Genomic DNA, 57,671 nt, shown 5'->3' on the forward strand with positions numbered 1-57,671 from the left:
ATTTCGGCCAGATTATGGTCGCCACCAATGCCCACATCGGCAACTATGGTGTCAATACTGACGAAGTGGAGGCCGACCGCGTGATGATCTCCGGACTCGTCTGCAAGAACTTTAGTTTCAACTATTCGCGCGACAAAGCGTATGGTAGCCTGGAGGAGTACTTCGAAAAACAACAGCTCGTCTGTATTTCCGATGTGGATACCCGCGCACTTGTAAGCTACATCCGCGACCACGGCGCCCAAAACGCCGCCATCTCCACCGATGGGACACCGCTTGAGGAACTGAAGAAACAACTGGCGGCGGTGCCGGATATGGAGGGACTTGAACTCGCCTCGAAGGTATCTACAACCGAGCCCTATTTTGTAGGCGAGGAGAACGCCCCGTACCGCATATCCGCTCTGGATCTCGGGATCAAAAAGAACATTCTGCGCAACCTCGCCAAAAGAGGGTGCTACATCAAAGTGTTCCCTTACAATGCCACGTATGAAGAGATGAAGGCCTTTAACCCGCACGGTTATTTCCTGTCGAACGGCCCCGGTGATCCGGATCCGCTTATCGCCGCCCAGGAAGTGGCCCGCGAAATCCTCAAACACAACGACCCGCTGTTCGGCATTTGCCTCGGTCACCAGGTCATCGCCCTGGCCAATGGCATCCCAACGTATAAAATGTTCAACGGGCATCGCGGCATTAACCATCCGGTTAAGAACCTGCTGACGGGAGAAGGCGAGATTACGTCACAAAACCACGGATTCGCGGTCAGCAAGAAAGAACTGCTTGAACATCCCGATTTCGAAATCACGCACCTGCACATCAACGATGAAACGGTTGCGGGGATGCGGATGAAGTCGAAGAACTGTTTTTCGGTGCAGTATCACCCAGAGGCAAGTCCGGGTCCACACGATGCCACCTATCTTTTTGACCAGTTCATCGAGAATATCAACAAAAACGAAAAAGCCGCTGTATAAGCGGCTTTTTCTCAAGATGGATATAGTGTTTAGGCAGTTTGCTTACGGCGGTCCCGTTCCAATTGCAGGTACATTCCCAGTACATTGGAGGGGTCGACCTTGAGTACTTCTACGATCCGGTCGAAAAGTTCAATCGAAAGGGGTTTGATTCCCTCTTCGATTCCAGTATAATCATTTACAGAAATACCCAACGCTTCTGCGAGTTGGTTCTCTGTAACATGTCGGTCTGCGCGGACCGTGCGTAGTAAGTCAGACAGTGAACTCATGGGGTTTAGTATTGGTTGTCGTACGACAAGAGTACTACAAAAAAGACGGTTACACATCATCCAAAACCGACTTTGGGTGAATTCGGTCGGTTTTGTGGCGTATCCTGCACTAAATCGTTTGAGTTTATAACTTTTTTGGGATTAGTCAATTAGCGCTTTTCCGACAGGCCCAAATTTCTTACTTTCGGGAAAAATTGAGCCAAATACTAACAAATAAGCAAACACAATGAGTATCATCATCAAAGTACATGCAAGGCAAATCCTCGATTCGCGCGGAAATCCCACCATTGAAGTAGACGTTGTCACCGAAAACGGTGTGCTCGGACGTGCTGCCGTACCGTCAGGCGCCTCTACCGGCGAACACGAAGCAGTGGAACTCCGCGATGGAGGAAAAGCCTACATGGGCAAAGGTGTCAGGAAAGCAGTCGAAAACGTCAACGGTGCCATAGCCGAAGAAATCGTAGGTATTTCTGTTTTCGAGCAAAACTACATCGACCAAAAGATGATCGAACTCGACGGTACGCACAATAAAGGCAACCTCGGCGCCAATGCCATCCTGGGGGTGTCACTTGCCGTGGCAAAAGCAGCGGCCAATGAACTCGGATTGCCGCTTTACCGCTACGTAGGCGGTGTATCCGGAAATACGCTTCCCGTTCCGATGATGAACATCATCAACGGCGGTTCACACTCCGATGCGCCAATCGCCTTCCAGGAATTCATGATCATGCCCGTTAAGGCGACCTCTTTCACCCACGCGATGCAGATGGGTACGGAGATCTTCCATAACCTAAAAAAAGTACTCCACGACCGCCACTTGTCAACAGCGGTAGGCGATGAAGGTGGTTTCGCGCCCAACCTTGCAGGCGGCACCGAAGATGCGCTTGACTCGATCAAGACAGCGGTAGAGAACGCCGGATACAAATTCGGGGATGACATCATGATCGCCCTTGACTGCGCCGCTTCGGAATTCTATGTAAACGGAAATTACGACTACACCAAGTTCGAAGGCGCCACCGGTAAAGTACGTTCGTCTAAGGAGCAGGCTGAATACCTGGCCGAACTCGCTTCGAAATACCCGATTATTTCCATTGAAGATGGTATGTATGAGGATGATTGGGACGGATGGAAATACCTCACCGATCTCATTGGCGATAAAGTACAATTGGTGGGAGACGACCTCTTCGTGACCAACGTGCAACGTCTGGCTACCGGCATCGAGAAAGGCATTGCCAATTCCATCCTGGTGAAAGTAAACCAGATCGGTACCCTTACCGAAACGATCGCCGCGGTGAACATGGCGCACAACGCGGGTTATACCTCGGTGATGTCGCACCGTTCGGGTGAAACGGAGGACAATACGATTGCAGACCTTGCCGTGGCGTTGAACTGCGGGCAAATCAAGACTGGTTCCGCTTCACGCTCGGACCGTATGGCGAAATACAACCAATTGCTGCGTATTGAAGAGGAGTTGGGCAGCACGGCGTACTTCCCCGGTAAGAAAGCATTTAAGGTAAAATAATCCTACAATTTTACATTTTCATAATAACGCTCCGTCATTTGGCGGAGCGTTTTGTTTATATTTGGATGTCAGAAAGTTGTACCATGAAAAAACTACTACTTCTTTGCGTTTTATTGGCTGCAGGTGTCCAGGCGCAGATTGTCAACATACCCAATCCCGCATTTAAGACGTTTCTTTTGTCAGACGGAACAAACGCCCAGAATGCCGCGGGCGAATATATTGCAATTGATGCCAACGGTGACGGCGAGATTCAACAGAGCGAAGCCAATCAAGTTGTTTCCATACAACTTAATATAAGTTTGGTGACGACTTTTGAAGGGATCAATTCTTTTTTCAATCTAGAAAAGGTATACATTTCGCTTTCTCCTTACGGCGGGATCGCACCGCCGTACATGCTCGATTTACAGGGCTTACAACATTTGTCTGGTGTTTGGATTAATGGCACTGGGCAGGTTTCTCTCAGTAATCTCCCTTCCCTGGATACGTTGTCATTCTATGCGGCAAGTCCAACCTCTATCACGATTGAAAGCTGCCCTAATTTGGAGTCTGTAACAGCGTCACAATTATTAGCAGAAGACCTTGTGCTTGATTTCTCTGGTTGTGTGGGTCTGAAAGATATTTCATTTGCCTTTTCTAGGTTAGCGGGACTGGATGTTCATGGTACCTCGGTCGAAGACGTTGTGCTAGAGTATTGCAATTTGGATTGGCTGAATGCAGACGCCACCCCTGACCTTGAAAGCCTAAAAGTATGTTCGGCGTCTACGGATGTAGGTAACTATGTCGGCCCAGGCCTTAGCTCACTTTCGGTGAATGGATCTGGAGTTAAATTTGTCGAACTGTCGGAACTTGAGATTGAATCATTGGATTTTTCCCAGGCCAACCAATTAGAAGAACTTAAATTTTTAGGCGAGGAGTGGGCGTTCTATCTAACCGACCTCAATTTGTCTGGTTGCAGCCACTTAAAGTTTCTTGACCTCTTTGCATTAAACGCACCGGTTTTAGACCTGACGGAATGTACGTCTTTGGAGACGGTTCGGTTGGGCTGGCTCGATAGCGCGACCGCTATTTTAGCCAAGAATGGTGCAGCGGAAGATTTTGTTTGGGAGTATAGCTGGTGGCTGGGCGACCTGGATCAACGTCTTTGGAGTCTGCAATTGTTTTGTATTGATGAATCGCAATTCGATGCCATCACCGGTGAAATGGCGGAGTTGTCGGATGTAGTGGTAAGTCCCTATTGTTCGTTTGTTCCCGGAGGTGACTATAACACATTGTCGGGTTCTATTACGCTCGATGGCGATGGCGACGGGTGCGATACCGATGACCCCGTTCCGGCCTTTCAGGTGGGAATAACTATTGATCAGGGGTATTACGGAACTCTAGCACGGGAAGGCAATTACGAGATGTTTTTACCATTTAACGGTGACTATGTCATCCAACCTTTAATCGTCGATAACCCATCATATTTTACGGTTGCCCCTTCCTCTGTTCCCATTTCTATCACTGGAACAACCTCAGTAGCTGATGTCAATTTTTGCATCACCCCCAACGGCATCCATCACGATGTAGAGGTTACCATCGCACCGCTTAGCGTTATCCGCCCGGGTTTCGATGCATCGTACGCCGTTACCTATCGCAACAAAGGCAACCAGGCAGAAAGTGGACAGGTAAACTTCCAATTTGACGATGACAAACTCGATTTCCTTTCCGCATCTATCACTCCCAATACCATTGCAACCGGCAGTATAAGCTGGGATTTCTCAGGTCTGGGGCCCTATGAAAGCCGTACCGTCACCGTTACGCTAAACGCGAATAGTCCTATAGAAACGCCGGCCGTGAATATCGGGGATATTATGACCTACAATGGCAATGCTTCCCTTTCGCAAACTGACGAGAATCCCGCGGATAACGCTTTTGCTTTCCACCAGACAGTAGTAGGTGCGTATGATCCCAATGATATTACGTGCCTGGAAGGTGATGTGGTTGACCCGTCGCTGATAGGCCAGTTCCTGCATTATAATGTCAACTTCGAAAACACAGGCAATTACCCGGCAGAGAATGTTGTCGTTCGCATGAAGATGGATGCTTCGAAATTTGATATGAATACACTTCAGTTCATCGACTCCTCCCACCAGCCCCGCGTGCAACGCAATGGTGATTTGGTGGAGTTTATTTTTGAAGGTATCCAGCTCCAACCGGAAGGGAAGGGAAATGTGCTTTTCAAAATCAAAACAAAAAACACACTGGTAACCGGCAATTCCGTCACCCAAAAAGCCGACATCTACTTCGATTTCAACGCGCCGGTCGCCACCAACACCGCCACTACCACTTTCCAACAACTCGGGACGCAAACCTTGGCGGAGGAATCGTTCGCTTTATGGCCGAACCCTGCGTCGAATCTCGTTACGATCTCAGGTGCGAACGACATAGAAACCATTTCCCTCTTTAACCTCCTCGGACAGGAAGTCGCCCGCCAGAAAGGCAATGGCCGCGGCGCGCAGGTCGACATTTCCATGCTTCCCGCCGGTAACTACCTCGTGCGGGTCAAAGCGGCAGGAGGCGAGCAGTTGCTGAAATTGGTGAAGAAATAGTCGGAACAGAAATACGTATTTTTCTTACTAACGCTTCGCCCAGCTCCGAAGCGTTTTTTATCTTTGAATCTGAATTCCAGGTATATGAAAAAACTATTACTCCTTTTGTTTTTGGTGTCAGCCGGTGTACAGGCGCAGATTGTCAACATACCGGATCCCGTTTTTAAGACGTTTCTCCTATCAGGTGAAAACCAAGCACAGAATGCAGCAGGTAGCTATATCGCAATTGACGCCAATAACGACGGTGAAATACAGCAGACGGAAGCTGGTCAGGTCGCATCATTGACAATAGATGTGAACGGAATGACAAGCATGGAGGGAATAGGATCATTCCAGAACCTCCAGAAAGTAGCGATAATTAATAGTGGTTATTCAGTCGGATGTCCTATAACCCTACAGGGCTTACCCAATCTCGAACAGGTGGGAATAGGTATAGGATACGAGGTGTATGTTGACATTACCCTCAACAATCTGCCATCGCTTAAGAAAATAGGTTTTTCGAATACAGATATGTTTGTTCACTCGATCTTTATAACGGATTGTCCTAATGTTGAAACAGTGGAAGCTAACCACTGTTGGTTGGGGAATGCGCCTTTTGATCTTTCGGCGATGCACAATCTAAAAACCGTGGATTTTTTTAATGTCGAGGTTCTTGGTATTGATGTACACGGGACTAGTGTAGAAAACATATCATTAGAGTGGTGTGCTGCTTTTTGGTTGAACGCTGACGCCACCCCAAATCTTGAACAGATTATTATTTCATCCAATTATAATGAATTTCTTCTAGGTAGCATTGGCTATCTGTCCGTTGCCGGGTCGGCCGTAAAGCATATTTGGGTTGAAGGAGCTTACCTTTATGTGGACTGCTCGCAAACGACAGGTTTGGAAGACCTTTCCGTCACAGGATCGTATACCGCAGTTGCAGATCTTAATTTGTCCGGTTGCAGCCACTTGAAAAATCTGGATCTTATTTCCATCGAAGCACCTGTGATCGACCTTACGGACTGTACTTCACTCGAAACGGTTAAAATAGGACTTACGCTCGCGACTTCAATTCTCGCAAAGAATGGCGTAGCAGAACAATTTATTTTTGAGTATCCGGGTTTAGAGTGGATTTCGCCTGAAACCACTACCCTTAACGAGCGCTTTCCAAATCTGTCATTTTTCTGTATCGATGAAGACCAGATTGACACCATCACAAATGCGCTGACTACGTTGCCTGTAACCGTCGTGGATTCGTATTGTTCATTTGTTCCCGGAGGAGGATATAATACCATGTCAGGCTCTTTGGCTTTTGATGATGAAGGTGATGGATGCGATCCCAATGATATGGCTCCCACCTTTCTCACAGCAATAGGGATTAATATCGACGATCAGTACTACGAGACATTTTCTCAGGAAGGCGACTATGTGGCTTATTTACACGCCACCGGAAATTATACGGTACAACCGATATTGGTGGATAACCCATCTTACTTTTCGATTTCCCCGCCATTAATTCCGATAACGCTCAACGGTACTGACACTATCCCAGATCTCGACTTCTGCATTGCCCCTATTGGTGTCTATCATGATGTGGAAGTCACCATCGCACCCTTCGGCGTCATACGCCCGGGTTATGACGCGTCATACGCTATAACCTATCGCAACAAAGGCAACCAGGTAGAGAGTGGTCAGGTCAATTTCCAGTTCGACGATGATAAACTCGATTTCGTTTACGCCTCAATTACTCCCAACGCTATTGCAAGCGGAAGCCGAAGCTGGAACTTCTCAGGTTTGGGGCCCTATGAGAGCCGTTCCATCCTCGTAACGGTCCACGCGAACAGCCCCGTTGAAACGCCGGCGGTGAATATTGGGGATGTCATGACTTACAACAGCTATGTTTCCCTTTTGCAAACTGATGAGAATCCCGCGGACAACGCTTTTGCTTTTCATCACACGGTGGTGGGAGCCTATGATCCAAATGACATCACCTGTCTGGAAGGAGAGGTGGTCGACCCCTCGCTGATAGGCCAGTTCCTGCACTATAATGTGAACTTCGAGAACACCGGCAATTACCCAGCTGAAAATGTAGTGGTGCGTATGAAGATGGATGCGTCGAAATTTGATATGAATACACTCCAGTTCATCAACTCCTCCCACCAGCCCCGCGTGCAACGCAATGGCGATTTGGTCGAGTTTATTTTCGAAGGTATCCAACTCCAACCGGAAGCGAAGGGGAATGTCCTGTTCAAGATCAAAACGAAGAATACATTGGTAACCGGTAACTCCGTCAGCCAGAAAGCCGATATCTACTTCGACTTCAATGCGCCGGTGGCGACTAATACCGCTACGACGACTTTCCAACAACTTAGCACCGTTACGCCACCGGCGGAAGCCTTCATGCTATGGCCTAACCCGGCCTCGGACGTTATTACGATCTCAGGGGCTGTCAACATCGAAGCGATTTCCATCCTCAACCTGTTAGGGCAGGAGGTCTACAAACAGGATGGTAACGGGCGGGGCACGCAAGTGAACATCTCGTCACTTCCTTCAGGTAATTACCTTGTGCGGGTGAAAGCAGCAGAAGGGGAGCAGTTGCTGAAATTGGTGAAGAAATAGGGGCAACGCCCTAAAGTGGGCCTTTGAGCGATTCAGACGGGGGATTTGACTCACTTCTTGCGAAATCGTTTGAAAAAAGGAAGAATTAACGTTTTTCTTGCATTTGCCGATTTTATTTTAGGGCAAAAAGCGCTACGTTTGTAAGGTTCTTTACAAACGATTTTAGTACCCATTTTACATCATGTCAAAAACAGCTATATTGGAACTTGATGGCACCAAGTATGAGTTTCCGGTTTTGGTCGGAAGCGAAAACGAAGTGGCCATCGACATCAACAAACTCCGCGACCTGACAGGCGCTATCACGCTCGATCCGGGTTACAAAAACTCCGGATCCTGCAAAAGCGATATCACGTTCCTCGACGGAGAAGAAGGCATCCTTCGCTACCGCGGTTATGCTATCGAAGACCTAGCGGAAAAAGCCAATTTTCTAGAGGTTTCGTATTTGGTCATCTTTGGCGAGCTGCCTACCAAAGCCCAACTCGAACAGTTCGAGAACGACATCCGTAAATACTCCCTCGTCAACGAGGAAATGAAAAATATCATCGACGGGTTCCCGAAAACCGCACACCCAATGGGCGTGTTGTCGTCGCTCACAAGCGCCCTCACGGCCTTCAACCCTAAAGTCGTAAACGTCGAGAACGATAAGGAAATGTATGAAGCCATCGTCAAAACCATGGGGAAATTCCTCGTGCTGGCAACCTGGACGTTCCGCAAGGCGATGGGCTATCCGCTCAATTACTACGACAACACCAAAGGGTATGTCGAGAATTTCATGCGCCTGATGTTTGAATTGCCAACCGGACCCTATAAGGCAAATCCGGTGGTGATCGATGCACTCGATAAACTCTTCATCCTCCATGCCGATCACGAGCAAAACTGCTCGACATCAACGGTTCGCATGGTAGGCTCGTCCCACGCCGGTCTTTTTGCTTCGATCTCGGCGGGTGTTTCCGCACTTTGGGGTCCACTTCATGGTGGTGCCAACCAGGCGGTTCTCGAAATGCTCGAGGAAATCAACAAAGACGGCGGCGATACCGAGAAATTCCTCGCGAAAGCCAAAGACAAAAACGATCCGTTCCGCCTGATGGGCTTCGGTCACCGCGTCTATAAAAACTTCGACCCACGCGCCAAAATCATCAAGAAGGCAGCCGATGAGGTATTGGAGAACCTGGGTGTGGATGATCCGGTATTGGACATCGCCAAAAAACTGGAAGTCGCCGCGTTGAATGACGACTACTTCAAATCGCGTAACCTTTATCCAAACGTCGACTTCTATTCCGGTATCATCTACCGCGCACTCGGTATCCCAACCGACATGTTTACGGTGATGTTTGCCATCGGCCGGCTCCCGGGCTGGATCGCACAGTGGAAAGAAATGCGCCTCAACAAAGAACCAATTGGCCGTCCGCGCCAGATTTACACCGGACACCCTTTGCGTCCGTTTGTGGAAATGGACAAACGGTAATACGGATATGACACAGTGAAACACCTCTTCGGGGGTGTTTTTTTTTGATAGCCGCTCAATGCGTGGTGTTTACCTCATTTTTTTGTCCGAAACCGACTGAAGTCCTTCCTTCGTTCTGTAACCAAAAAATACAGCGCCATGGAACGAAAGGTTTTTCTTCGCAACAGTATCGGATTTCTGGGACTGGCCCTATCCGCACCCGAACTTTTCCGCACCGGTAAACCCGCCGCCGAAGCACCGCAATCTCCTTTGGATTGCACCATAGCGGCATCGGAAACCGCAGGGCCGTTCCCTACTATCAACCCGGCTAATTACAACCAGTCGAACATCGTAGGCGACCGCACAGGCGTCAACTTTACCGTCAACATTTATATTAAGAACAAAAACGCCAATTGCGGAGCCTATCAGGGCGCCCTGGTCGACATCTGGCATTGCGACAAAGACGGGAATTATTCGCAGTACGGAGGCACCGGCATGCAACCGACCAATTATACAGCGTATAATTTTTTAAGGGGAAGACAGGTGAGCGACGCAAACGGACTCGTGAGTTTCACCTCCATTTTCCCTGGATGGTATACGGGTCGGGCGACGCACATTCACGTCCACATATACAATGCCGCCGGAACCTCGCTGTTGGTCACACAAATCGCGTTTCCGGAAGGAACGGCCAGTGCTGTCGCTACGGTCAACGCCGCAACCGCCTATGGCTATACAAAGGGGATGACGGGCTATACCTACAACGCCAGCGATAATGTCTTTTCCGACGGCGTCACCACCGAATTGGCTTCGGTATCCGGCGCCCTTGCTACAGGCTATACACTTGACCATACGATTTACGTAAACGGACCGACCCTTGGCGTCGAGGAAGTCGTGTCGACGGCAGGCACCATAGGCCAAAACTACCCGAACCCGATGGACGAGTATACCCTGATTCCGGTGAGCCTGCCCAATGGCGGCGATCTTGAACTTCGCATTTTTGACCTCGCCGGACGGCAGGTCGGGGCCGTCAAACGCTTTTCGTTTGGTGCAGGCGCCAGCGTGATGGCCATCAACCGAAGCGAATACGGATTCTCCCCTGGTTATTACATCTACACCGTAAATGTCGATTCAGGTAGTGGGGCGTTTACCCGAAGCGGGAAGATGCTCGTGAAATAAAATGCAATCAGCGATGACAGACACGGTGCGACTCATCACGGCGGCCCACTGCGCGCAAACGGAAGGAGTGGGCGTACACATTCGAACCACACCGTTCCGGATGCAACCGGTGGGTGCACTGCATGATGCCACTCTGCAGCCCGGCGCCCGTCTGGTCTTTCGCAACGACCGCCGTTGTGGCTTCCTGTTACTGCCTCTTTTCGGTGGGGTTGACGTAGACGACCGCGACGATTTTGTGGGCGTTCCGTCTTTTCGTTTAGTAGATCCGGCGACGGAGACCCTCATCCTGCGCAATCCGCTTGACGATTATGCTTCGCAGTTGCTATTGCTCGAAGCGCCCGAGTTGACAGATTCTGCATGTGGCGCGCTCTCGTTTACCGAACGCAATCAGCTCCACAACCTGTATGAAAAAGAAGCCTGTAAGGTATACATCGGGAGTTACGACCTGCGTCACGCTGCCGAACACGTCTTCGATACACCTCAATCCGCGGTTCTGGCTTTCGCCATTGGCGGAGCCTTTGAAGTGGAAGACCGACTTTTGGAAGTACGGGATGCCCTTTGGCTGCCGGGCGTTTCCGCGATTGAATTTGAGGCACTGTCACAGGATGCGTTGCTGTTACTCGTAGCGTTTGGCTCAGGTTAAGTCCAGAAGCGGACTGTCGGGTTTAGCAAACGAACGTGCCGGATGGACGTCTGCGTTTTCTGGTCAACCGACTAATCTTCCGAACTCCCGACTTTCAACTTTCGACTTTCGACTTTCCACTAACCCTCAACTTTTCCTCCGCTGTCGCACCGCCTCATACAACACAATACCCGTAGTGGTAGCCAGGTTCAGGCTTTCAACCGCACCGTTCATCTCGATGCGCACACAGAAATCGCAATGCCCCAACGCCTCGGGTGATAGGCCGTTGGCCTCATCCCCAAACCAGATAGCGAGTTGTGGTGCGGTCAGGTTCGAGACAGGCAGGGCAATCGATTGGCGTCCGATGGCGTGTGGGGATGTGCCCACCGACACAGCGCTGTCCTGCCGTAATGCGTCGAAACAGGCGGCCGTTGTATCAAACCGACGGATCTCCGTCCATTTCACCGCGCCCTTCGACATTTTCAACAGGCTTCTTCGGTTTTTCAGTGCCTCGGGATCGTCTTCGAGCCGCTTAAGGCCGTCTACCACATACAGTCGGTCGACGCCCAACGCATTTACATTCCGGATGACGTTTCCGATGTTATCAATGTATTTGGGGTTTTCGAGAACGGCGATGAGCATGGTAATGATCGAATGAGGTAATGAGCGAATTAGCGAATGGCTGAATTAGATAATGAGAAAATGAGATAATTAGGGAATGGGGTAGTGGGGTAAAGGGTTATCGGGCGAGTGTAAAAATACGGAGAGTGATGTTTATAACACGGATAGACATCGTTTTTCCTTCGTCTATTTTCGGATTTAGGCTGGTTATAACGTATCAACAAGTAGGATTATTAACGAATCTGTATAGCTATTTTAGGAGGGGTTAGTCAAGAACCAAGAACCAAGAACCAAAAACCACCAACCACAACGCCACCCCAGACCTTCGTGCGTATCGCTTCCGAACTCCCGATCTTCCGTTCTCCCGAACTCCCGAACTTTCGACTTCTCACTTTCGACTCAATTACTTAATCCTCAATTTATCCTCCCATAATCAAACAATTCTTCAATTTCAACGCCCTTTTCCTATCTTTGCCAATACCAACCAAATAACCCCATGCTTTCCCTGAACGTCAAAAACGAGACCTCCCGATTGCGCGCCGTCGTGCTCGGAACCGCCGTGAGCAACGGCCCGACACCCAAAGCCGAAGAGGCCTATGACCCAAAATCGCTTGAGCACATCAAGGCCGGCACCTATCCCGTTGAGGCCGATATGGTGGCGGAAATGGAGGCGTTCCGGGCAGTTTTCGAGAAATATGACGTGACGGTGTACCGCCCGGAAGTGGTGGAAAACGAAAACCAGATCTTCACCCGCGATATCGCGTTTGTCATCGACGATGTGTTTATCGAGTCGAATATACTACCCGACCGTATCAAGGAGTTCCCCGCAATCCGGCATGTGGTCGACCAGGTCGATCCCGCTAAGTTCGTGCATATCGCCGACCAGGATATCCACATCGAGGGGGGCGACGTGATCGTGTGGAACGACTATATCTTCATCGGGACGTATAAAGGCGCCGATTACCCGGATATCAAGACGGCCCGCACCAACCTGAAGGGCGTCGAGTTTATAAAAAACCTTTTCCCGCACAAAAAGGTAATGGCTTTCGACCTCGTCAAATCGACCGTCGAGGCCCGCGACAATGCCCTGCACCTCGATTGCTGTTTCCAACCGGTGGGCACCGACAAGGCGATTATCTACAAAGACGGTTTCCGCGACGTGAAAGACTATGAGTTCCTTCGTGATTTCTTTGGTGTTGACAACCTCTTCCACATTACCCGCGACGAGATGTACCACATGAACTCGAATATATTCTCGATCGCACCGGACGTGGTCGTATCAGAACGAAATTTCACCCGACTCAACACCTGGCTACGGTCAAAGGGCATCACGGTAGAGGAAATTCCGTATGCCGAGATTGCCAAGCAGGAAGGTCTGTTGCGTTGCTCAACCCTCCCGTTGATACGCGATTAACCTATGAACACATACCCTCCGTTTAGTAGTTGCGTGAGGGATAGGAGCGGCAGCCCACAGCCGATGAGGTACGAAATCGGCGAGGACTAAAGCGGATAGCCCGACGGCGCCTTGTTCAGTAAGCAGTAAGCAGTGGGCAGTGGCAGTAGGCAGTAGGCGCCGGCACGCCCCTCCCTTTACTCCGCTCGGAAGAACGATAGCCGGAGAGGTACTTTTTGTGTAACCACGGGAGGTTCAAATAGGGGGTATTGTCAATAAACGGGATTCCTTCGCTGCGCTCGGAAGGGCGATGGCTGCCTAAGTATGTAACTTATAACGAAGGATATTCAAGTAACGGCATTCCACTACCAACTGGGACTGCCGATTGTCCACTGCGACTGCCCACTGCCTACTGCGACTGCCACTAAGACCGCCTACTCAAAAAAAACACGCAACCGAAACGGAAAATTTTTACCTTGCAGGTATAATTGCCTACGTACCCATGAAACAAATCACGGATACCATTCTGATGATTCGACCGGTCGCTTTCCGGATGAACGAACAGACCGCTGTAAACAATTATTACCAAAAAGTGCTCGATGGACTGTCGCCCGAAACGGTGAACGGCCGTGCCCAGGAAGAGTTTGACGCCTTTGTGGCCAAACTGCGGTCAGCGGGTGTGAACGTCGTGGTGGTGCACGATACGAAAGTGCCGGATACGCCCGACTCGATTTTTCCGAACAACTGGATTTCCTTTCATGAGAACGGCGACGTAGCGTTGTATCCGATGTTTGCGGAGAACCGCCGCTCGGAACGTCGTGAGGACATCCTCGATGTGCTCGAGGAACGCGGTTTCCGCATCGATAACATCATGGATTATACGGAAGCGGAAGACGATGGCTTCTTCCTTGAAGGTACCGGCAGCCTGCTGCTCGACCGCGCCAACGGAAAGGCCTATTGCGCCCTGTCACCCCGCGCCGATGAGGAACTTGTGATCGAATTCTGTGAGGATTTCGACCTGCGCCCGATTATCTTCGAAGCCTACCAAACCGTAGATGAAGAGCGCAAGCTGATTTACCATACCAATGTGATGATGTGCCTGGGCGAAGACTTCGCCGTGCTGTGTGCCGACTGCATCGACGACAAACAAGAACGCAAACAGGTGCTCGAGAGCCTGAAGGAAGATGGAAAAGACATTATCCTGATCACCGAAGACCAGGTCAACAGCTTTGCGGGCAATATGCTGGTAGTAGCCGGAATGGGAGGTAAGCGGTTCGTGGTCATGAGCGCAGCCGCCCACAAAAGCCTGACCGCTTCGCAGATCGCACAGCTTGAGAAGCACGCGACGATCCTGAGTTCAAGTCTTGATACCATTGAAGCCTGTGGCGGCGGCAGTGCCCGGTGCATGATGGCGGAGGTGTTTTTGCCGAAGAATGGTTGAGGGTTGAGGGTTCATGGTTCATAGTTCATGGTTGAGGGTTGAGGGTGGTTGGACGTTTACCCTAGCGATAAAATAAGGAAGCCGGCGTAGTGCCGGCTTTTATTTTTCGGATGGGAGTGGATCAGCCGGGGAAGTTATCTTTGATAATGCTGACGATGGCGCTGGTGATGTATTGTATGCCGATGGCGACCACAATGAAGCCCACGATGCGGGAGATGGCGACGATACCCGAGGCACCCAGTATCCGCGACAAATAATGCGCGCTGCGCAGCATCACGAAAATGACGAGTGCCACGGCCAAAATAGCGCCGATTGACCACAGGGCGTCGCGGGTATCATGGTGTTCCTGGTAGTAGGCAATCAAAAGCGAGATCGACCCCGGGCCGGCGAGCATCGGCATCGCCAGTGGTGTAAGCGCAATATCATTGCGACGCTGTACGTCTTCTTCCACCTCTTTATTGATACCACGCCTGCGGCTGAACTTCCCCGACAAAAGCGAAAATCCGGAACTTAGGATCATGAGTCCGCCCGCAATGCGCAGCGCCTCAATACTGATCCCGAAAAACGTGAGCACATATTTACCGGCAAAAAAGGCGATGATAAGGATGATGGCGACGTCGATCGCCGTCCATAACGAAATCCGCGAGCGCTCGGCCTTGCTGTCGTTCTGCGTGAGCCCAACGAAAATAGGCACCGTCCCAATAGGGTTCAAAACAGAGAAAAGCGCGGCGAAGAGGTAGATAAAAACGTCCATTTTTTTTGCAAAGGTAGTTCGGCGTGTCGCCGGATATCGTTAGGGATATATTAAAGATAGGTAATTAAGTGGAAAGTCGGGAAGTCGAAAGTCGGGAAGTCAGGAGTTCGGAAGATGGGAAGATCGGAAGATGGGAAGTTCGGAAGATCGGAAGATGGGAAGAAAAGGGAAGACTTGCTCCAACCTGCAAGGTTTTTTTCAACCTTGTAGGTTTTAGTTGGATTGGGAAGTCAAAAGTCGAAAGTCGAACGTCGAAAGTCGGAAAGTCCGGAAGTTCGGGAGATCGGGAGAACGAGGAAGACTTGCTCCAACCTGCAAGGTTTTTTTAACCTTGTAGGTTTTAGTTGGATTGGGAAGTCAAAAGTCAAAAGTCGAAAGTCAAAAGTCAAAAGTCGAAAGTCGAAAGTCGAAAGTCGGAAAGTCCGGAAGTCCGGAAGATTAGAAGTCCACACACCAATGACCAACCACCAACCACTGACTACCGACCACTGACTCCTAACCCCTAATTCCCTACCTTTACTATATGACAGCCAAGAAAACCCTCATATTAGGAGCCTCAGAGAACCCGGATCGCTATTCGTATCGTGCGTTGAACAGCCTGGTGCGGCACGGACATCCGGTGGTGGCCGTCGGTCTGAGGGAAGGACGTGTGGCAGGTGTCGACATCCTTCGCGCGCCGGCACCGTTCACCGACATTGATACCGTTACGCTTTACCTCAATCCGAAAAACCAGGAACCGTATTACGACTACATCCTGTCGCTGCATCCGAAGCGGGTGGTGTTCAATCCGGGCACCGAGAACCCCGCACTAATGTCGATCCTGCGCGAAAACGGCATCGTTCCGGAGGTCGCCTGTACCTTAGTGCTGCTGGCGACGGGGCAATATTGATATAATATGTATCGATTGTAAAATCAATTGTTGATATATTTTATATCATTTAACACCTTCCGCCTTGCGCGTCCGGCGTCGCCTTTTTACCTTTCCGAAAAAAGAAATGGAGGAGGAGAACGGCTATATCAAAGGGCGGGGTGCGCAGATGAACACCCACAACCGCTTCTTCGCGCAGTCGTATGAACTCCGCGACGACTTCCTTGAACATTGCCGCCTGGAAGGTGACAAGGCCGACGACAACCGCACGCAATACCTTGAAGTATTCCCGAAAACGGTCGTCAACCGCGTCGACAGTCCGGATGTCGGTCTCGAATATTCCCTCAACCCCTACCAGGGGTGCGAACACGGCTGTATCTACTGCTACGCCCGAAACAGTCATGAGTATTGGGGCTACAGCGCCGGACTCGACTTCGAGCGCCGTATCCTGGTCAAAAAGAATGCCCCGCAATTGTTGGAAGAAAAGTTGAAGAGCCGCAACTGGACCGCCCACACCATCGTACTGTCGGGTAATACCGATTGCTATCAGCCCGCGGAGAAGAAATTCAGGCTCACGCGCCAATGCCTCGAGGTGTTTCTGAAATACCGGCATCCTGTTGGCATCATCACCAAAAACGCCCTCATTGCCCGCGACATGGACCTGGTAACCGAGTTGGCGGCGCACCGCCTGATCGGGGTCAACCTCTCCATTACCTCGCTGTCGGAGAAAACACGGCAGATTCTCGAACCGCGGACGGCGACCATCCAAAAGCGACTTGACACCGTCCGGATGTTGTCGGAGGCCGGCGTGCCGGTCAATGTCATGATGGCACCGTTGATTCCGGGCATCAACAGCCACGAGGTACTACCGTTGGCGAAAGCCGCCGCCGATGCAGGCGCGGTTTCCGTCGCCTATACGGTGGTGCGGCTAAACGGTGCCATCGGCGAGATCTTCAGCGACTGGATACGAAAAGCCATGCCCGACCGCGCGGAGAAAGTGCTCAGCCAGATAAAGGAATGCCACGGTGGCAACCTAAACGACAGCCGCTGGGGCGAACGGATGCGCGGCGAAGGGAATTTTGCCCAGATGATGCGGTCGCAGGTGCAACTCGCGCGCAAGAAGTTCTTTGAAGGGCGTACGTTTCCGGAACTTAACCATGCGTTGTTCCCCTCGTATAAAGACGGGCAGTTGCGGTTGTTTTGAGGCCCTCGGTATAGTTAATGCCTTGATTAGGGACGCTCGACAGACAGAATCTTGTTCTCGTCAAGTAGTCGCCGCAACTCGGATTTCGCGATTTTATCGGATCCGGGGATAAACATAGAGTCGCGAATGTCATATAGCCCCGATATCTCGTCGCTCATATAGCTGTTATAGTAAACACCCACTGTGTCTTTCGAAACGGAGGCGACTCTCAACAAGGTGTATTTTCCACTCTCCATTTCAAACTCATAGATATCGCCTACCTTCGGGTTCTTTACGTAAATAGCATCCTGCTCGCCGCTGGCCTTCGCTTCGATAAAGGCTAATAGGAGAACGGCAACCAACATGCCGGAGAAGGTATACATCCAAAAGGGCGTCTTTGCTTCACGTTGTAATTCATGGGATCGTTTTAGAAGCGCGCCATTCATGGCCCAATGCGCGATAGGTTGGCCACAGCCGCTGCACATGCCTTCGGTTCGTTTCCCGGCTGGAAAGAAAGGGATCAATAAAAAGTGTGTGTAACGCATCCGGACGGTCAGTGTAAGTGACCCGGCGATGCCGCAATTGGGGCAAGCGTCGGACACGTTTCGTGACAGCAGTCGTTTGTGCCTCACGCCATAGAAGAAAATCATGTTTCGATGTTTTTTGTCGGATGACGTAAAAATAGTTTTTCGACGGTGGGACAAGCGGGTGATGTACGTTTTTTATAAAAGGAATGGGAAATAGGGGAGGAACGTCCCCAGTTGTTGCTCCATTTCCGAAGCTGCAGTAGCTCCCTAGAAAACGGTCTGGTTCGCCGTCTTCTTTGAAATCACCCAAAGCCCCAAAAACGTCAACAACCCATTTACGATAATAATTTCCTCTGCAAACACGTATCCGTTCGGCCACGGCGCCGTTTGGATGAAATACGTTAAGACAGGCGCCACCAAACAAACCACCGGCACCCATCGGTCACGCACGGTTTTGGTTTTCATCAACAATCCGAACGCGTAAAGTCCGAGCAGCGGACCGTAGGTATACCCCGCAATCAGGAAAATCATATCCACCACCGCCTTGTTGTTGACAGCGAAAAACACCATAATAGCCAGGAACATACAAAACGAAAAAGCGATATGGACGAAGTGGCGCGTGCGTACTGTTTTGCCAGTGTTCGGTTTTTTGTCCATCTGGAGGAAATCCACGCAGAAAGATGTCGTCAGGGCGGTAAGCGCAGAATCAGTCGTGGCGAACGTAGCCGCCGTCAGGCCCAGAAGAAAGACGACGGCCGCGGCACCCTTGAAATGGTTGAACGCGATTTCAGGGAATAGGAAATCGGTATTTTCGGGCACGGCCACGCCGTTCTGTTCGGCATACATATATAACATGGCCCCCACGCACAGGAAGAAAAGCACCACAAACACAAAGATACCCGTGAAGACCAGCATATTCTTTTGCGCTTCGCCAATCGTTTTACAGCTGAGGTTCTTTTGCATCAGGTCCTGGTCGAGGCCCACCATCGCCAGTGTCACGAAGATGCCACCCAACAATTGTTTCGGGAAGAAAGTGCCCTTCATTGCGTCGTCAAGGAAAAAGACACGCGAGTAATTACTTTCCTTGACCGCCTCAAATGCCTGTGGGAGTGTCAGGTTCAGTTGGTCACACACGAAGTAAATCGTAAAGATCACCGATGCCACCAGAAAGACGGTCTGCAGGGTATCGGTAAGGATAATCGTCTTCAGTCCGCTTCGATAGGTATACGCGAAAATCAGTCCAAGAGAGCCCAGTACCGTCACCCAAAACGGCACGCCGAGGTCGTCGAACACATAGTGCTGCAGCACCAATACCACCAGATACAGCCGCGCCGCCGAACCGAGCGTACGGCTCACCAGGAAAATCGTCGAAGCCGTTTTATACGAAACAATCCCCAGCCGTTTTTCGATATACTCATATATAGAGGTGAGGTTCATACGGTAATACAACGGCAGCAACACCTTGGCGATCAGTATAAACCCAATCGCGTTGCCCAGCACGAACTGGAAATACTTGAACTGCACCTCCGGGTTGCCCACCTTGCCCGGCACCGAAATAAAGGTCACACCCGATAGCGCCGTGCCGATCATGCCGAACGCCACCAGGTACCACTTCGAGTTCTTATTGGCCTTGAAAAAAGTGTCATTGTCGCCGCCCTTACGACTGGTGAACCATGAAACGAAGAACAGCAGTCCGAAATACACAACAATAATCGACAGGATAACGGTAGACGACATAGTGGATTTTTGGGGAAAGATAGTAAATAGGGCGTAACTGAGAAAAAGGTGAGGGGAGAGAAGAGAGAGGTGAGGGGAAAGAAGAAAGAAGGAAGAAGAAAGAAGTTCGTCCAACTACCAACAACCAGCGCTGCCCACTGCCCACTGCCTACTCCCCAACTCCTAACTCCCAATCCCTAACTCCTTCTATAGCGTGCCGGCGCATCATCCTCCTTCTCTTATTATATATAAGTGCGCCGTCGGGTGCTTTGCTCTAGCTTTTGCCCTCCGACCGGGTTTTGCGGCCTCGCCCTTTCGGCTTCCGCTGGTCGCCGGGGCATCGGGCAAAACCACGTTCGGCGGTGCAAAAGGCTGCCGCTTCGCCCCCTCACGCGGATTTCCCCGAATTTTAACATACGTCTAATGTTCTCATAACCCGTGTTTTTGGTGAAAACTTGAAAAAACCTTCCTTGAAAAGTTTGGAAAGCCGGAAAAGGTGTCTACTTTTGCACCCGCAACAGCGCAAAAGTTCTTTGGTTTTATTGATGCGGTACTTGGGATTGGATTTTGGGTACTGATAGACAGGCGGATAGAAAAATTAATACTTTTTTTTCTCTTGAAGTCTTGGAAAAGCGAAAAACAGTTGTACTTTTGCACCCGCTTTGAGAGCGAAACGAGATAAAAACCGTTTCAATTTCAAAGTGAAAACAAGAAGACACGTTCATAGACATATTGGATTGACAGCACGTCTTACTTTAGGGTAAGACAAACATTAAGAGAGTAAGGTAGATCGGGAATCGGTTTATTTTATGCTAGCCTTGAGTCGAAAATATTTAAAAACTACGATGAAGAGTTTGATCCTGGCTCAGGATGAACGCTAGCGGCAGGCTTAACACATGCAAGTCGAGGGGTAGAAGGAGCTTGCTCCTTTGAGACCGGCGCACGGGTGCGTAACGCGTATGCAACCTACCTTGAACAGGGGGATAGCCCAGAGAAATTTGGATTAATACCCCATGGTGTAATTGGATGGCATCATTTGATTACTAAAGTTCCAACGGTTCAAGATGGGCATGCGTCCCATTAGCTAGATGGTAAGGTAACGGCTTACCATGGCAACGATGGGTAGGGGTCCTGAGAGGGAGATCCCCCACACTGGTACTGAGACACGGACCAGACTCCTACGGGAGGCAGCAGTGAGGAATATTGGTCAATGGGCGCAAGCCTGAACCAGCCATGCCGCGTGCAGGATGAAGCATCTATGGTGTGTAAACTGCTTTTGTACGGGAAGAAACACTCCTACGTGTAGGAGCTTGACGGTACCGTAAGAATAAGGATCGGCTAACTCCGTGCCAGCAGCCGCGGTAATACGGAGGATCCAAGCGTTATCCGGAATCATTGGGTTTAAAGGGTCCGTAGGCGGTTTTGTAAGTCAGTGGTGAAATCCGGCAGCTTAACTGTCGAACTGCCATTGATACTGCAGGACTTGAATTATTGTGAAGTAACTAGAATATGTAGTGTAGCGGTGAAATGCTTAGAGATTACATGGAATACCAATTGCGAAGGCAGGTTACTAACAATTGATTGACGCTGATGGACGAAAGCGTGGGGAGCGAACAGGATTAGATACCCTGGTAGTCCACGCTGTAAACGATGGATACTAGCTGTTCGGGAGCAATCCTGAGTGGCTAAGCGAAAGTGATAAGTATCCCACCTGGGGAGTACGGGCGCAAGCCTGAAACTCAAAGGAATTGACGGGGGCCCGCACAAGCGGTGGAGCATGTGGTTTAATTCGATGATACGCGAGGAACCTTACCAAGGCTTAAATGGGAGACGACGTATTTGGAAACAGATATTTCTTCGGACGTCTTTCAAGGTGCTGCATGGTTGTCGTCAGCTCGTGCCGTGAGGTGTCAGGTTAAGTCCTATAACGAGCGCAACCCCTGTTGTTAGTTGCCAGCGAGTAATGTCGGGAACTCTAGCAAGACTGCCGGTGCAAACCGTGAGGAAGGTGGGGATGACGTCAAATCATCACGGCCCTTACGCCTTGGGCTACACACGTGCTACAATGGCCGGTACAGAGAGCAGCCACTGGGCGACCAGGAGCGAATCTATAAAACCGGTCACAGTTCGGATCGGAGTCTGCAACTCGACTCCGTGAAGCTGGAATCGCTAGTAATCGGATATCAGCCATGATCCGGTGAATACGTTCCCGGGCCTTGTACACACCGCCCGTCAAGCCATGGAAGCTGGGGGTGCCTGAAGTCGGTGACCGCAAGGAGCTGCCTAGGGTAAAACCGGTAACTAGGGCTAAGTCGTAACAAGGTAGCCGTACCGGAAGGTGCGGCTGGAACACCTCCTTTCTAGAGACTGAAAACAAGGTCTAGCAACCAATGAATAAACTGCCAAGGTTTATTTTACTCTCGCTGTCGATTCAAAATACAATGTAAGCAAGCCAAGGAAGTAGGCAGAGGCCAGTGGCCAGTAGGCAGTAAATACTGCTGACTGCGACTGCCAACTGCAGACTACACAAAGTCTCGTAGCTCAGCTGGTTAGAGTACTACACTGATAATGTAGGGGTCGGCAGTTCGAGTCTGCCCGGGACTACTGCTAATTAGATAATTGGAAAATTAGATAATTAGATAATGCTCTTCGGAGCGTTGAGAAAGGCGAAGCTTATATAGGAAATTCTGGAGGTTGAGTGATTTACACGTTAAGGTGTGCACGTTTACAGACTGCAAACTGCGACTGCAAACTGCTTACTTCAAAGACGGGGAATTAGCTCAGCTGGCTAGAGCGCCTGCCTTGCACGCAGGAGGTCATCGGTTCGACTCCGATATTCTCCACTGTTTAATTTGGAAATTAGACAATTTGAAAATTTGGAAATGGCTCTTCGGGGCGTATAACATTTTCAAATTTCCAAATCTTCAAATTTTCAAATTGAAAAACGTTCATTGACATATTGGGATAAGTTGATACAAACAAAGTAGAAAGCACAGAAGTTGTTGGTTTGTATTGAGGTTTGAAGTTTTCGGACTTTAGACTTTCGATTACAGACTTTCGACTATCTAAAAAGTACAATAAGCAAAATAAGGGCGTATGGGGGATGCCTAGGCTTCTGCAGGCGAGGAAGGACGTGATAAGCTGCGATAAGCTTCGGGGAGCTGCACACAAGTGTTGATCCGAAGATTTCCGAATGGGGCAACCCGTTGCATTGAAGATGCATCACACCGATAGGTGAGCGAACGCGCTGAACTGAAACATCTAAGTAGGCGCAGGAGAAGAAAACAAAAGTGATTCCGTAAGTAGTGGCGAGCGAACGCGGATTAGCCCAAACCATAGTTGTTACGGCAATTGTGGGGTTGTAGGACCACGATATTGTATGCACAAAGAACCGGAATGCTCTGGAAAGAGTAACCATAGAGGGTGATAGTCCCGTATGGGTAATGAGTGTAATGCATAGTGGTATCCTGAGTAGGGCGGGGCACGTGAAACCCTGTCTGAATCTGCCGGGACCATCCGGTAAGGCTAAATACTCGCAGAAGACCGATAGTGAACCAGTACCGTGAGGGAAAGGTGAAAAGAACCGTGAATAACGGAGTGAAAAAGATCCTGAAACCATACGCCTACAAGCGGTCGGAGCTCGAAAGAGTGACGGCGTGCCTTTTGCATAATGAGCCTACGAGTTAACGTTGCCGGCAAGGATAAGCATTTAAGATGTGGATCCGTAGCGAAAGCGAGTCTGAATAGGGCGTTTTAGTCGGTAGTGTTAGACGCGAAACCGTGTGATCTACCCATGGGCAGGATGAAGCTGTGGTAACACACAGTGGAGGTCCGAACCGGTTGTCGTTGAAAAGACTTCGGATGACCTGTGGGTAGGGGTGAAAGGCCAATCAAACTCGGAAATAGCTCGTACTCCCCGAAATGCATTTAGGTGCAGCGCTGTGCATAAAGTTTACTAGAGGTAGAGCTACTGATTGGATGCGGGGGCTTCACCGCCTACCAATTCCTGACAAACTCCGAATGCTAGTAAATGTTTCACAGCAGTGAGGGCTTGGGTGCTAAGGTCCAAGTCCGAGAGGGAAAGAACCCAGACCATCAGCTAAGGTCCCCAAATCTATACTAAGTTGAAAGAACGAGGTTTGTCTGCCCAGACAGCTAGGATGTTGGCTTGGAAGCAGCCATTCATTTAAAGAGTGCGTAACAGCTCACTAGTCGAGCGGACGAGCATGGATAATAATCGGGCATAAGTATAGTACCGAAGCTATGGATTGATAGTAATATCAGTGGTAGGGGAGCATTCCAGCGGGGCTGAAGGTGTGGCGTGAGCCATGCTGGACCTTCTGGAAAAGAAAATGTAGGCATAAGTAACGATAATGCGGGCGAGAAACCCGCACACCGTAAGACCAAGGTTTCCTCAGCTATGCTAATCAGCTGAGGGTTAGTCGGGGCCTAAGGCGAATCCGAAAGGAACAGTCGATGGACAACGGGTTAATATTCCCGTACTAGTTGCAATTGTGATGGAGCGACGCAGTGATGAAAGTACCGCGCACTGACGGAATAGTGCGTTGAAGCGGTTACCTATAGGTTTGATAGTTAAATGCGTCAAACCTGGGGAGACGCGATAGTACACGGAGTCTTCGGACAAAGTGATAGTGTACCTAAGGGCTGCCAAGAAAACCTTCTAAACTTAGATTGCAAGTACCCGTACCGTAAACCGACACAGGTGGTCGAGGAGAGTATCCTCAGGTGCTCGAGAGATTCATGGCTAAGGAATTAGGCAAAATAGACCTGTAACTTCGGGAGAAAGGTCGCCAGCAGTAATGCTGGCCGCAGTGAAAAGGTCCAGGCGACTGTTTATCAAAAACACAGGGCTCTGCAAAATCGTAAGATGAGGTATAGGGCCTGACACCTGCCCGGTGCTGGAAGGTTAAGAGGAGATGTTATCTTCGGAGAAGCATTGAATTGAAGCCCCAGTAAACGGCGGCCGTAACTATAACGGTCCTAAGGTAGCGAAATTCCTTGTCGGGTAAGTTCCGACCTGCACGAATGGTGTAACGATCTGGACACTGTCTCAGCCATGAGCTCGGTGAAATTGTAGTAACGGTGAAGATGCCGTTTACCCGCAGTGGGACGAAAAGACCCTGTGCACCTTTACTATAGCTTCGTATTGACCTTGGATAAGTGATGTGTAGGATAGGTGGGAGACTGTGAATCGGGTTCGCCAGGATTCGAGGAGTCATTGTTGAAATACCACCCTTTGCTTATCTGAGGCCTAACCCCCATTAGGGGGGACATTGCGTGGTGGGTAGTTTGACTGGGGTGGTCGCCTCCAAAAGAGTAACGGAGGCTTCTAAAGGTTCCCTCAGCACGCTTGGTAACCGTGCGTAGAGTGCAATGGCATAAGGGAGCTTGACTGAGAGACACACAGGTCGATCAGGTACGAAAGTAGAGCATAGTGATCCGGTGGTTCCGCATGGAAGGGCCATCGCTCAAAGGATAAAAGGTACGCCGGGGATAACAGGCTGATCTCCCCCAAGAGCTCACATCGACGGGGGGGTTTGGCACCTCGATGTCGGCTCGTCACATCCTGGGGCTGGAGAAGGTCCCAAGGGTTGGGCTGTTCGCCCATTAAAGTGGCACGCGAGCTGGGTTCAGAACGTCGTGAGACAGTTCGGTCTCTATCTACTGCGGGCGTTAGAAATTTGAGTGGATCTGATTCTAGTACGAGAGGACCGAATCGGACTGACCGCTGGTGTATCTGTTGTCCCGCCAGGGGCACCGCAGAGTAGCTATGTCGGGAAGGGATAAGCGCTGAAAGCATATAAGCGCGAAACCCACCACAAGATGAGATTTCTTTTAAGGGTCGTGGGAGATGACCACGTTGATAGGCTATAGGTGTAAAGGCAGTAATGTCATAGCCGAGTAGTACTAATAACCCGTAAGCTTATGTACGCCGTCATCCGGCCCGCAAGGGCCGGAGACAACTTTCGAGAAGTAAATACTTGTCCCAGTATGTTAATAATATTGGCTCATTGCGAGCAGTTGATGGTTGCATCGATGTAGGTTCTGCCTACTTACGACTGCACACTGCCAACTAACCCCTTAAGGTGGTTATTGCGGCGGGGCTCACCTCTTCCCATCCCGAACAGAGTAGTTAAGCCCGCCAGCGCAGATGGTACTGCAATTTGTGGGAGAGTATGTCGCTGCCTTTTTTTTGAAAGCCTGTCCGATTTGGACAGGCTTTTTTATTTATGGCCACCAAGAACAAAAGCCACGAAGTCGCAAAGACGCGAAGCCAGAACTAACCACTTACTACCGACCACTGACTACTGATTACTTTAAAAGTGTAGCTTCGTCCCGGTATGCAACCTTTATAGCCACGAAGGCGCAAAGACGCGAAGCCAGAACCAACCACTGACCACTGACCACTGGCTACTGACTACTATTAAAGAGTGTAGTGTCGTCCGGGCATGCAACCTTTATAGCTACCAAGGCGCAAAGACACGAAGTCAGAACCAACCACTGACTACCGACCACTGACCACTGACTACTATCTTCAAGTAAAACGGTATCTTGCACCATGATTCAAAAAGTGCTCGTAATCGGACTCGTGTGGCCAGAACCATCATCGTCGGCAGCGGGAACCCGTATGTTGCAGTTACTACAGTTTTTCCTCAACCAAGGTGCGTCCGTGCGATTTGCCAGTGCCGCGCAGCAGACGGAATTCACTTTCCCACTCGAGTCGATTGGAGTAGAAACACACGAAATCAAGTTAAACGATTCAGGTTTTGATGACTTCCTACGTAAGCAAAACCCCGATTTAGTGCTGTTCGATCGCTATATAACCGAAGAACAATTCGGATGGCGCGTCGCGGAAGCGGTTCCGAACGCACTTCGTATTCTCGATACAGAAGACCTACATTGCCTTCGGGCGGCGAGGGAAGCAGCCGTCAAAAACGAGATTGATTTTGAACCCGGGCATTTGCTGCTTTCACCCATAGCCCTTCGGGAAATAGCCGCCATTTACCGCAGTGATCTCTCCATTATGATTTCACAAGCTGAGATCCGCTTTCTGGTCGATGTATTCGGGGTACCTCATGATCTGCTTTGGTATTTACCGTTCCTGTATGAGCCTTTAAGTGACGCATCGATAGCAGAATGGCCATCGTTCCAAACACGGAAAAACTACTTTTTTATCGGCAACTTCCGCCATTATCCGAATCATGATGCCCTACGTTATCTAAAGACGGTCATCTGGCCCCGCATTCGCGCCCTTGATACGGAAGCCATCCTATATGTATATGGCGCCTACGTATCTCCGGCCGTTCAGCAACTACACCATCCGGGTTCGGGCTTCTATATCATGGGCCGGGCAGAGAGTGTCAATACGGTTATGCGGGAGGCACGCGTTTTGCTCGCGCCACTTCGTATCGGCGCCGGGCATAAAGGCAAATTGGCGGAAGCCATGCAGTTCGGCCTGCCTAGTGTCACGACATCAATCGGAGCAGAAGGAATGACAGCTGATGGGCGTTGGGGTGGTTATATAACCGATGAACCTGATCTATTCGCGAAATACGCGGTTGATCTTTACCATAACCAGGAATTATGGCAACAAAAACAGCAGGAAGGCACCGACGTTTTTCGTTCGCTGGATCCAGATGCGGCGAAGGAGGCATTTTGGAAACGACTCGCGGATCTTCGGATTCACCTTCCCACCTTACGCATACGAAATTTCATCGGCAGAATGCTTACACATCATACGATGTCGTCTTACAAATACCTTTCCCGCTGGATTGAGGAAAAGGAGAAACGGAATCCGTAGGGTTTTTGTAGGAATGGGTGTTATTAAGTTGTATTTCACGAGCATGTAGCAAATTAATGTATATTTACACGTGCGAAAGTGCGTATTTGCATGCTCGGTCTACCCCCAATTGCTATGAAATTCCGGCTGTTCCTATCCCTGCTACTCGTTTTTGTGGCCCTTCCGGCAGTGGCGCAGCTATCGAATTTTACCTTGACACTTATCCCGAAAGACGAAACTTGCACCGGTAACGGAGGTGTGACGATCACCACATCTAATACCACCCCTGGCGCTACGATGTCGTTTCAGATACAATCGATGCCCGGGCAGATTCCCATTGAGAATTTTACCTCAACTGTTTATTCCGGTTTGAGTGCTGGTAGCTATCGCATCGTGGCAACGCAAACCCAGGGTAGCGATAGTGGTTCCCAAACCGCCGATTTTAACGTACAGGATGAGATCATTCCCCTCATATGGTCGTTTTCAGAACCGCCCGCGGGCAATTGCGCGAACTCGGGCAACATCCTATTTAATGTCAGTTCCGGCACTCCGCCTTTTACGTTTGAGATACTGTCGGGTCCGGAGATTCGTCCGTTGCAAACCAGCGGTCTGTTTTCCAACCTTCCGCCCGGACAATATCTGTTCCGGATATCCGATGCCTGTAAAGGCGAGCCGTTTACCTTTACACTCATCCCCCAGGTAAATACGCTGGCATTGAGTACGTCCGGAGATGTGCTCGCGCCTAACTGTCTTTCTATCGACGTCAACAACACGGTTACCCCATCAGGTGTCATCGTTTATCCGCTCAATGTCACATACGAAGTGCATTATCCTGGCGGTACCAACCAGACACTGCAACAGGTCTACGGAAATGGAAATCCCGATTCGCTGCAACTGTCGCTTACGCTGCCGCTTTTTGGAGCCCAGACATATACCTATGACCTGACAGTTGTGGATGGCTGTGGCAATTCCTTTACAGGGAATTTTACCGTCGATCCAAATCCACAGGTTGGGCTCTCGGGCACGCCGAATAATTGCGGACACGAATACCTGAGCCTGATTGTCAATAATTTTGTAGGCCAGTATACGGTCAATTTTACCAATGCACCGGCGGGTTTCAACCCAGCAGCATTGAACGGATTGTATCCGGGCCCGACCGACCAAACGGTGTTACAGTTCGGGGATGAAGATCATCCAGTTCCGGAAGGGATGTATGAGGTGCTCGTTACCGATAATTGCGGACGTACCGGAACCGCCCAGTGGGAAGTCGTATTGGATGATTTGGATCCAAACGTTCGCGCGGGCACTCCGAATTGCCTCACCAACCTCGCCAATATCCGGTTCCAGGTAGCAGCCGATCGGGATATCGTCTCCATTATCGTAGTGGCGGCTCCGCCTGAGTATACACCAGCGCTTCCCAATGACATTAGCCCGGCCACCCCTCAATCCAGCGTTACCGTGTCCGGTTTCCCTCCGAATCCGACAGTGCCATATGTATTCAATATTATAGATGAATGTGGCATCACGTATTCGAACGTGGACGTAATCGTAAATCCTTTCGTTCCCGATCCGAATTTGCAGACCGACGTACGACCTAGTTGTGCCGAAACGTTTGGCTCTATGAGAATCGGTTCTCCTAACGGCAACCTGACGTCCCTGACCATAACCGCTGCGCCGCCAAACTATCCCAACCCCATTCCGTTCGATGCGACATCGCTCATTGTTTCAGGCGATGTGTTTCTGGAGCAACTTCCTCCAGGCCCCTACTCGTTCTCAGGGATGGATAGTTGTAATGTTGCCCTTACCGCCACCAATGTCGCCGTAATAGGATACGATTCTGGGACGAATAACGTGTTGGTCCAGCGGAACTGTGGATCGTTTAACTTCACGATCACTGATAATGGAAATATCCCCGGTGTCAGCTACTGGTTCCAACGACAAGATCCGGTTTCCGGAACGTGGGGACATCCTTTTAATGGCACCCCCTATACCGAAGGCACTACGCCCGACAGTACCAATTCTGTCTTGATGGCCAACTTGGGCACGTTGAACAACTTGACTATCACAGGTACCTTCCGGATTGTCAAGGTTTATCAAACCTACAGCGCTTCGTCGACTGACTGCCTGGATATTTGGGATACGTTCTCGTTTACGAATGGACTGGACATCCTGGGCATCTACAACATGGATTGCAACGGAGGTGCCGCTGGTTCCATCTATGTCGAAGCGGTGGGCGTACCACCTTATACCTTCAGCATTACCGGCCCTGTGAACATCATGAACGGCAGCAATAACATTTTTACAGGGCTGCTACCTGGCACTTACACACTTACCGTGGTGGATGCCTGCCAGGCTACGATTCCGGCGCGTACCGTCAACCTTAGTACTCTCGAATCATTGGTGGTGGCCAATGAACCTTCCCCGCGGGAGTTGCTGTTGTGTGCACCTCCGGGTACCACTTCCAACATTTTCGATATTACGGAATTGGAATCGTCCATTCTGGGCACGCAAGACCCTGCAGATTACGAGGTTACCTACCATCATTCCCTTCAGGATGCGCAGTCGGGGGATAATAAAATTGATACACCACAGGCCTACGTCAACACACAGGTGATTGAGACGATTTACGTTCGGGTCGTGCATAAACGGATTGATGTGTGTTATGCCACGACGTCTTTCCGCCTGATTATCGGCGAAGCACCCGACTTTACCCTGTCACAGACCCAATATTTCGTATGCGAGGGGAGTTCGGTTCGTTTGGAGGCAGGGATGGGCTATGATGCCTATCTGTGGTCAGACGGATCGAACGCGCCGTACCTCGACGTGACGGAACCCGGTACCTATTCTGTGTCGGTCGCTAACATATACGGCTCTTCCCGATGCAGCAGCGACCCCCAATCCATCACCGTCGAGGGATCGTCTATTGCTACCATAACGAGTGTCGATGTAGTCGATTGGCGGGATGACAACAACAGTATCACCGTAAATGTTACCGGATCCGGCGATTATCTGTATGCCCTTGAGGACGGCCCGTATCAGAGTTCAAACTTTTTCGGAAATCTACTACCGGGACTTTATACCGTTAGCGTGATGGATCAAAAGAATAATTGTGGTACCATCACGATGGAAGTGCCGGTTTTGGGCTATCCGAAGTTCTTCACCCCTAACGGCGATGGGCAAAACGAATTCTGGCAAATCAAACTGGCCTACACCCAACCGGGTATGATTGTTTATATCTTTGACAGGTACGCCAAACTACTCACTAGTTTTGGCGCAAATTCAAGCGGATGGGATGGCAATTACAATGGCCGCCCAATGCCATCCGACGACTATTGGTTCCTCGTAGAATTACCCAATGGAAAAATACACCGGGGGCATTTTGCCTTAAAGCGTTAGGTCGTTGATCGCACGCCCCGCACCAGCTTGAAAGTCTGGAATATGGCCAATCCTACAAACACCAGCGGAACAATCACGGGCATCAGGTAGTGTGCCAGAAAAGTACTTTTAGACGCCAGCACGGCCAGCGCGAGGATGAACACCAACATACCGGAAAAAGTACCGCCTAAACTGCCGGTCACATAAGCCGCTTTTCGTGTGGTCGTAATGTAGCCTTCGTTCAGTACATATAAGTTCCAAGCGGTCCAAAACGGCAATTGCATCACGTTGATCGAACTGAAGATGAGGCCTTTTAGAAAGGGGTTGAAACCATCATACTGATGAGAGGTGTCAGCCGGTAAGGCGGTTGTGCCGGATGACAGGTGGAAATAGCACGCCAGTCCGAGCATAAACAAGATCGAAAAAATCTTGATCCAACGCATCAGGCGCACATTACGCGACAGGCGTTGCGCGAAAATCAGGGTCGTATAGATGACCAGTCCTTCCACAATCATAACGCCCACGAGATAGGGAAGCAGCACCTCCATGCCGCCTCTGTGGTAGAGGTGGTACCCAATAACGTTCAGGTATCCCAGCGGAACCGAACCAATAAAACTCACGATAAAACCGACCAGTAGATTTTGCAGTTGCCTCATACAGTGAATTCCCCGAGCAGCCGGTTCCGGTGGTTGTGCTCCCGGTATTCGACCATGCCCTCGCGATGCGTGAGGTAAGGTACGCCTTTTCGGTGATTTTCCACACTGATGCGATACATGTGATGAATGTGTCGTGACAATTCCTTCCACGCAAAGAAAAGGGAATGGCGAGGATCATAGATGTGTGTAGGCTCACTTCCGGCACCATTGAGTTCTACCAGTTGGAATTGCCGGCCTTTTTGAAGCGCTTCAAGCGAATGGTACATGAGATCCATCCGCCCAAAATAAAAACCGTCGACTTTCGAACAAACCGCATCAATGGCTGCCTCCAGTTCCGGCGTTTTCCAATGCGATACGTCCGTAAACTTCGCACCCCGGCAGTGGTTGCCATAGGGCACGACTACTTTCTTCTCTCCAGCGGGTAGTACTTCGTCGAGTGCAACTCCATATTCCTTTTCCAATACCGGTAGTTGCATTTCATGACGCGGGTCCCGTGCAAGAAGCGTTCGCAGAGTAGCCACGCCGTCACCCGTCACCGACAGGAATTCCTTGGCTACAATACCCGTAATGCGCCCCTTGGTTTCATGGGGATAGCGGATATAGAAGATGCCCACTTCGTTTTCATACGGAATCAATTCCTGCAACAGGTAATCAAAACAGGCCGTTTCGGCATACGCCGCCAGCGCTGCCTCATCCTCGATTTTCCGAACCGCCGACCCGCGCAATCCCATATCGGGTTTGGCAATCAGCGGGAAATGCAGGCCATTTTCGAAAAGCGATTCCTGTATGAAGTCCACCGCCGTTCGTTCCGGAAACCAAAGCGTCTTTGGATAGGATCCCTCCGGCAGTAAGTCGTAAATATCTTTTTTCGATTCGTTGATAAAACCTCCATTCCGAAATCCCGGATTGGCCGCATTAAAGAAGAAAATCGTGCGGCAGCGCAGCGCATACCACGCCCACTGGAAGTAAATCGGAATATATACGATCTGGAAAGGCCAGTATTCCCAATGCAGCACTTTATGTAAAAAGAGCCTCATTTTGCAGCCGGTACGGGTTGTATGACGGGTTCCGTTGCCAGGTCGTGATGCGTCAACTGCACCGCACGACCTTCCAGTACGGTTTGCGTGATACTGACGGTTTGTAAATGGCTGCCGCGTTCGATCACCAAGCCGTCGTGCCGGTCGTCTTCATGCGAATGCCGATGGAATTCGAATAAATCATGGGGTGTAGGTGTAGGTTGGTCCTGCAAAAACTCACGGAACCACTTTTCGCGCTGCCGACGTACCTCCAGCGGATACAGGGTAGAAGATGACCAGATATGATCATCCGTAACCGATAAACCGAGGGTCTCCTTGCCGTTTCCATCCCAGCGAAGTTGATACAGTAACGAGGACAGATAGAGTACCACGGTAAAGGACTCGACATCCGTCAGGTCAATTCCGTCCCACGACGCCAGGGCATTCTCAGTGGCAAAAAAATCAAGTAGTATCAAACCGCGACTTCTGCGGTAGGGTGGGGCATGTCGGTGTTTTTCGGCTGCCCCGTTGAGCAATACCGCTGCATTTCCTTCGTCATCCACTGCAAACCACGTACCTCCGGCCTGTGGGTCTTGCGGGAACCGAATGGTTTTCCCGTTCCGCTCCTCCGTCCGGATGGCAAACGCCCGCCGGCGCGGTTGCTCGTCGCGGTTAGAGGTGATGACGGCGGTGCCGTGGCGCAATACGAAAGTTACGGTGCACATTGTTTTCGGTATTCAAGGGTTGCGCGGGCCACGCCAAACGACGGGGTCAGGGTCACGCCTTCCTCTCCGGGCAATGCTACCCGAATCAGCGCCTGGTGGTGTACGCAGTGGTCAAGGTTAAATAATAATTCGCGGTAGTAGTTCGTTGCGATATGCTGGATGTCACCATCCGTGGCTACCTGCAAAAACAAGGGCTTATCTGCGCGGTCAAGTCGCTGTTCCAGCCTGTCAAGTCGTTCAAGGGCCGCCTGGGGGTCGGTCTGTAACCTACGGTCCCGTTCCCGTGCATCGTAGTTGACGATGCCGCTTGGGTATTGTGAATCCAGGCAATCGAACAATTCTATGATATGACGGGTGTGCTCACCGATACTCGCGCCCGACAAGGCATCGCAGGGCTGGATATACCGCTCCGGCGTCAGTTGTTGCAGTAACGACGCCATTTCGGCAAAGCGGTGTTGGATAGCGGCTATCAGCATAGTCAGGACTTTCTAAAAAACGGCAGTTGGGCCCTACCTTCAAATATCAGTAAAATTGCGCACACAAACGTTACAACTGCCAGGATAAATAGTTCACCGCCGTCATTCATAACCTCAAGTCCCAGTACCGTTAGGTGCGACAGGATGGCTCCCGCCATAACGCCGACCGCCAAAAGGGCACCCCAGGCGGTGGTCCGCGGATACAGGATTAAGATCGCGGCGATCAGTTCGGCAATGCCCGATCCGATCCGTCCAAAAGGCTCTACTCCCAATGTTGAGAAAATATACACGCTTTCGGGAGCGCCGGTGAATTTGAAGAAAAGGGTCTGCAGGAGGATCCCGGCTGCTATCAGCCGAAGTATCCAGATATAGGCGTTTTTCATTTGTCGAGGAATTTTTTCCAGTTACTATCTGCCTTTTTCTTCAGGTTGCCCTCGTCTTTGTTCCAGCTCTTCAGCGTATTGTTGAAATAAGCGTTGTAGAACAGGTACAGTTTTCCGTCAAGGATTTTATACGTCTCCGGATCGACTTCTACTTTCTCACCGTTTGCGCCCATAGCATACGCACACCATCCGCCATATTGCGGTTCATAACGCTCCGGATCTTTCAGGAACGCATCGCGGTCGGCTGCGTTGGCAAACCAATAGGTAGCACCCTTGTAGGAAGCGGCCAGTTCTTTTTTTCCTTTCACTGCTTTCTTGGAAAAATACGCCACAGGATCATACCCCTGTATCGCGAGTCCGTTTTCGAGATTCAAATCCCTTTTCCGTTTTTCGACAGATTGTCCCATCGAAAGGCTGACGGCCAGTACCGACATCGCCAACCCCAATAACATACGTGTTTTCATCTTGTTTGGTTTTGGGTCAAAGGTATCCCGACCGTAAAAAACCAAATGTCGGCTGGTTTACATTTACGGCAAACTTTTACGGGAGAGCCTGATTTCACTGCGACTGTAACGCAAAATACCTTCGTTTTCGAGGTCGTGCAGCAACTGCACCGCTGTCTGCCGCGACGTGCAGATCAATTGCGCAATATCGTTTTGGGTGAGGTAGTTCGGAATCCGGATACCGTCTTCCCGGATTTCGCCGTCGCGTTCGGCCCAATCGTCCAGGAAATGCAACAGACGGCTGCGGGCATCCTTCGAAATCAGGTTGGTGTAGTTGTTCCGGATGCGCTTCATCTTCAACCCCACGAATTTAGTATACGAAACCGCCAGGTCGGGGTGGCGTCGCATCAGGTTCTCAAAATCGGCTTGGAGGAAACTGCAGATGATGACATCCTCCGACAACACTTTCGCGTATTCATGTCCGTCGCCGGTGCCTTCCAGCGTCAATTCGCCGAAGAGGTCGCCTTTGCGAATGATATCCTTTACCGTTTCCGTGCCATCTTCATCCAGTGATACGATTTTGATCGCCCCTTTCTTCAACAGGAAGATACGCGGCGCTTCCACATCCGACAGCTCGATGGTATCCCCGCGTTTCGCCTTCCGGAAACCCGTGATGATACACAATTCCCGTATCTGCCCAAAACTCAGTACGCGAAACAACTTATGATCGCGGAGGTACCAGTATTTCAATTCCTCAGACATAGGCGCAGAGTATGGATAAAACCGAACTAAAGATAAAAAAGAAACCCTTCCGTCGGGAAGGGCTTTGCTTTATTGAGTAAGAATCGCTCTCGAAATCACGATCTTCTGTATTTCCGACGTGCCTTCGTAGATCTGCGTGATCTTCGCATCGCGCATCAGTCGCTCTACGTGGTACTCTTTTACGTAGCCATTGCCACCGTGCACCTGCACCGCTTCAACGGTCACGTCCATAGCGGTTTGTGAGGCGAAAAGTTTGGCCATGGCCCCGCTTAGGTCATAATTTTCGTGGTTGTCTTTGTCGCGGGCCGCTTTCAGGCAGAGCATGCGGGCCGCTTCGATACTGACCGCCATATCGGCCAGTTTGAAGGCGATGGCCTGGTGGTTGCAGATCTCTGTTCCGAAGGCTTTGCGTTCTTTCGAATATTTCAGGGCCATTTCATAGGCGCCGGCCGCGATACCCAATGCCTGGGCCGCGATACCGATACGACCACCCGCCAGTGTTTTCATCGCGAATTTGAAGCCGAAGCCGTCTTCGCCGATGCGGTTTTCCTTCGGCACTTTCACATCGCTGAACATCAGCGAGTGCGTGTCGGATCCGCGGATGCCGAGTTTCGATTCTTTCGGTCCGATCTCAAAGCCCGGCATGCCTTTCTCGACAATCAGGGCATTGATGCCGCGGTGGCGTTTTTCCACATCCGTTTGGGCAATCACCAGATACACATCCGCCGTGCTGCCGTTCGTAATCCAGTTTTTCGTGCCGTTCAACAGGTAGTGGTCACCTTTGTCAATGGCGGTAGTTTTTTGAGACGTTGCGTCACTTCCGGCTTCCGGTTCTGACAGACAGAAGGCGCCGATGATCTCTCCGCTCGCAAGACGCGTGAGGTATTTTTGTTTTTGCTCTTCCGTACCAAACTGTTCCAGTCCCCAGCAAACCAACGAGTTGTTTACCGACATCACTACAGAGGCCGACGCGTCGATTTTGGAGATTTCCTCCATCGCCAAAACATACGACACGGTATCAAGTCCGCTGCCGCCGTATTTCGGGTCGACCATCATGCCCATGAAGCCCAGTTCGCCCATCTTTTTGATCTGCTCGCGCGGAAACTCCTGCTTTTCATCACGCTCAATTACGCCTGGCAGCAATTCGTTCTGCGCAAAGTCACGCGCCGCTTGCTGGATCATCAAATGTTCTTCGGTAAGTTTGAAATCCATAATTTTTTTTTCGTTTGGTTGCTTTTAGCTTTTTTTTGGAGGTCAAATGTAGTCATTTACTGGAAAATTTTCAATCGGAATGGCTAATTTTGAGCCCATGCAAAGGGTTTTCTACAACGTTATCGGAGTCATGTCGGGTACCTCGCTCGACGGCGTCGATCTGGCCCATATCCGCTTCGAATGGCACGACGGCAACTGGCAGTTTGAAATCGGTGCCTGTGAGACGGTTCCGTACACGTCCGACTGGGTCATCCGCTTGAAAGAAGCCGTATCGTGGAGCCGCCCGCAACTCCACCAACTCAATATCGACTACACCGATTTACTGGGTTCCCTCATCCGCGACTTCATCGAACGCAACGAAGTGTCGAAGCTTGATGCGGTTTGTTCACACGGGCACACCATCCTTCACAATCCAGCGGAGGGGTATACGCTGCAAATCGGCAACCGGCCCGAAATTGCCGCACGCACAGGCCAAACGGTAGTGTGCGACTTCCGCGTGCAGGATGTGGCACTGGGCGGACAAGGTGCACCACTCGTTCCCATAGGCGACCGCTTACTGTTTGCCGATTACACCTATTGCCTCAACCTCGGCGGTTTCTCCAACGTTTCATTTGAAGAGGAGGGAAGACGCATCGCCTTTGACATCTCCCCCGTCAATACCGTCCTGAACCACTATGCCCGTATGATGGGTTGGGATTATGACGACCGCGGCCGATTCGCCGCCACCGGTCAGGTGATGCCAGCACTTTTGGCCGCCCTCGATGCCCTCGATTTTTACACAAAACCATATCCCAAATCGCTCGGCTTCGAATTCGTCAAAGACACCATACTGCCGCTTCTCGACCAGTTTCCTGTCGACACCAACGACCTCATGGCGACCTTCATTGAGCACATCGCACGGCAGGTGGCGTTGGCGTTGCCCGTAAAAGAAGGGCGTATGCTGGTCACGGGCGGCGGCGCGTACAACGACTTCCTTATCGGCCGGATGCAGGCACATCTTCCGCAACTCGAAATCATCATCCCCGACCGCAAAACGCTCGAATTTAAAGAGGCGCTCATATTCGCACTGCTCGGCGTACTCAAACTTCGCGGCGAAACCAACGTACTGGCAAGTGTAACCGGCGCTTCGCACGACCATTGTTCAGGAGTTGTTTACAAGGTTTGAATGGCGTGCCGGCGCCCACTGCGTACTGCCTACTGCCCACTGCCTACTCATCAGGGCGCCGTCGGGCTATCCGCTATAGCCCTTCGTGCCTCAGGGGCTGCCGCTGCTATCCCTCACGCACGGTGTTCCAAAACGACGTGTCTACTCGCGTCAAAATGCCGATTCCATAATTTCAATATTGCTATCTTTGCCCCGCTTACAAACTCCACAACAAAATGAAAAATTTATTGCAGCAATTCGAAAATAAAGAACCCGAGATCGTCTTCAACTGGAAGGATCCCGAAACGGATGCCGAAGGCTGGACGGTCATCAACTCGCTTCGCGGTGGTGCGGCCGGCGGCGGTACCCGCATGCGGAAAGGCCTCGACATGAACGAAGTCCTTTCGCTGGCCAAGACCATGGAGGTGAAATTCACCGTATCGGGTCCGGCTATCGGAGGCGCCAAATCGGGTATCAATTTCGATCCGGCTGACCCGCGCAAGGAAGGCGTGCTGCAACGTTGGTATAAAGCGGTATCCCCGCTGCTTAAAAGTTACTACGGCACAGGTGGTGACCTGAACGTAGATGAAATCCATGAAGTAATTCCGATGACGGAAGAGTGCGGCGTGTGGCACCCACAGGAAGGGGTCTTCAACGGCCATTTCCGTCCTACCGATGCCGACAAGATCAACCGCATCGGCCAGTTGCGCCAGGGCGTCGTAAAGGTGATCGAAAACCCGGGTTTCAGTCCCGACGTCTCGCGTAAATACACCGTGGCTGATATGATCACCGGCTATGGCGTGGCACAGGCCGTGAAACACTATTATGACATCTACGGAGGATCGGTCACCGGCAAGCGTGCCATCGTGCAGGGATTCGGTAACGTCGGCTCAGCCGCCGCCTTCTACCTGTCGCAGATGGGCGCTAAAGTCGTCGGCATCATCGACCGTGACGGTGGACTCCTGAACGCCGACGGTTTCTCCTTCGAGGAAATCCGTTCGTTGTTCCTTCACAAAGACGGCAATAAGCTCGTAGCCGATAACATGGTGCCGTTCGCCGAAATGGACGAGAAAGTATGGAGTATCGGAGCGGAGATCTTCGCGCCCTGCGCCGCCTCGCGCCTCGTAAAACAAGAGCAGATTGACAAAATGATTGCCGCCGGACTCGAAGTCGTGTCTTGTGGGGCCAACGTGCCTTTCGCCGACAAAGAGATTTTCTTCGGCACCACGATGGAGAACGTCGACCGTCAGGTCAGCCTCATTCCCGACTTCATCTCGAACTGCGGTATGGCCCGTGTATTCGCCTATTTTATGGAGAAGAAAGTACAGATGACCGACGAGGCCATCTTCAACGATACCTCTGACACCATCCGTCGCGCCATTGAAGCGGCCCATCGCGCCAATCCGTCGCGAACCGGCATCAGTGCCACGGCCTTTGAAATCGCGTTGAAACAGTTGGTATAATCACAGGCGCCGGGACTTCTCCCGGCGTTTGATTTTTTGGTCGTCCGACAATTTATTTTCGCTATTTTCGTTATCAGATAAGTATTCCGCGCTATGTATTACGTTTCGGCCGATTATCGGAAGCAGTCCCTGGGTATCACGACAGTCTTGTTCGTGGCCCTGATGCTGTTGTTGCTGTTCCTCAACTTTCCGCTTTTCAAAGAGACGACCATCGTACCACTGGAAGGCGGGGGAGGTGGCGGTGATATCGAAGTGAATTTCGGCGACAGCGAAGTAGGGCAGGGCGTCAACCTGCAAAACAAAGAGCATGTCGAAGAGGCGGCGAAAGCGCAACCCTCCAAACCTCAGGAACAGGAAGCACTGCTTACCAATGACAACGACGACGAAGAAGCGGTCGCCGTAACCGATACCAAGAAACCCAAAGACGAGCCGAAGAAACCGGTTGAAAAACCGGTCGAGCCCGCTAAACCCAAACCATCTGCCGCCGCACTGGCTGCACTCAACGCTGCTACCAACAGCAAATCGACCAGTGGCGATGGCAACGACGGACAGGCAGGCAACAAAGGCAAGTCAAATGGCTTGTCAACCGCAGGTGGATATAATGGCGGCGGTGGAAGCGGAACCGGCTCAGGTGGTGGGAACGGCAGTGGGCAGGGTATTGGCACGGGTTCGGGCTACGGCAGTGGCAATGGCGGCGGAAGAGGAAGCGGCAACGGCAATTGGTCGCTTGCCGGACGCAAATTGGCAAAAAGCAGCAAGGTGCAGCAAAACTGCAACGAGTCGGGTACGGTGGTCGTACAGGTAACGGTCAACCGCAACGGCGACGTCGTAGGCACGCAATATATAAAAGGAACGACCAACACGGCACCATGCCTGATAGAACCGGCCTACCAAACGGCGCGTAGTTACAAATGGAACGCCAACCCCGATGCGCCTGAAAAGCAGATCGGGACGGTGACGATTAACTTTAGCTTAGGAGGGCAATAGATGCCCACTACCCATAAAAAAAGGGGCTGACTCACTGTCAGCCCCTTTTGTTTATAAGGCAAGAACTTACGATTTCGCTTTCTTGGCTGCGCAGCAACCCGCTTTCTTTTCTTTGTCGCAGCCTTTCTTTTCAGTGCTGCAAGACTTCTCAGTTTTTGCTTTTTCTTTTTTCTTAGGTGTTTCCTGGGCAGTAGCAACTGTCGAGAATCCGAAGGCTACCAGCGCCAGCATCAGCATCGCTTTTTTCATTTCTTTACGTTTTTGAATTATAGACTCAAAGATTTGCCCCTAAATTACTATTATTCTTTCTAAACAAAAGCCTAAATTTTTGGACGGTTACAAATTTCGTCACGCCGATGTGTAAGGCCTTTTCAGAATGGCACGCCGGTCACAGTAACGTGACGGGGCACACGTAGTCCGTTCGTTTCAGCCCGGTTTTTTTGATTTCAGCGAAACCGCCCACTACATCCACGAAATTATCCCAGCCTCTTTGTTTCAGTATGGAGGCGGCAATCATACTGCGGTAGCCACCGGCGCAGTGCAGTACGAAACGTTTGTCTTTCGGAAATTCGGCCAGGTGTTGGTTGAGTTCGTTCAACGGCACATTGATCGCGTCGACTAAATGCTCCGATGCAAATTCACTTCTTTTGCGCACATCGAATATCGGGAAGGTGCCGTCGGCCATTTCCTCGAGTTCCCCAGCCGTGATCCGTCCTACCGAATCCAACTCGCCGCCTTCGGCTCTCCAGGCATCGATACCACCTTTAAGATAGCCGAGGGTGTGGTCGAAGCCAATCCGCGAGAGGCGTATCATCGTTTCTTCCTCCTTGCCTTCGTCGGTCACCAGGAGGATTTCCTGTTGGATGTCGATGATCATTTCCCCTACCCACATGGCAAAACTGCCGTCGAGGCCGATATTGATGCTATTGGGGATGAAACCTCGTGCGAAATCAGACGCATTTCGGGTGTCAAGCACTACTGCGCGGGTTTCGTTCGCCGCGGCTTCGAATTCCGTAGGCGAGAGGGGACGTTTCGCTTTTTCGAGCACCGAATCGAGGCTGTCGTATCCACGGATGTTCATCAGCACGTTGGAAGGGAAGTAACCGGGTGGGGTTGTCAAACCGGTAAGAAGCGCGGTTACGAATTCATCTTCCGTCATATCCGGTGCCAGGGCGTAGTTGGTCGCCTTTTGGTGCCCGAGTGTATCCGTCGTTTCCTTGCTCATCATTTTTCCGCAGGCCGATCCGGCCCCGTGGTTCGGATACACGATGAGGTCGTCGGACAACGGCATGATTTTCTCACGAAGCGAATGGTACAACAGTCGGGCCAGTTTGTCCTGTGTGAGTTCGGCTATGACGTGTTGTGCTAAGTCCGGTCGGCCCACATCTCCGATAAAAAGGGTGTCACCGGTAATGATGCCATGCTCCTTTCCGTTTTCGTCGATTAAGAGAAAGGTAGTACTTTCCATGGTGTGTCCGGGTGTGTGCAGTACCTTAACCTTACAGCCCCCGACTTCGAATAGTTGGCCATCTTCGGCAGAAATGATTTCGTAGGCGGGCTTGGCGTTGGGTCCATACACGATCTGGGCGCCAGTTTTGTGTGCCAGGTCAAGGTGTCCTGAAACAAAATCGGCATGGAAATGCGTTAGAAACACATACTTGATCTTGGCATGGTCTTTCGAGGCGCGGTCAAGATACGGTTGTACTTCCCGCAAAGGGTCGAAAATGGCCGCTTCACCCTTGCTTTCTAGGTAGTATGCGGCATGGGCGAGACAGCCTGTGTAAATTTGTGCTACTTTCATCGTGGCAGGTGTTTAGGGGTTTTTGTCGAAGGGCAGCTTGCTACAGCGTCGCCCGTGATCGTTACGTAACCGATCAAAAGTACGGGAAGCCCACCGCCTGGCCCCTGATAAGTGTCATACAAACCTGATTTCGTAAACTGGATGCGGAAAAGAGGCGCAAGCCATCTGGTCGATTACTCGTCTTTAACGAAATAACTCCTTACCGATGATATAAAGTCCCATCACCAAAACAAACCATCCGAAGGTAGGTTTCAGCTTGCTGCCGTCGATTTTCCGTGAAAGTTGGGTGCCGATGAAAATACCTGCCGTAGCAAATGCCGACACGCTGAAGAGAAGTTGGTAGTCGACGTCCGCACCACCGATCACATCACCCGCAAAGCCCAACAGTGAATTGAACGCGATAATCAGCAAGGACGTGCCCACGGCCTGTTTCATGTCGATACCCGTAAAGAAAACGAGCGCCGGTATAATGAGGAATCCACCTCCGGCACCCAAAAATCCGGTGACGACGCCGACAATAGCCCCTATTATCGCAATCCGAACGGGTTGGAGCGTGCCGGGCTGTGCGGGCGTCTTGGTGCGAATCATCGAATAGGATGCCGCGACCATCAAAAGTGCGAACAATGCCATAATGAACGTGTCTTTCGACAAGACGAAACCCGGGCTGTCGAAAAGCGTTTCGGGTAGGGCCGGAAGTACCATCTTGCGCACCAAAAGGAGGGTAGCCAAAGAAGGAAGGGCGAACACCATCGCCGATCGTATGCGGATGTTACCCAACAAGTAATGCCGCACTGCCCCAATGGCAGCCGTAAATCCTACAATAAAGAGCGAATAGGAGGTGGCTGATTTGGGGGAGATGCCAAACAGATACACCAATATCGGAATAGTCAGGATACTGCCGCCACCGCCGATAAGGCCCAGGGCAATGCCAATCAGAAGGGAGGCGAGGTAGCCGGCGTATTCCATAACGGGTACTTTGCTTTTGCAAATATCGCGGACTTCGGCAGATAATCCTGCTTTATGGACAGATTACGCGCAGTTTAGTTCCAAGGGCAGTCTTCCAAAAAAAATGCCTCATCTACATGAGGCTACTTTTTCTTGCTGATCCGTCCACCCATAAAAAAAGGGCCGGAAAACGAGGGACCTATGACGAGAAGTACTTTTTCCTAAACCAAAAGGCCAAATTGACCAATGCTATCAAAGCGGGAACTTCCACTAGGGGGCCGATGACGCCGGCAAATGCCTGCCCGCTGTTGATGCCGAACACACCGATCGCTACGGCAATAGCCAACTCGAAATTGTTTCCGGTTGCGGTAAAGGCAATGGAGGTTGTTTTTGAATAATCCGCCCCAAGGAATTTGCCGATAAAGAAACTCGCCACGAACATTACGGCAAAGTACACGACCAGGGGTAGTGCGATACGGACCACATCCATTGGAATGCTTACAATCAACTCACCTTTAAGGCTGAACATAATAACAATGGTACCCAAAAGCGCGATAAGGGTTACAGGCGAAATCAGTGGAATAAAGCGGTTCTGGAACCATTCTTCGCCTTTCAGCGCAATCAGCCCGTAACGGCTTACAACGCCAAGCGCGAACGGGATGCCAAGATAGATACCGACGCTTTCGGCGATCTGGCCGATACTTATATTGACTTCAATGCCGTCATACCCGAAATAGGGCGGAAGCAATGTGATGAAGATATAGGCATAGACGCTATATAGCAGCACCTGGAAGATACTGTTCAGTGCGATCAGTCCGGCTGCGTATTCTCTGCTGCCGTCCGCCAGATCGTTCCAGACGACGACCATCGCAATGCACCGCGCGAGCCCGATCAGAATCAATCCCACCATGTATTCAGGATGGCCATGCAGGAAAAGCAAGGCCAGAAAGAACATGAGAAACGGCCCCACGATCCAGTTGAGGAACAGCGACGCGCTGAGCACCTTAACGTTCCGGAACACTTCGCCCAGATTTTCGTATTTGACCTTCGCCAGCGGCGGATACATCATCAGGATCAGCCCTATCGCAAGGGGAATATTCGTCGTGCCCGTCGAAAACGAATTGAGGAACGAGCTACTGGAGGGCAGAACGTAGCCAATCGATACCCCTATGATCATCGCAAGGAAAATCCAAAGGGTCAGGTAACGGTCGAGGAAACCGAGTTTCTTCCGGTTTACTGTTGGTGCGCAATTCTGTGCCGACATTATTTCGCTATCATTGAAAATACATAAAACATTTCCGTTGCGATCTGCGTGCTCCGTTCGAGGTATTTCTCTTCCTGTTGCGGCGTGCCGTCGAACGCTTTCGGGTCATCAAAGGTGATCGGGATACGCTTTTCCGCGCCCGATATGAACGGGCAGCCGCCATCCGCCTGAGAACAGGTCATGATCGCCGCAAATCCGCTTTCCGGATTGAAGTCGTCGAAATAACTTTTGGAAAACCCGATGATGGGCAGTTCGTTTTCGGCATATTTGATTATATACACCGGGTTGTCACCGCTGCTGATGGCCTTGACCTGTAGGCCGGATTTCCGCAGTACCTGCGCCACCATTGGAAACATCGCCGTCGTTTCCGTACCGCCGGAATAACAGGTAACGTTGATTACGCCGTAATAGGCCGCCGCTACCTGCGCCCAGACCTGCGCGAGGTGGCTGCGGCGCGAATTATGTGTGCAAATGAAATTCAGGCGGATCGCTTCGCCTTCGTCCGATTTGGCCTGAATGAAGTCGACCAATGGCTGCAAAACGGCTTTTCGCTCGCTGCTAACGGTGGTTATATCGAACCCTGCAATCGTCTTGTGGATGTCAGGCAAAAGCGCTGTTTGTGTCATGGCAGGACGATTAGCAGCAACCGCTTTCGGGCGTGCAGCAGGTGTTAGACGTGGCGTATGACGTGGCCTTATTTTTTTCAGACGGAACACCGCATTGGTCTTGTGCAAGACAGGCCGTGGACTTGTTGACCAGCAGAAAATCCTGGCCGTTGTAGTCCAGATCGTATTTACCGATAGTGGTGTTCTGGTATTCAACTTCGATTTCACCGTCTTCTATTCCGAGCACTTTCTCTGACAGTGCAATGATGTTGAGCAGTTTTTGAGGCTTGAGGCGGTGGTCATAATCGTCGGCATTCCATAGCTGGAAATTGACGACGTTTTCCTTGCGGACCGTTCCGCCGCAATCGATAAAGTGTTTCGTAACGGCGCCTACTTCCGTTATGTGGAAATGCTCCGGCACGAATGTGCCGTCCGGCAGCATAAAGTTGACGAATTCGGCTGTCGCGAGATGTTTCTTGATTTCAGATAACTTCATGGGTTTTCTCTTTTATGTTAGCAGCATTTGTTTTTTGTCTTTTCGATGACATGGCTGAAAAACGACTTGATTTTTTCGAAGCCTTCTTCATGGATGCAGTAGCAGATGGCCGTACCCTCGACATTCCCTTTGATCAAGCCAGCCGATTTCAGTTCTTTGAGGTGCTGCGAAACGGTCGGCTGTGCCAGCGGCAATTCGTCGACGATGTCACCGCAGATACAGCTATCTACTTTCAATAGGTATTCTATGATGGCGATGCGCGCCGGATGCCCCAGCGCCTTTGCCAATACCGCCAGCTCGTTTTGAGCTTGCGTAAAATGATCTGTTTTCGTCGCTCCCACGGCTTAATAAATATATTGCAATATTACGATAAATGCTTAATAAAAAAAATAGTGACAGGAAAATTGGAGAAGGGAATATTGGTAAAGGAAAGCCGGCGTTCGGTCCAAACGAAAACAGCCGCAAGGAATTTCCTTGCGGCTGTAGGTGGTGGGCGATGAGGGATTCGAACCCCCGACCCCCTCGGTGTAAACGAGGTGCTCTGAACCAGCTGAGCTAATCGCCCGTATTGCGAGTGCAAATATAGCGCCGTTTTCGGTATTTGCAAACAAAAGATGTCTTTTTTATAAAATTTCTGCGACAACAAAGGTACTGCCTCCCACGAATACGCGGTCGTTTGGCGCGGCTTCTGAAATGGCGTTCTCGTAAGCGTCTTTTACAGAAGGATATACGTTTCCGTGCAGTCCAAATCGGCTGGCTTCCTTCTGTAACACCGTTGCGTCGAGTCCGCGGGGAATATCCGGCTTCGCGAAGTAATAATGGGCCTCTTTAGGGAATAACGGTAGGATTTCCCCGAGATCTTTGTCGTTTACCACACCAATGACCACGTGCAAACGGCCTTCCAGTCCATCCTGTAGTTGCCGTACGACCAGCTCGAGTCCGTGTCGGTTGTGTCCGGTATCCGCGACCACCAATGGCTGGTGTCCTAACACCTCCCAACGGCCGCGAAGGCCCGTGTTTTCCTTTACCCGAAGAAATCCCTCGCGGATGTCGGTTTCCGTCACCCGAAAATCGGTCGTGGCAGTTAACACCTCCAGCGTTTTGAGTACGGTGCGCTTGTTGGCTTCCTGGTAATACCCTTCCAAAGCCGATGGATAGGAGGGATACACGGCATCCGTGGCATAGAAAATAGGTGCCTTCCGTTCGCCTGCTGTGGTTTCGAAGACGGGTTTCGTTTCCGCAGTATATTCACCGATCACAACCGGAATCCCGGGTTTGATGATACCCGCTTTTTCCGACGCAATCTTTTCGAGTGTGTCTCCCAGGAACTGCGTGTGGTCTTTCCCAATATTCGTAATGACGGCCACCAGTGGGGTGACGATGTTTGTCGAATCAAGCCTTCCGCCCATACCGGTTTCGATAATGGCGATATCGGTCTTTTCCTTACGGAAATACGAAAAAGCCAATCCGACCGACATCTCAAAAAAACTCATGTCGTGTGCTTCGAAAAACGTCCGGTGGGTTTGGATGAAACCGACGACCTCCGTTTCCGGAATCATTTTGCCGTCTATACGGATACGTTCCCGGAAATCCTTTAAATGGGGAGAAGTGTAAAGTCCGGTCTTGTAGCCCGCTTCCTGTAGCACCGAAGCCAGCAAATGTGAAGTCGACCCTTTGCCATTGGTTCCTGCTACATGGATACACACCAATCCGTCTTCCGGATGCCCCAAATGGTCTGCCAGCGCGTGCGTATTGCCCAGGTCTTTCCGATAGGCTGACGCGCCTTGTAGCTGGTACATAGGCAATTGGGCGAACATCCACCTGAGTATGTCATCATATTCGGTCATATTCCAAAAATAAATGAAAAAACCCCGTCGGGGAACGGGGCTCTCAAACTAAAAATAACTAATCAATCTCAATTCGTTCTGAACTGGAAAACGGGTGACGTCGAACTATTGCCGTCGGCGTCGTGGGTCACCACTTTCCAATAATAGGTCGTAGCGGCGGTCACGGCTACGTTTGCGACTTGTGTCGCTGTGGTATTCGTAAGCAGGGTAGTAGGCGATGCTGCGGTTCCGAAATACACGTCGTATCCGCTGATGTTATCGTCTACGTCGCCTGAGTCCCACGCCAAGGTCACAGAGGGTCCGGAGACGGTCGCACTCATTGGTGGCGTCACGGCATCCGCTGGGAAGGGCACGTAGCTGTTGACAGGCTCGCCGGCGTTGTAGAACTTCCATTTCTCGCTGGTGCCCGTCTGCGATACCCCTTCTTTTTTCGATACGACATACCATGAATACGGTGTGGCGCGGTTCAGTTCGATGTCGAGTGTAGTGGCCGCACCGGCCGGATATTGCAATACAGTTTGGGTTTGGAGGTTTTTCACATACACCGAATAGCTATCGGCATTTTCGGCGGCATTCCATTCAAACGTGATGCGGCTTCGGGTGGCCGAAACAGGTTCCCCGGTTTCGCACTCTGAGTTGTTGAGCGGATAGACGAGCGCCACGGCATTTGGTTCCGTACCGCCTCCGTCTCCGTCACCGCCCCCGCTTCCGCAGGATGCCATGAACGAGAGCATTGACAGAAAAAGGATGGTAGGTAGTTTCATCGTTTTATGAATTTGGCGTGATACGTGCCGTCGGGTGTGACGGTTTTTACAAGGTAGGTACCGCTTTGCAGCGTGGAAACGTCAAGGTCGTGCGATTGCCCCGTTCCATACGTATGCGACATTTCCTTCCCGATCAACGAATACACAAAGCACTCCAAAGTCTGGTCGGCTTTGCCTGGAAGAAGCAAGTGTAACTCGCTATCGGCCGGGTCGGGGTAAAGGGTCGCTTTCGCTAAAACGTCAAATCGCTGGCGGAAGGTGCCCTGACAAGGGGCATCGGTGGTCACGACGACGTCATTCGCGCCGGGGCGTAAGGGGAGCTCGAAGGATGACTGGTCGGTCCTGAAAACCGTTCCATTATGTTCGATACGGTACAGTCGACCGCCGTTGAGGTCGAGCGTCACGGTAGTGCCGCCGGCAGAAAGGCGCGACAATACGGCCAGATCCTGCGGTTGCCCGATCGAGGTGGAGAAGCACCGCTGGAAGGATGGGGTTGCGGGCAGGGTAATGCACACCGTGTAGTCGCCCGCCGGTAAGCCGGTGAACGAAGTAGACGTCGTAAAGTTCGCGTTGCTGTTTTCCGGACCCGTCAGTGTCGCCAAAAACGGATGGCTGGCGGCAGAAGTGATGGCGATGCTTCCGTTATCGGCATTGCGACAGGTTTCGGATGCGGCGACAATACCAAAATTGTCGGACGGAAGGCTGAAGATCGTACATCCGTTAAAATCCACTACATCGCCAGAGGGCGTGTTCGGACAAAGGTCGTTAGCATTGGCCACATTATCTCCGTCGTCATCGGCCGGCACGAGGGTGAGCTTTACCCAGTTGAGGTTGAAACCGCTGCTCACGATCATCAGGCGCAGGTAGTAGCGGCCTTGTGGCAGGTTGGCAAAGGCCGTTTGCGTCGACCAGGTTTGCCATCCGCCCGTTGCCGGAAGTGTGACGGTCTGAATGTCCTGGGTCGTTTCGTTAATCAGTTGCATCTTGATTTGCCCCTGTGCGCTTTCACCGGAATGACGGTATTCGATTTTATAATTTCCGGCCTCACCGACGTTCACGAGGTAGTCGAGGTAGTCGCCCGCATCGGTATAGCCGATATTGGAACCTCCGCCCGTGTCGGTTGTAGTTTCAACGGTGAGGCCCGAGTTGAAAAAATAGTTTTCGGCTTCGATCTGGCCCGATATCCCTACGATATTACCCGTTTTGTTCAGCACCGCCATGTTAGAGAAGGTGCCCAACACAGAAGAGTCAGTAGCGGTCAACAGCGTGCCGGTGTACGTCAATGTAAGGGTATCGGTGGTGTTGACAGGAGTAGCCGGTTTGAGGAGCAGTTGGTTGGGACTTCCACTCACATACGAAACAGCTGTCAGGGCCACTACATTTCCGTTGACCTTCAGTTGCAGGTTGTTTGTGGTAAGGTTGAGTCCGGTTTGGATGTCTTTGTTGAACCAAAGGCTGATCTTATCACCCAGCACATTCGTTTGCCCCATCACCGCTTTGAATGCGATCGCGGAGGGAGCAGTCGGGTTCTTGAGTTCGAAATAGTTGACATTGACGTTCCCCACATCGAACCACATTTTTATCTTGTTGGTTCCCTGTTTCAGGATGACACCCGGAAGGGTCACGGTCGCCCAGGTAGTAAAGGAACCTGTGGCGGGAAGACTGATCGATTCGGAGATGATGCCTAACGCATTTTCAAAGTGGATTTTGCCAGGAGAGGTTCCCGAATACCGGATGTCGATGTCATAGGCCGTATCGGCATTCGCATTTAGGGTATAGAGCATCCATTCGCCGCCGGCGGTATGGCTTACGTGGAAGCCGTTCGAAGGGGTATCGTTCGTTTTTTGTACGTCGACACCGTCGTTTCGCATTGCCCAGCCTTTGTTCCAGTCGGAAAACGTGCCGGTATCAACACGGTAGTTCGCAATGTCGGTATCGTAATAAGCTGACAGGTAGCGACCTAGGTCGTATTCCGAGGCATATACCTTTCCGGGTAGCGGATGGTTTTTGTAAGGAAGGGTTTCGGCACTTTGCACCTGACGGAACATCGCATCTTTCACATCGTCTTTTATCGTGACGTTCTGCATTTTATAGTTTTCGGCCATCTGCATCATGGTTGCAGTGGCAAACGCCTGGGACGGTTGTGTACCCCCGTTTTGCCAGTAATTGAGCAACACCTGGTAATCGTCGGTTTTAGTCACATCGGTGATGCCTGCGATGCTTTCAATTTTCTTCATCGGCCAAAACGCCCATCCGATGTTTAGTGACTCAACCAATGAGATCGCATCCGTAAACCACACATTGGAGTTTTCACCACTTTCGCCCAGCCATAGCGGCACGTTATGTTGTGTCCTAAGGTTCAGCAGGCCCTGTATGGCCCCCACGGTATTGCTGTTCCAGTATTTGTGGAAGCTAAGGGCCATGTTGGAATCCCAAAGCGGGAACATACCGTTGTAGTTGTTCCCCCAACAGTTCCCTTCGAGGATGATCATGTGGTGGGTATCGACTTCGCGTATCGCCGTCGTAATCGCCATGTAAAGGGATTGGAGGGGTGCGTTGCTGTTCTCGGAACAGCCGTTTATATTACCGCCGCCCGTAAAATCCCAGTTGGGTTCATTGATGAGGTCGTAGCCGGCAATCCACGGACTGTCTTTATAACGATCCGCGAGTTTTCGCCACAACGCCACGAGTTTGTCTTTATTGGCCTGGCTTTCCCACAGTGACGGTTTCGAGCTGTCATAATCGGAAATGGCGGCGTCTTTTCCTTGTCCGCCCGGCGTCGCGTGCATATCCAGTATTAGGTACATGTTGTTCGCCGCGCACCAACTCAGCAGGTTGTCGGTCATGGTGAAACCTTCGTCGAGCCAGGTATTTTGTCCGGCAACAGGCTCTTGCTCAATCGGAAGCGTATACAGGTTGTAATGCATCGGCAGTCGTATCGAGTTGAAGCCCCACGAGGCCAGTGAATCGATGTCGCGCTTGGTGATACCGTTCGCCCGCCAGGCAGCGTAGAAAGCATCGGTATTTGCCTCACCGCAGAGTTGCTGGATTTTAGCGCGTATTTCATGTTGAGGTCCGGCGAAGGAAGACATTTGGAGCATATAGCCTTCCTGAAGCATCCAGCCGCCCAGGCCGAGGCCTCGCAGTAGGAGATTGTTGTTGTTTCCGTCGACGATCGTTTGCCCGCTTTGATGGACAAATTGCGCCTGGGCCACCAGCGGAAGAAGCGCGAGTAGCAGGAGAATTTTTTTCATAGTAGTAATTTTTAGTAGACCAGGGTTTGAATCCCGTGTGAGGGTATGGTAACGGTAGTTTTCTCGTTTCCGACTATCAGGTCGTAGGTCACAGTTTTGGCACTTCGGTTCATGACAACGGTGACGAGTTGTCCGTCGGTGTTGCGGAAGGTCGTGCTCAGCAGGCTGCTACGGCTTACGGAGGTCGCTATGCGTTTTGCACCCGGACGGATGAATTTCGAAAAGTGGCCTATATAATAGTACGAAGGCGTAAAAATCAGTTCTCCCGTTGTAAGATCCGCGTGTACAGGAGCGAAGCAGAAATTAGCCACGTGGTTGGGTCCGCCTTTTTCGTCCAGCAGGATGTTCCAGTCGGTCCAGGCGACGGTGCCATTGTTGAAATCATGGATCATCTGCTCGCCATAGCGTTCGGCATTTGGCCAATATTGGTAACGTGCCGGATCGAACTTCTCTACGCACCCTTCGGTGAAGATCAGTGCTTTGTCGGGATAGGCTTCGTGCACGGCCGCTACGTTGTCATACATCGGCTCACCTTTTGTCCAGGTTTCATACCAGTGGAACCCAAGTCCCCATGCGTATTTGGACGCTTCCGGGTCGCCAAAGATCGTGTTGGCACGTTGTACCATCAGGTCACGATTGTGATCCCATACAATGATTTTTTTGTCTCCCAGTCCTTCTTTTTGCAGCGTCGGACCGAGGTAATTTTTAAGGAAGTCCCGTTCAGCTTCCGCAGAGAAAATACAGGATTCCCATTTCTGTGTGGCCATCGGTTCGTTCTGGATGGAAGTACCCCAAATCGGGATGCCTTCTTTTTCATAGGCCCGTATGAACTTCACATAATAGTTGGCCCAGGCTTGTTGGAAGTCGGGCAGGAGGGTGCCGCCCTTCAGCATGGTGCCGTTAGATTTCATGAAGGCTGGTGGGCTCCACGGACTACAATACGTCGTAAGGTGGCCGCCAGCGGTGCGAATCGCATCCTTGATGAGTGGCAGTCGGTACTTGCGATCGTGGTCGATGTTGAACGTGGCGAGGTCTTTATCACCTTCTTTTACGTAGGTGTAGCTTCCGCTGGCGAAATCCGAACTGTGAATGGTGGTTCGCAACAGTGAGTACCCGATGCCGGTTTCACTATCGTAGTACGCTTTAATGAATTCGGCCTGTTTGGATTTCGACAATTTGCCGTATACCTCTGCGCTGGCGTCGGTTATGGCACCACCAATTCCAAGAAATGTCTGGAATGATTTATCGGGATTGACAAACACGCAGGTTTCGGTTTCCAGCGGTTGGCGGGAAGGGGCGAAGGTGCCGTGGTTGGTCAGGGCCAGACGGGTTTTGGTACTATCGGCGGTTGTATAAATCGCCACCGTTTTCAATTTTTCGGGTGTGGCAGATCCGGCCTGCTGCGCACCCGAACGTCCACCCACGAGGAGGGCGGCTGTAATCAGGAAAGGCAGTGCGCTGCTTTTTTTCATGCTATTTCGATTATTTTGGGGTAGTACGGAAAGGGCAAAGGAAAAATAGCCCGTATTCAAACGAGTACAGGCTATTTCATACTAACTCAACTAACTTAACCTAATTTGTACGTCGCATTTCGACGTTATCGATACTAACAGAACCGATGTTCTCACCGCCACATTTCACGACGACATACGCCGTGCCTGAGTTCGGGAATGTAACAAAGCGACCGGATGTTTCATTCGCGGCACATTGAACGGCTGAGAAGAGTCCGTCATAAGGCGAACCGCCACAACCTGCCCAGGTGTTGATCTGCATCCGTTTGCCGTCCGCGCTGTAGTCGTTGCCTTGGGTTGGAGCCGTTTGGGAAACATACAATTCGAACCATGTGTTGATCGATCCGCTTCCGGTTACGCGCATGTTTACTTCATACGTTTTTCCGCCTACAACCTCTACGGCCTGGTAGATACCTTGTTGGTTCCAGCCACCGCCCTGCACCGTAGCGCGTTTGTTGGTAGCGTCATAGGACCAGGCTGTTCCGCCGGCGCTGATGGTCAGGATGTCGAACTCATTGTAGTCGGCCAGGGTATCGAACTTACCGCCACGGATGAGGTTTCCGGCAACCGGATCCGGTGTGGCCACCGTCACCGTTTGTTCGGACGTCACCGTTGCTCCACCTACGCCTACCATTGTGTGGGATATGGTGTAGGTTCCTGCATCCGGAAGGAATAACTCATACGAGCTTGAAGCGCTGCGAACATCTCCCGAACCGGCATTCCAGATGTGGGTCAACGTTCCTTTGTTGCTTGCTGCCGTCAAGATAAACCGGTTGGCTGAGCCGTCTTTTGGCGCTACGGTGAAAGACGCGTCGATATCGCCGGCGGTCGTTCCATTTCCATCTCCATTTTCGTCTGGCGTACACCCGGTGAATAAGCCCATGGTGCCCAGAATGGCTAATGCTGTAAAGAATTTCAGTTTCATTTTGAACAATGTTTATGGGTTATTAATTGTAACCTGGATTTTGTACGAGTTTGGTATTCTGCAATTCACGCTGTGGAATTGGGAAGACTTCGTTCTTGTCTTGTTGGAAACCACGGTCGCCGAGGGCCGCTGCAGCTCGTCCGGTACGTACCAGGTCGAACCATCTCCAGCCTTCGCCGGCCAGTTCAAGGCGACGTTCCTTGTAAATGTTCTCAAGCGTCGCGTCAACTTCTCCAAGTCCAACACGAGTTCTGACTGCGGTGAGAAGTGCTTTCGCACGTGTTGGGTTGGTACCCGCATTCACCAACGCTTCCGCTTCCATCAGATACGTGTCTGCAAGACGGATTGCATAGGTGTTTTGTTGGAAGTTCAGCTCGGCGTTTCCACCTCCTGTTGACACATCCGACTTAAGCGGCATGAACTTACGAAGGAAGTATCCGGTATTCATATATCCGGCTGTGTAAGAAGCGGATCCGTTAGCGACCAACGCATCCATGTTCAGGATTGTCGCGTTGAAGCGCGGGTCGCCGGTCATAGCATCAACCAGCTTTTGTGTGGGCGGGTTGAAGCTCCATCCTCCCCAGAAATCTGGCGCAGCGCCATTGTTGCGTACATATGAACGCGGTCCGACCATTTGGTTGAAAGAGTTTCCTTCGTCAGACGATGACCCCCAGTTACCCCATCCGGCGTTACTTTGACTGGTATGGGATATTTCAAGGATGCCTTCCGTATTCCATTTGTTCGATACGACCCAGAGGTCAGAGAAGTTCCCCAACAGACGGTATCCATATTGGCTGGTACCACCCGGTGTTCCGTTGACATCGGCAAACTGTGCCGCGGCTTCCGACCATTTGCTTTGGTAGAGATATACTTTTCCAAGGATAGCTTTGGCAGCGCCTTGCGTGAGTCGTCCATATTCTGAGGAGCCAACGGTAGGGGGTAAGTCGCCGATGACTGCCTGCATTTCAGATTCAATAAAGGCGTAAACATCAGCCGGATCGGCCTGCGTCTGGTTATAGATTTCGGCTGTTGGAAGCGGTTGGGTGATCAGCGGAATGTTGCGGAACAACGTCACCAACTGAAAATAGTAATAGGCTCGCAGCGCACGTGCCTCGGCAGTAAATCGCACCCTGGTCGCCTCGTCATCTCCAAAATCCGCCTCGGGCAGTTTTGCAATCAGGATATTGGCGCGCGCGATACCGGAGTAAAAATCGCTCCAGAAACTACCGGGGACAGTAGCTTCATTGATCGAGTAGTTGGAGAACGACTGGATACCAGTTCCATCAGTAGCGCCGCCACCGCCCGCATAGAAGTCGTCTGATCCGGCGTTCATCATCGCGAGCATATTTTCAAAGCCGCCCGATTGCTTCCGCAATACGTCGTATACCGCGATGAGGCCAGAATAACATTCTGATTCGTTACGGTAGTAGTTTTCCTCGAAGACACTGCCTTCAGGCTTCAGGTCTACGAAGTCTTTGCCGCAACCCGCCAGAAGCGCGATTGCAACGAAAGCAGCAAACCATCTCATTTGTTTAAACGTTTTCATATATGCAGTTTTTTTTAGAATTCAAGATTTACACCCATTAAGAAACTACGCGCCTGTGGATAGAAGCCACGGTCGATACCGGATACACCACCACCGATTTCAGGGTCGAATCCGGTGTATTTAGTGAAAGTAAAGAGGTTTTCACTCATGACGTAGATGCGCGTGCGTGACAAACCGATTTTGCCAATCACTTCAGTTGGAAGGGAATACCCTAACTGAACTGTTTTCAGACGCAGGTAGTCGCCATCTTCCAGATAGAAATCAGACGGGTTACTGAAGTTACGGTTAGTATCGTTATCGGTCACCCGCGGGTACGAATTGGAACTTCCTTCGCCGACCCAACGGTTGAGCGCGTTTGTTTGCCAGTTCGCGTTTCCGAGGTCAAGACGACGGAGTGCGTTGTAAATTTTATTGCCTGCCTGGCCCTGGGCGAACGCTGTCAGGTCAAAATTCTTGTAACGGATATCGATGGTGAAACCGAATGTCATATCCGGAAGCGAGCTCCCCAATACGGTGCGGTCGTCGCCATCAATGGTGCCATCACCGTTGATGTCTTTCCAACGGAAATCGCCGGGTTTTGCGTTTGGCTGGATCGGGGTTCCGCCTGGCCCTACATACGAATCGATCTCCGCCTGGTTTTGGAAAATTCCGTTGGTTTTGAAGCCATAGAAGGTACCGAACGATTCACCCACCATAACGCGAGATACACCATAGGTAGACGATTGTACGCCGGCCACGTCGTAAAACGTGACATCAGGGCTGATTGACGTCACTTCATTTTTGATCCAGGAAGCGTTTCCACTCACGTTAAAGTCGAAATCGCCTATTTTCTTACGATAATTTGCCTCGATTTCCAAACCGTTGTTTTTCACTTCGCCAATATTGTATACAGGTGCTTCGAGGCCTACGTAGCCCGGTACTTCCAACCGGCGTAGGATACCCGTTGTTTTTTTCTGGAACAAGTCAACACTCAGACTCAGGTTGTTCCATAAGGTGAGATCAACGGCTATATTGCGGTTAGTTGTCTCCTCCCAAGCAAGATCAGGGTTTGGTGGTCGAACGACGGTGTTGCCGATAGTCACGCTACCTCCTGTTCCGACGGCGTAATTATAGCCTCCGTTCACGATAGAAGCATATGAAAAGGGAGCAGTGCCTCTATCATTACCTGAAACGCCCCAGCTAGCACGTAGCTTTAAGTTCGTTATAACGGCGTTTGTTGGCCAAAAATCTTCTTTGCTTGGGACCCACCCAGCTGAAATCGATGGGAAGTTGGCAAACTTGTTGTTACGGCCAAATGATGTAGAGCCATCGCGACGAATGAAGCCGTGAAGAAGGTATTTTTCTTTATAGTCATACGTCAAACGCGCAAAGTAGGAAGCCGTTTTTGTATCGGTTGCCGTATAGGCATAGGTTGTTTGGTCTTCGGTTGGCACACCGAAGTTGAAAGAAGCATCGCGCCAGTCGTTTGTTGGTAGGTCGAAGTACGTAGTGCCCTGGCCTTCTTCACCTTCCTGCACATAAGCACCCTGTCCGACCAACGCCGTAAAATTGTGATCCCCTACTTTCTTTTCATATGAAATAACATTTTCCACGCTCCAGAAGAAGTTGGAGTTTTTGCTTCTGAACAAGTTATTGCGTTGCGTTTGGAGGATCGTGCTTAGGTAATGCATCGGTGTGAAGCCATAGCTACCGTAATATGCCTTCTTACCCACCAGGGAAGTGCGTATTTTTAGACCTTTTATGGGTTCGACCTCGAAATACCCATTACCCACGAAGTTGTCAGCGTAGCCGTAATGACCGAGGCGAATGTTTTGATACGCAATCGGGTTACTGATTTCATTTCCTACATAAGGCGAAATACCATAAAAAAGGCCGTCTTCGTTTTTGATCGCGTACGGTTGATTCGAGTAGGGCGGGGTAGCGGCCACCGCGGGATCCGTTATGACCACGGGCGTAATCGGATCGAGGTTGATCGCAGATGCCAAAGGTCCACCAAACTCACTATTGGTATTCCCGATACCGATCGTTTTTTCATTACTGTATGTAAATGTCTGACCAAAGCGGATGTAATCATTGATTTTATGGTCCGAATTAAGTCGGAAGGTCTTACGGTTGTAATTGGAAATGCGAGGTGTGACGATACCTTCCTGGTCAATAAGACTAAACGACGCAAAGTAGGTTGATTTGTCGTTTCCTCCACTAATGCTCAGATCATGTGAAACGCGCTGTGCGGTTTGGAAAATCTGATCTTGCCAGTCGGTGCCTTTGCCGTACGACGCAGGGTTTGGAAATGGGACGGCGGACGGACTTCCTCCCCCGTTTACAAAAGCCTCATTTCGAAGCGTCGCATATTCGGTTGCGTTGAGAAGGCCGACTTTACGGGCAGCGTTCTGAAATCCCGTAAAGCCATTGTATGCCACTTTCATTTTTCCAGATTTACCCTTTTTAGTGGTGATAAGGATAACACCACCGGCGGCGCGTGTTCCATATACCGAAGCCGATGCGTCCTTCAACACCTCTATAGATTCGATATCGTATTGGTTGATAAAGGCGACGCCGGATTGCTCTGTCACGATACCATCAACC

The 57,671-nt window shown here is 50.9% G+C and carries 43 protein-coding genes, 3 tRNA genes and 3 rRNA genes (2 of these 49 running past the window's edge); 21 read left to right on the plus strand and 28 right to left on the minus strand.

Annotated elements, in window-relative coordinates:
* Positions 1-965, plus strand: the 3' portion of a protein-coding gene (gene carA / locus MKO97_RS06375; protein ID WP_241105282.1) for a glutamine-hydrolyzing carbamoyl-phosphate synthase small subunit. Its footprint begins 154 nt before the window's first position; only the last 965 of its 1,119 coding nucleotides appear in the window; its start codon lies off the left edge, out of view; the stop codon is at positions 963-965.
* Positions 966-994: 29 nt separating this feature from the next.
* Here the strand turns inward: carA and MKO97_RS06380 are convergent, their stop codons facing one another.
* The gene (locus MKO97_RS06380) at positions 995-1,231 is read right to left on the minus strand and encodes a helix-turn-helix domain-containing protein (protein ID WP_241105284.1); all 237 of its coding nucleotides are present in this window, start codon (positions 1,229-1,231) and stop codon (positions 995-997) included.
* A gap of 226 nt (positions 1,232-1,457) precedes the next feature.
* Between MKO97_RS06380 and eno the strand changes: the two genes are divergently transcribed.
* From eno to MKO97_RS06410, 6 genes are all read left to right on the plus strand, one after another.
* Positions 1,458-2,750, plus strand: coding sequence for a phosphopyruvate hydratase (gene eno / locus MKO97_RS06385; protein ID WP_241105285.1), 1,293 nt, complete (start codon positions 1,458-1,460; stop codon positions 2,748-2,750).
* A gap of 83 nt (positions 2,751-2,833) precedes the next feature.
* Entirely contained in the window at positions 2,834-5,338 is a 2,505-nt protein-coding gene (locus tag MKO97_RS06390) for a T9SS type A sorting domain-containing protein (RefSeq protein ID WP_241105287.1), read from the plus strand.
* 84 nt (positions 5,339-5,422) lie between these two features.
* The gene (locus MKO97_RS06395) at positions 5,423-7,939 is read left to right on the plus strand and encodes a T9SS type A sorting domain-containing protein (protein ID WP_241105288.1); all 2,517 of its coding nucleotides are present in this window, start codon (positions 5,423-5,425) and stop codon (positions 7,937-7,939) included.
* A gap of 181 nt (positions 7,940-8,120) precedes the next feature.
* Complete coding sequence (locus MKO97_RS06400; RefSeq protein WP_241105289.1) at positions 8,121-9,404, plus strand: citrate synthase; 1,284 nt, start codon at positions 8,121-8,123, stop codon at positions 9,402-9,404.
* Positions 9,405-9,542: 138 nt separating this feature from the next.
* Entirely contained in the window at positions 9,543-10,559 is a 1,017-nt protein-coding gene (locus tag MKO97_RS06405; protein ID WP_241105290.1) for a T9SS type A sorting domain-containing protein, read from the plus strand.
* Positions 10,560-10,572: 13 nt separating this feature from the next.
* A complete protein-coding gene (locus tag MKO97_RS06410) occupies positions 10,573-11,202 on the plus strand; it encodes a hypothetical protein (protein ID WP_241105291.1) in 630 nt (209 codons plus the stop codon).
* Between the two features lie 126 nt (positions 11,203-11,328).
* On the opposite strand, the gene MKO97_RS06415 is transcribed toward MKO97_RS06410, so the two are convergent.
* Positions 11,329-11,823 (minus strand): TrmH family RNA methyltransferase, encoded by a 495-nt coding sequence (locus MKO97_RS06415; RefSeq protein ID WP_241105292.1) that lies wholly within the window; start codon positions 11,821-11,823, stop codon positions 11,329-11,331.
* Between the two features lie 475 nt (positions 11,824-12,298).
* Here MKO97_RS06415 and MKO97_RS06420 point away from each other — a divergent pair, with 475 nt between their 5' ends.
* Positions 12,299-13,216 (plus strand): dimethylarginine dimethylaminohydrolase family protein, encoded by a 918-nt coding sequence (locus MKO97_RS06420; RefSeq protein ID WP_241105293.1) that lies wholly within the window; start codon positions 12,299-12,301, stop codon positions 13,214-13,216.
* Positions 13,217-13,697: 481 nt separating this feature from the next.
* On the plus strand, positions 13,698-14,636 hold the full coding sequence (ctlX, locus tag MKO97_RS06425; RefSeq protein ID WP_241105294.1) for a citrulline utilization hydrolase CtlX: 939 nt from the start codon (positions 13,698-13,700) through the stop codon (positions 14,634-14,636).
* 121 nt (positions 14,637-14,757) lie between these two features.
* Here the strand turns inward: ctlX and MKO97_RS06430 are convergent, their stop codons facing one another.
* Entirely contained in the window at positions 14,758-15,390 is a 633-nt protein-coding gene (locus tag MKO97_RS06430) for a MarC family NAAT transporter (RefSeq protein ID WP_241105296.1), read from the minus strand.
* A gap of 523 nt (positions 15,391-15,913) precedes the next feature.
* On the opposite strand from MKO97_RS06430, the gene MKO97_RS06435 reads away from it, so the two are divergent.
* The gene (locus MKO97_RS06435) at positions 15,914-16,279 is read left to right on the plus strand and encodes a CoA-binding protein (RefSeq protein WP_241105297.1); all 366 of its coding nucleotides are present in this window, start codon (positions 15,914-15,916) and stop codon (positions 16,277-16,279) included.
* A 106-nt stretch (positions 16,280-16,385) separates the two neighbouring features.
* Entirely contained in the window at positions 16,386-17,462 is a 1,077-nt protein-coding gene (locus MKO97_RS06440) for a PA0069 family radical SAM protein (protein WP_241105299.1), read from the plus strand.
* Positions 17,463-17,488: 26 nt separating this feature from the next.
* Here MKO97_RS06440 and MKO97_RS06445 read toward each other — a convergent pair whose 3' ends face one another.
* Positions 17,489-18,091 carry a zinc ribbon domain-containing protein gene (locus MKO97_RS06445; protein WP_241105300.1) on the minus strand — a complete coding sequence of 201 codons (603 nt, stop codon included), beginning with the start codon at positions 18,089-18,091 and terminating at the stop codon, positions 17,489-17,491.
* Between the two features lie 144 nt (positions 18,092-18,235).
* Positions 18,236-19,705: a sodium:solute symporter gene (locus MKO97_RS06450; RefSeq protein ID WP_241105301.1), complete on the minus strand. Its 1,470-nt coding sequence runs from the start codon at positions 19,703-19,705 to the stop codon at positions 18,236-18,238.
* A gap of 821 nt (positions 19,706-20,526) precedes the next feature.
* On the opposite strand from MKO97_RS06450, the gene MKO97_RS06455 reads away from it, so the two are divergent.
* From MKO97_RS06455 to MKO97_RS06485, 7 genes are all read left to right on the plus strand, one after another.
* Positions 20,527-22,044, plus strand: a 16S ribosomal RNA gene (locus MKO97_RS06455).
* Positions 22,045-22,214: 170 nt separating this feature from the next.
* A tRNA-Ile gene (locus MKO97_RS06460) sits at positions 22,215-22,288 on the plus strand.
* A 165-nt stretch (positions 22,289-22,453) separates the two neighbouring features.
* A tRNA-Ala gene (locus MKO97_RS06465) sits at positions 22,454-22,527 on the plus strand.
* A gap of 232 nt (positions 22,528-22,759) precedes the next feature.
* Positions 22,760-25,636 (plus strand): 23S ribosomal RNA (locus tag MKO97_RS06470).
* Positions 25,637-25,787: 151 nt separating this feature from the next.
* Positions 25,788-25,896 (plus strand): 5S ribosomal RNA (gene rrf, locus MKO97_RS06475).
* The 16S, 23S and 5S rRNA genes sit together here with 2 tRNA genes alongside, the layout of an rRNA operon.
* A gap of 368 nt (positions 25,897-26,264) precedes the next feature.
* On the plus strand, positions 26,265-27,506 hold the full coding sequence (locus tag MKO97_RS06480) for a glycosyltransferase (protein WP_241105303.1): 1,242 nt from the start codon (positions 26,265-26,267) through the stop codon (positions 27,504-27,506).
* Positions 27,507-27,620: 114 nt separating this feature from the next.
* On the plus strand, positions 27,621-30,881 hold the full coding sequence (locus MKO97_RS06485; protein WP_241105304.1) for a T9SS type B sorting domain-containing protein: 3,261 nt from the start codon (positions 27,621-27,623) through the stop codon (positions 30,879-30,881).
* Here MKO97_RS06485 and MKO97_RS06490 read toward each other — a convergent pair.
* From MKO97_RS06490 to MKO97_RS06525, 8 genes are all read right to left on the minus strand, one after another.
* Positions 30,878-31,516 (minus strand): hypothetical protein, encoded by a 639-nt coding sequence (locus tag MKO97_RS06490; RefSeq protein ID WP_241105305.1) that lies wholly within the window; start codon positions 31,514-31,516, stop codon positions 30,878-30,880. The two genes, MKO97_RS06485 and MKO97_RS06490, sit on opposite strands and share 4 nt — an antisense overlap.
* Positions 31,513-32,553, minus strand: coding sequence for a D-alanine--D-alanine ligase (locus MKO97_RS06495; protein WP_241105306.1), 1,041 nt, complete (start codon positions 32,551-32,553; stop codon positions 31,513-31,515). Before MKO97_RS06495 ends, MKO97_RS06490 begins: the two co-directional genes overlap by 4 nt.
* Positions 32,550-33,257, minus strand: coding sequence for an NRDE family protein (locus MKO97_RS06500; protein ID WP_241105308.1), 708 nt, complete (start codon positions 33,255-33,257; stop codon positions 32,550-32,552). Before MKO97_RS06500 ends, MKO97_RS06495 begins: the two co-directional genes overlap by 4 nt.
* Positions 33,245-33,733 (minus strand): DinB family protein, encoded by a 489-nt coding sequence (locus tag MKO97_RS06505; RefSeq protein WP_241105309.1) that lies wholly within the window; start codon positions 33,731-33,733, stop codon positions 33,245-33,247. The genes MKO97_RS06500 and MKO97_RS06505 overlap by 13 nt, the downstream gene beginning before the upstream one ends.
* Positions 33,734-33,735: 2 nt before the next feature.
* Complete coding sequence (locus MKO97_RS06510) at positions 33,736-34,116, minus strand: DoxX family protein (RefSeq protein WP_241105310.1); 381 nt, start codon at positions 34,114-34,116, stop codon at positions 33,736-33,738.
* Positions 34,113-34,580, minus strand: coding sequence for a YHS domain-containing (seleno)protein (locus MKO97_RS06515; RefSeq protein WP_241105311.1), 468 nt, complete (start codon positions 34,578-34,580; stop codon positions 34,113-34,115). Before MKO97_RS06515 ends, MKO97_RS06510 begins: the two co-directional genes overlap by 4 nt.
* A gap of 63 nt (positions 34,581-34,643) precedes the next feature.
* Positions 34,644-35,321 (minus strand): Crp/Fnr family transcriptional regulator, encoded by a 678-nt coding sequence (locus tag MKO97_RS06520; RefSeq protein WP_241105313.1) that lies wholly within the window; start codon positions 35,319-35,321, stop codon positions 34,644-34,646.
* A gap of 69 nt (positions 35,322-35,390) precedes the next feature.
* Positions 35,391-36,533 (minus strand): acyl-CoA dehydrogenase, encoded by a 1,143-nt coding sequence (locus MKO97_RS06525; protein WP_241105314.1) that lies wholly within the window; start codon positions 36,531-36,533, stop codon positions 35,391-35,393.
* Between the two features lie 97 nt (positions 36,534-36,630).
* Between MKO97_RS06525 and MKO97_RS06530 the strand changes: the two genes are divergently transcribed.
* The 3 genes from MKO97_RS06530 (at position 36,631) to MKO97_RS06540 (ending at position 40,127) form a co-directional block, all read left to right on the plus strand.
* Positions 36,631-37,698: an anhydro-N-acetylmuramic acid kinase gene (locus tag MKO97_RS06530; protein ID WP_241105319.1), complete on the plus strand. Its 1,068-nt coding sequence runs from the start codon at positions 36,631-36,633 to the stop codon at positions 37,696-37,698.
* A 215-nt stretch (positions 37,699-37,913) separates the two neighbouring features.
* Positions 37,914-39,140 (plus strand): Glu/Leu/Phe/Val dehydrogenase dimerization domain-containing protein, encoded by a 1,227-nt coding sequence (locus tag MKO97_RS06535; protein ID WP_241105320.1) that lies wholly within the window; start codon positions 37,914-37,916, stop codon positions 39,138-39,140.
* 93 nt (positions 39,141-39,233) lie between these two features.
* Positions 39,234-40,127 (plus strand): energy transducer TonB, encoded by an 894-nt coding sequence (locus MKO97_RS06540; RefSeq protein WP_241105321.1) that lies wholly within the window; start codon positions 39,234-39,236, stop codon positions 40,125-40,127.
* Positions 40,128-40,193: 66 nt separating this feature from the next.
* On the opposite strand, the gene MKO97_RS06545 is transcribed toward MKO97_RS06540, so the two are convergent.
* From MKO97_RS06545 to MKO97_RS06615, 15 genes are all read right to left on the minus strand, one after another.
* Positions 40,194-40,376, minus strand: coding sequence for a hypothetical protein (locus tag MKO97_RS06545; RefSeq protein ID WP_241105322.1), 183 nt, complete (start codon positions 40,374-40,376; stop codon positions 40,194-40,196).
* Positions 40,377-40,515: 139 nt separating this feature from the next.
* A complete protein-coding gene (locus MKO97_RS06550; protein ID WP_241105323.1) occupies positions 40,516-41,928 on the minus strand; it encodes a rhodanese-like domain-containing protein in 1,413 nt (470 codons plus the stop codon).
* A gap of 183 nt (positions 41,929-42,111) precedes the next feature.
* On the minus strand, positions 42,112-42,894 hold the full coding sequence (locus MKO97_RS06555) for a sulfite exporter TauE/SafE family protein (protein WP_241105324.1): 783 nt from the start codon (positions 42,892-42,894) through the stop codon (positions 42,112-42,114).
* Between the two features lie 178 nt (positions 42,895-43,072).
* On the minus strand, positions 43,073-44,137 hold the full coding sequence (gene arsB / locus MKO97_RS06560) for an ACR3 family arsenite efflux transporter (protein WP_241105326.1): 1,065 nt from the start codon (positions 44,135-44,137) through the stop codon (positions 43,073-43,075).
* On the minus strand, positions 44,137-44,763 hold the full coding sequence (locus MKO97_RS06565) for a protein-tyrosine-phosphatase (protein ID WP_241105327.1): 627 nt from the start codon (positions 44,761-44,763) through the stop codon (positions 44,137-44,139). Before MKO97_RS06565 ends, arsB begins: the two co-directional genes overlap by 1 nt.
* Before the next feature lie 10 nt (positions 44,764-44,773).
* Positions 44,774-45,238, minus strand: coding sequence for a DUF6428 family protein (locus MKO97_RS06570; protein ID WP_241105329.1), 465 nt, complete (start codon positions 45,236-45,238; stop codon positions 44,774-44,776).
* A gap of 17 nt (positions 45,239-45,255) precedes the next feature.
* A complete protein-coding gene (locus MKO97_RS06575) occupies positions 45,256-45,579 on the minus strand; it encodes a helix-turn-helix transcriptional regulator (RefSeq protein WP_241105330.1) in 324 nt (107 codons plus the stop codon).
* A 146-nt stretch (positions 45,580-45,725) separates the two neighbouring features.
* Positions 45,726-45,803 (minus strand) — tRNA-Val (locus tag MKO97_RS06580).
* 58 nt (positions 45,804-45,861) lie between these two features.
* The gene (locus tag MKO97_RS06585; RefSeq protein WP_241105332.1) at positions 45,862-47,085 is read right to left on the minus strand and encodes a folylpolyglutamate synthase/dihydrofolate synthase family protein; all 1,224 of its coding nucleotides are present in this window, start codon (positions 47,083-47,085) and stop codon (positions 45,862-45,864) included.
* 68 nt (positions 47,086-47,153) lie between these two features.
* On the minus strand, positions 47,154-47,849 hold the full coding sequence (locus tag MKO97_RS06590) for a hypothetical protein (RefSeq protein ID WP_241105334.1): 696 nt from the start codon (positions 47,847-47,849) through the stop codon (positions 47,154-47,156).
* On the minus strand, positions 47,846-51,103 hold the full coding sequence (locus MKO97_RS06595; protein WP_241105335.1) for a carbohydrate-binding protein: 3,258 nt from the start codon (positions 51,101-51,103) through the stop codon (positions 47,846-47,848). Before MKO97_RS06595 ends, MKO97_RS06590 begins: the two co-directional genes overlap by 4 nt.
* Positions 51,104-51,114: 11 nt before the next feature.
* Positions 51,115-52,575, minus strand: coding sequence for a glycoside hydrolase family 30 beta sandwich domain-containing protein (locus tag MKO97_RS06600; RefSeq protein ID WP_241105337.1), 1,461 nt, complete (start codon positions 52,573-52,575; stop codon positions 51,115-51,117).
* A gap of 100 nt (positions 52,576-52,675) precedes the next feature.
* Positions 52,676-53,539 (minus strand): hypothetical protein, encoded by an 864-nt coding sequence (locus tag MKO97_RS06605; protein WP_241105338.1) that lies wholly within the window; start codon positions 53,537-53,539, stop codon positions 52,676-52,678.
* Between the two features lie 22 nt (positions 53,540-53,561).
* Positions 53,562-55,085, minus strand: a complete 1,524-nt coding sequence (locus MKO97_RS06610; RefSeq protein ID WP_241105339.1) for a RagB/SusD family nutrient uptake outer membrane protein — start codon at positions 55,083-55,085, stop codon at positions 53,562-53,564.
* A gap of 14 nt (positions 55,086-55,099) precedes the next feature.
* On the minus strand, positions 55,100-57,671 hold the 3' portion of the coding sequence (locus tag MKO97_RS06615; RefSeq protein ID WP_241105341.1) for a TonB-dependent receptor. It continues 533 nt past the right edge of the window; 2,572 of the gene's 3,105 nt are visible here — the last part of the coding sequence; the start codon falls outside the window, past its right edge; it ends in the stop codon at positions 55,100-55,102.

The sequence above is a fragment of the Flavobacterium sp. HJ-32-4 genome, assembly GCF_022532105.1.
Lineage (GTDB): Bacteria > Bacteroidota > Bacteroidia > Flavobacteriales > Flavobacteriaceae > Flavobacterium.

Excerpts from the sequence above, each read along its gene's own strand:
- MKO97_RS06545 (WP_241105322.1), bottom strand. The coding sequence starts at position 40,376 with ATGAAAAAAGCGATGCTGATGCTGGCGCTGGTAGCCTTCGGATTCTCG.
- MKO97_RS06595 (WP_241105335.1), bottom strand. The coding sequence starts at position 51,103 with ATGAAAAAAATTCTCCTGCTACTCGCGCTTCTTCCGCTGGTGGCCCAG.
- MKO97_RS06585 (WP_241105332.1), bottom strand. The coding sequence starts at position 47,085 with ATGACCGAATATGATGACATACTCAGGTGGATGTTCGCCCAATTGCCT.
- MKO97_RS06380 (WP_241105284.1), bottom strand. The coding sequence starts at position 1,231 with ATGAGTTCACTGTCTGACTTACTACGCACGGTCCGCGCAGACCGACAT.
- eno (WP_241105285.1), top strand. The coding sequence starts at position 1,458 with ATGAGTATCATCATCAAAGTACATGCAAGGCAAATCCTCGATTCGCGC.
- MKO97_RS06555 (WP_241105324.1), bottom strand. The coding sequence starts at position 42,894 with ATGGAATACGCCGGCTACCTCGCCTCCCTTCTGATTGGCATTGCCCTG.
- MKO97_RS06395 (WP_241105288.1), top strand. The coding sequence starts at position 5,423 with ATGAAAAAACTATTACTCCTTTTGTTTTTGGTGTCAGCCGGTGTACAG.
- MKO97_RS06490 (WP_241105305.1), bottom strand. The coding sequence starts at position 31,516 with ATGAGGCAACTGCAAAATCTACTGGTCGGTTTTATCGTGAGTTTTATT.
- MKO97_RS06510 (WP_241105310.1), bottom strand. The coding sequence starts at position 34,116 with ATGAAAAACGCCTATATCTGGATACTTCGGCTGATAGCAGCCGGGATC.
- MKO97_RS06430 (WP_241105296.1), bottom strand. The coding sequence starts at position 15,390 with ATGGACGTTTTTATCTACCTCTTCGCCGCGCTTTTCTCTGTTTTGAAC.
- MKO97_RS06590 (WP_241105334.1), bottom strand. The coding sequence starts at position 47,849 with ATGAAACTACCTACCATCCTTTTTCTGTCAATGCTCTCGTTCATGGCA.
- MKO97_RS06445 (WP_241105300.1), bottom strand. The coding sequence starts at position 18,091 with ATGATTTTCTTCTATGGCGTGAGGCACAAACGACTGCTGTCACGAAAC.
- MKO97_RS06435 (WP_241105297.1), top strand. The coding sequence starts at position 15,914 with ATGACAGCCAAGAAAACCCTCATATTAGGAGCCTCAGAGAACCCGGAT.
- MKO97_RS06505 (WP_241105309.1), bottom strand. The coding sequence starts at position 33,733 with ATGCTGATAGCCGCTATCCAACACCGCTTTGCCGAAATGGCGTCGTTA.
- MKO97_RS06530 (WP_241105319.1), top strand. The coding sequence starts at position 36,631 with ATGCAAAGGGTTTTCTACAACGTTATCGGAGTCATGTCGGGTACCTCG.
- MKO97_RS06570 (WP_241105329.1), bottom strand. The coding sequence starts at position 45,238 with ATGAAGTTATCTGAAATCAAGAAACATCTCGCGACAGCCGAATTCGTC.
- MKO97_RS06550 (WP_241105323.1), bottom strand. The coding sequence starts at position 41,928 with ATGAAAGTAGCACAAATTTACACAGGCTGTCTCGCCCATGCCGCATAC.
- MKO97_RS06495 (WP_241105306.1), bottom strand. The coding sequence starts at position 32,553 with ATGAGGCTCTTTTTACATAAAGTGCTGCATTGGGAATACTGGCCTTTC.
- MKO97_RS06400 (WP_241105289.1), top strand. The coding sequence starts at position 8,121 with ATGTCAAAAACAGCTATATTGGAACTTGATGGCACCAAGTATGAGTTT.
- MKO97_RS06520 (WP_241105313.1), bottom strand. The coding sequence starts at position 35,321 with ATGTCTGAGGAATTGAAATACTGGTACCTCCGCGATCATAAGTTGTTT.
- MKO97_RS06405 (WP_241105290.1), top strand. The coding sequence starts at position 9,543 with ATGGAACGAAAGGTTTTTCTTCGCAACAGTATCGGATTTCTGGGACTG.
- MKO97_RS06565 (WP_241105327.1), bottom strand. The coding sequence starts at position 44,763 with ATGACACAAACAGCGCTTTTGCCTGACATCCACAAGACGATTGCAGGG.
- MKO97_RS06480 (WP_241105303.1), top strand. The coding sequence starts at position 26,265 with ATGATTCAAAAAGTGCTCGTAATCGGACTCGTGTGGCCAGAACCATCA.
- MKO97_RS06415 (WP_241105292.1), bottom strand. The coding sequence starts at position 11,823 with ATGCTCATCGCCGTTCTCGAAAACCCCAAATACATTGATAACATCGGA.
- MKO97_RS06440 (WP_241105299.1), top strand. The coding sequence starts at position 16,386 with ATGGAGGAGGAGAACGGCTATATCAAAGGGCGGGGTGCGCAGATGAAC.
- ctlX (WP_241105294.1), top strand. The coding sequence starts at position 13,698 with ATGAAACAAATCACGGATACCATTCTGATGATTCGACCGGTCGCTTTC.
- MKO97_RS06540 (WP_241105321.1), top strand. The coding sequence starts at position 39,234 with ATGTATTACGTTTCGGCCGATTATCGGAAGCAGTCCCTGGGTATCACG.
- MKO97_RS06610 (WP_241105339.1), bottom strand. The coding sequence starts at position 55,085 with ATGAAAACGTTTAAACAAATGAGATGGTTTGCTGCTTTCGTTGCAATC.
- MKO97_RS06515 (WP_241105311.1), bottom strand. The coding sequence starts at position 34,580 with ATGAAAACACGTATGTTATTGGGGTTGGCGATGTCGGTACTGGCCGTC.
- MKO97_RS06500 (WP_241105308.1), bottom strand. The coding sequence starts at position 33,257 with ATGTGCACCGTAACTTTCGTATTGCGCCACGGCACCGCCGTCATCACC.
- MKO97_RS06450 (WP_241105301.1), bottom strand. The coding sequence starts at position 19,705 with ATGTCGTCTACCGTTATCCTGTCGATTATTGTTGTGTATTTCGGACTG.
- MKO97_RS06600 (WP_241105337.1), bottom strand. The coding sequence starts at position 52,575 with ATGAAAAAAAGCAGCGCACTGCCTTTCCTGATTACAGCCGCCCTCCTC.
- MKO97_RS06410 (WP_241105291.1), top strand. The coding sequence starts at position 10,573 with ATGACAGACACGGTGCGACTCATCACGGCGGCCCACTGCGCGCAAACG.
- MKO97_RS06525 (WP_241105314.1), bottom strand. The coding sequence starts at position 36,533 with ATGGATTTCAAACTTACCGAAGAACATTTGATGATCCAGCAAGCGGCG.
- MKO97_RS06535 (WP_241105320.1), top strand. The coding sequence starts at position 37,914 with ATGAAAAATTTATTGCAGCAATTCGAAAATAAAGAACCCGAGATCGTC.
- arsB (WP_241105326.1), bottom strand. The coding sequence starts at position 44,137 with ATGTCGGCACAGAATTGCGCACCAACAGTAAACCGGAAGAAACTCGGT.
- MKO97_RS06605 (WP_241105338.1), bottom strand. The coding sequence starts at position 53,539 with ATGAAACTGAAATTCTTTACAGCATTAGCCATTCTGGGCACCATGGGC.
- MKO97_RS06390 (WP_241105287.1), top strand. The coding sequence starts at position 2,834 with ATGAAAAAACTACTACTTCTTTGCGTTTTATTGGCTGCAGGTGTCCAG.
- MKO97_RS06485 (WP_241105304.1), top strand. The coding sequence starts at position 27,621 with ATGAAATTCCGGCTGTTCCTATCCCTGCTACTCGTTTTTGTGGCCCTT.
- MKO97_RS06420 (WP_241105293.1), top strand. The coding sequence starts at position 12,299 with ATGCTTTCCCTGAACGTCAAAAACGAGACCTCCCGATTGCGCGCCGTC.